This window comes from Calothrix sp. FACHB-168, from assembly GCF_963889195.1.
GTDB lineage: Bacteria > Cyanobacteriota > Cyanobacteriia > Cyanobacteriales > Nostocaceae > Aulosira > Aulosira anomala_A.
Genome location: NZ_CAWPNJ010000041.1, coordinates 1 through 57,671 on the forward strand (window position 1 = coordinate 1; position 57,671 = coordinate 57,671).

Genomic DNA, 57,671 nt, shown 5'->3' on the forward strand with positions numbered 1-57,671 from the left:
GAGATGATGTTGTTTCCGTAGATTAAGGAACCTGCTACTGGTTCGCGGATACCATCGATGTCTACTGGAGGTGCAGCGATGAAGGCGATTACGAAGCAAGCTGTTGCTGCTAATAGGGTGGGGATCATCAGGACACCGAACCAACCGATGTATAAACGGTTATTGGTGCTGGTAATCCATTCGCAGAAGCGATCCCATACGTTGGCGCTGGAGCGCTGTTGTAGAGTTGCTGTCATTTTTGTATGAATGCGTTTGGTATGTATAAATCAGACGTTTCGTTTGCGTCTGTAATGTTACTTTACACTGCTTTACAAAAATTAATCAAGGGCTGATATATTTGTAAAATTAATACACTTAATTAGTTTTGCTTATATAATAGTCTGAATTGTGACCGAGGAAAGGCAGAGGGGACAGGGGGGACAAGGAAGACAAGGGAGACAAGGGAGACAAGGAAGAAATAAATCTTTTAAGTTAGCCATTCACGCGAGGTTTTGGCACAACCAAGCATGAAAATCTGTCTTTCCTATGCCCAATGCCCAATGCCCCATGCCCATTTTCAAGTTAGTCTTCATAAGTTTGAGAGCCGTTACAAGTAACGTCTCTCGAAAATGTTGATGAATTGGCAGACAGCAGAGTTTATCCGACTTCCAGAAAATCTTGTATTGGTAGGCTTTCTCTACTCACGAAGCAGTAACTTAAATCTAAACCTGTCAGATCCACTTCTGTAAAATCAACGTAACGAAGATCTGTTTTAAAGAAGATGGCTTTGGTGAGAATGGCGTGACTTAAATCTGTTCTGCTTAAGTTAGCCCCAGTCAGGTTTGCACCTCTAAGATTTGCTCCGGCGAGAAAAGCACCAGCGAGGTTTGCATAACGTAAATCAGCACCAGCCAAATTTACGCCGCTCAGATCGGCATTACGCAGATTTGCTAGCCGTAAATCTGCTTGAAATAAGGAAGCTTTGTGCAAATCAACTTGAGTCAGGTTAGCCCGAATCAGGTTAGCAGCCTTGAGGTTAGCCCAAATTAAATTTGCTTGACTTAAGTTGGTTCTCCACAGGGAAGCTGCTGTTAAGTTGGCTTCAATCAGGTTTGCTCCCTGCAAGTTTGCTTGAGATAAAGTTGCTTGAGTCAGGTTAGCGCCAGCTAAATTGATTCCTGCTAAACATACCTCACTCAAGTTGGCTGAGTGCAGGCTTACTTGAGTGAAATTTCTCTCGCCTGCACTATAGCTTTTGAGAAGTTCATCAACATCCATCAAGCCTGCCCTCCCAAATCTCGAATAATTGGTCAAAAATTAGACTATGTGAGTGAAAATTGCTGTAAATAGCTTGTTGGTGTGGCTGGGTAAGACACTGGAGTAATCTTCAAGCTATTGCACAATTTGCTTGGCAGTAGTGGTTTTGAGCAGCAACGATAAGCGTTTTGCTCAAGGTGACGAGTTAGCGATCGCTTTTTTCGTTCACTTTGATGCCAGAATAGATACTTTACATGTCTTTATGTAAAGAAATATAACAATTCCGTTACAAATAAGCAACAATTTCTCAGTTATCTTTTGATAGTTTCTGGTTATATCGGCAAAAATATCCCCTACCCAGGGAACTAACTGAACCAAATTTACGTATATTTAGGGAAATAGTTTCTTTCTTAAAGCTGCTTAGATGTGTCCAGTTGGGGTTCGTACTAGTCACTCAACTCATGCCCTAGAAACGGGTGTGGCAAAGCTTTGGCTTTTATTGGTGGGTGTGAACCAATATGAAGATGAAGAAATACCCAGTTTGCAATATTCAGCCTTAGATTGTCAGGGGTTAGGTGAAGCTTTACATGCTGCAACACAAGCTTTTCCCCAAAAAGAGGTAATAATATATAACGATTTCGCTTCTAAACAGCCAAAGTTAGCAAATGTTCTTACCAGTCTCAGAGAAATTGCGGCAGTGACTAAACCGATTGACACTGTGCTATTTTATTTCTCCGGGCATGGGATGCTAGAACCATCAACCCAGCAAGTAATACTTTGTTTACAAGATACACAAAAATCAAACTTAATAGATACTGGTTTACAGTTACAGGAAGTTTTGCAACTATTAGAAAATTGTTCTGCCCAGCAACAATTATTAATATTAGATGCTTGTCATAGTGGAGGGATGACGCTGTTAGGTGCAAGAGGCGAAGTAGATCCGCAGCTTAACCCGACACCAGAGTTGGTAGAACTTCTACGACAACGCGCCGCCAAACGAAAAGGATTTTATGCTTTATTATCTTGCGATCGCACTCAGCAATCTTGGGAATTTCCCCATTTAGGGCATGGAGTATTTACATATTACTTAATTCGCGGGTTAAAAGGAGAAGCTGCTGATTCTCAAGGTATTATCGAAGCTGATGGACTTTATCGCTATGTTTATCACCAAACACTGACATATATAGATAAAGCTAATCAACAACTACGAGTGATTAATCAACTAAAAAAAGGAAGGGGAGATAATTCTATCCATCCCGAATATCCTTCACAAACTCCTAAGCGCATTGTAGAAGGAGTTGGCGAAGTAATTTTAGGAATTAAACCGAAAAATATTCCCGCTTCACGACATCCACGACAAGCATTAATTGTAGAAGGATTGTATCAAAGTCAAGCCTCCCTATCTTTAAGTAAAATACTCAGCACTGCTGGTAGTTTTGCAGTCAATTATTGGACTATTGGTGGGAACAATTCCCAGTCAAACGTGCGCAAAGCAATTCAAAAATGCTTACTTTCGGAATCTTTTGCTGAATTAAATACTAATTCTACTAATACAGACGAAATTGCAACAGTTTTATTATATTTACAAGGGCAAATTCAAGAGACAGAACAAGGTGAAGCCAGATTATTATTGTCTGATGAAGTCACGATCAATCGCGCATGGTTGAAAAAACAACTACGCCGATGTCAGTCGCAACAAATTATTATTTTAGATTGTCCCATAGAAAAGAGTGGTGGTAAAGTATCGCTGCGGGATTGGCTAGAAGAACTGCAATTAGGATTAGACGCAGGACAATGTTTAATTGCGGCGGCTGTATCACCTGAAAATAGGGAAAAATTTGCAAATACGCTGTTAGCAACCTTAAATAAAGGAATACAAGCCAGTGGACTCACTGCTGCTGCTTGGATTACTCAATTACAAGTAGAATTTGCCCAAACCGACATTCAATTATATTTTTGGTTGTCTGGTTCTCAGGGAATCATTGAAATTTTACCAGGTAAAACGATATTTTCATCAGAAAATATCGAAGAAAAAGCAGCAAATATTCATAATTCTCCCCCTGATGATTTAAATTCTGAAGTGGGGATTGATTACGCTTATTTACGCGATTTACTGCAAGCTCAAAGATGGCAAGAAGCGGATCGAGAAACTACAAATATCATCCTCAAGGTAGTTGAAAAACAGCCATATCTGGACATTGATGCAATCAACAAAATTCCTTGTAAAGACCTTTATACTATTGACAAACTTTGGGTAAGTTATAGTCATGGACGCTTCGGATTCAGCGTTCAGAGTCGTATATGGGAGGGTATTAAAGATTGTGCTGCTACCGATCCTATGTTGGCTTTAATGATTGGTAGTGCCAAAGTTGCTGCGTCTGAAACTTGCATTGACTTTGCAAATCGTGTTGGTTGGCGCTTGCGAGATTACTGGCTTGATTATAACAGTCTCACCTGGGAGGGGGATGCACCTATGGGACATCTACCTTATGTAGGTTTTTTTGAACCAGTTTGGCGTGTCAAAGTGTTAGGAGTGTGGGAATGGCATAGTGCGATCGCAACTGCTAATTGGTGGGAATTATGCGTTGCTCTGTTTAGACGCATTGAAACTTGTATAAACAGCAGTTCTATCTAAACGCAGATATATAAAGTAGTTCGTTCATTATCAAAACAATTCATCAGGGTGAAGTATGAGGCTAAGAAACAACCTACTAACGTTAATTAATTTCCTGGAATTTACTCAAAAACAACTGTATCCCAAAATATACTGAACTTTCTTGATTTTACAGCAAGTGATTTGTATAAACATAGCAAAAATATCAGTAATCATACTATTGTGACTTGAGGAATAACAATGCATTACACCCAATTACAACGCATTTCTCCAGACTTTTGTTTGACGTTATGGGAATCAGAATTAACTCCTCATCCCTCAGTACAGTCTAAATTTAAGCGCCTGTTAGATATTTTGGGGAGTTTGGTGGGACTTTGTATTTTAGCAATTTTATTTGTGCCAATTGCGATCGCTATTAAAATCGATAGTCCAGGGCCAATTTTCTTTGCTCAAGAACGTTACGGGCTACAAGGAAGGCCATTTCGGCTCTATAAATTCCGCTCAATGGTAAGTGAAGCTGAACAATTAAAATCTTTAGTTGATAACGAAGCTAATGGCTTAATATTTAAAAACAAAAATGATTTTAGAATTACTAAAGTTGGACGTTTTTTAAGAAGTAGCAGTTTGGATGAACTACCACAATTCTGGAATGTGTTGCTTAATGATATGAGCTTAGTTGGTACTCGTCCACCTACAGGTGATGAAGTTATTCACTATACACAAAAGCATTGGCAACGTTTAAATGTTAAACCAGGTTTGACAGGCGAATGGCAAGTTAATGGACGTTCGCAAGTAACCAATTTTGAGCAAATAGTTGACTTAGATTTAAAGTATCAAGATAATTGGCATCCATTATATGATTTATACTTAATTATCAAAACAATCTATGTCATTTTTGCTAGAGTTGGGGCATTTTAAAACAATAATCTAGCCAATGAAAAATATAAATTATGGGCGCGATCGTCGCGCCTTTAAATTAGATAAATCGTGACTAGGGAATAGAGGAAAGAGAGATTTTTATATTTGCTTGTGAGATATTTTCGTGAGAGAGTAGCTTGTAAATATAGAATATAGCCAACTTTCTTAATTAAAGTTTTGCAGATAGCTAAATAGGATTTACTGAGGGCTAAAAACCCCTGTGATAAATAGAAAATTATACCAATTGGAAAAAAGAATGCGACAGATTGTAGGGGCACTGGCACTGCCATGCCCTCTAGAATATTTTGATGTGTTGCAAAGATTATTTGAATTGGTATTATTAGTTAAAATTTTCCCGACTTCGCAAAATATAAAAGTTATATTATTTACTCATGAAATTTCAACCAATTTCTTATAGTTGGGTGGCTCTACATCCAAAACCTCAAGGGGTAATTCAATTTATTGGCGGTGCTTTCTTTGGCACATTTTGGCCGATGCTGTTCTATCGTTCTCTACTGCAGCGATTATTTAATGATGGTTATACGATTGTTATTTTGCCATTCAATTTTACTTTCGATCATTATGCCGAGTCTGGCTTTTTAATTAGAGAACAGTATGAAATTATGCCAGAAATTGTCAGAAGAGCAATATTTGCTGGTTATGATTATAAACCTTATCTCAGCGACCAAAATTTTTCTTGGATAGGTCATAGTATTGGCTGTAAATATATTGCTCTATTAGAAGCTTTTAGTGCTTTACCTACGATTAGCAAACCTAGCGAACCTCAATATTACCAGGATATTCAAGAACTGAGGAAATTTATTGCATCTGTAGTGAAAACAACAGCCAAGCCAACAGATTCTCAAGTAAAAATTGATAATAAGACTGAAAGTATTGTTAAAGACTTGTTAATTCTGATTAACGATTTACAAGTAAAGCGGGAAAAAGCTATCAAATTAATCAAATATTACATCAAGCGAGAACCTAATTACCAAGAGTTAAAAAAAGAAGTTGAAATTACCAGTATTTTTATTAAGAATCAACCCTCTTTATTATTAGCTCCTGTAAATACAGGTTTGGAAAGTGCTATTCCTCAGCCTTTAGCAGGTATATTTATTAATTTAGGTTTAAATGTCAAACCTACCCCAGCAGAAACTTTTAGTTTAATCACTTGTGCTAATTTATTTAATCTTCTGGGGTTAAATTCATTCAACACAGATAAACTAGCTTTATCAACTTGTCAGTGGTTTGAGAATGATTGTAAAAAACCACCTTCAGGTTTTAAGGTAGTTTTAAAAGGTGGACATTTAAGACCTTTAGGGATTCAACTGGGTAATGTTATTATAAATTTTCCCGATTTTAGCGATCGTATTCCCTTGATTGAGTCTATACAAAAAAGATATGCAGAGTTTGAATCCCCTGTTAGTAGGTTATTCCAAAGTTTAAGAAGTTAATCTAGTAAATATAACTATAAGGGCATGGCACTGCCATGCCCCTACAGAAATTGCTTTTAACTCGCCCAGTTATCACGCCATTTTACTGTACCAGTATCAGCTAAAATCCAACGCCGACTAACAAGATTTTCGCGCACAGGTGGTTGATTTTGTCGCCACAGAGCATATTTATAAGATATCGCTTTACCTGCGCTTTCATTAAAGGGTATTTCGCCAAACCAGGTATTTTCATTGATATATTCTAAAGCATAGGCTTTGCTAATATCCCAATTACCTAATTCTGGACAATCTCCGGTTACCACAACTGTATCGCCTGGTTGCGTTTTCAAACCATTTACCTGCGCTCTGACAATGGTTTTACCTTTAACTCGCTCGCCTAAATAACTAAGTACAATTAGTTCTTTATGATGTAGCTTGAGTCCAAAAATATTACCGTTTTTTACTTCAATTTGGCGTTGGGTGACAATACAGTTATATTCGCCATCTTCTAATTCTGTATTTTCTATATTAATAATCGCTGTATCTCCTTTATTCATCGCCACAAAACAACGATAATCGCGATAACTACGCAGATAACAGTAAATATTATCTGTAATATATTTTTGTTTTTGACTTCCCAAAGAAACAGCAGGATTTAAACGACGTAATTTAGATAATAATTGGATATCTTGATAAAGCTGGGTATCTGTATCCCATTTTTCCATGATTGGACGGTTATAAGGATCGTTACCACCATGAGTATCATTATGGAGATATTGCTCTGTTCCATAATAAATACAAGGAATTCCACGGCTAGTTATAATCAAAGCCATCGCTAATCTTAAAAGTTGCGTATCGGAGTTGAGGCTTTGAAATCTTGGCATATCATGATTATCAATGAAGGTAATCAATTCTGTTGCCGTGTTGTAAAGATAATCGAGATTGAATATATCTTGAACTAAATGAAATCCTCCTGGTGCATTGTAGGCTAAAGCTTGGCGAATTCCTTCGCATAAGCCAAAGTCTAAAATTGACATTCCTGACTCATTGGCAAATTTAATTGAACTGCTCTTTTTAGGGTTGCTAAATCCCCATTCACCAAAGATAAATACAGAAGGTTTGTGAGTTTGAATATCGCTATTAAATTCTTGCCAAAACCAGATAGGCATGTGCTTTACTGTATCTACTCGTAAAGCATCTACTCCTTTATCTAACCATTGTTTAATAGCGGTTTTAATATAATTACGGTAATCGGGATTACTTTCGTTAAATGTTGCTAATCCTGACATTTCGTAATAAAGTAATTGATATTCATCTTCCCAATCGGTAATTTCTGGATTATGGTGATACCAATTATTGATATCATTATAGTAATCGGCAATTAATACTCCATCTTCGTAAAGCTTTCCTTTTTCACCGTTAACATCTGGGCTACTGTGATTACAGACAATATCTAAAATTAATTTCATTCCCCGCTCGTGTAAGCCAGAAATTAATTTATCTAAGGTACCACTTTTAAATAAAGAATTTTCTTCACCTGGTGGTAAGAAACGGGGATTTATGCGTTTAAAATCTTTTGTCCAATAACCATGCATAGCAGCATTATCAAATTGCAATGCTTCTACTTGCTCAAATAGGGGAGAAATCCAAATAGCTGTAATTCCTAAGTTTTTTAGATAATCTAGTTTGTCAATAATTCCTTGCAAATCTCCGCCCCAATATTTGCCCCATTTTTGTTTAGTAGGATCGTAAAGTTCGGGATGAGTACCTGCATTATTGGTGGGGTCTCCATCGTTAAACCGGTCTACAATGATGAAGTAAATTGTTTCTTGACGAAATTCAATTGCTCTGGTAAAAAGAAACTCAAAATCTGAGACTGTTTCTGATGCTACTGTATCTGTATGAAAGCCAGCTGCAGCTTTAGTGGCTTGAACTTCAATCTCAGAGTGTGATGAAGAAATTTGTACCATAATATTATTAAAAAAAGCTAAAGCAAAACCGCCCTCACCCTAGAAGGGTGGGGCTAAAAATACGAAGCCTGCCTTCGCAGGCTAAAAGTTTGATAGCCTGTTTTTGTCGAAGATATTCGCTTATGGGAGGCAGGCTTTATTCGTATAGAAATACTCTTCTAGGGTATTGCGTCAAAAGTTGGATGCTCCCTAATATACAGTAAATTGTCACCATAATTAGGGAATTACAACTAAAAAAATATTCCATTGCTATGTTAGCAGAGGAAGCAGAGGAAGCAGAAGAGAAAGAATATTTCTGTCTGAAAGTGGGATAATTTAAGCGCAATTCATCTCTAACGAACGCTTCGCGGTAAAATGTGAGATGAATTGCTGTTCAAGGTAAATTTTTAAGTTTTGATTATATAGTAAAATGCCCCAAGTTTTGGAACAATCAATTCAAATTAATGCTCCAGCTACGGTGGTAGAGCATTGTATTACTGATTTAGCACTTATGCATCAATGGCTGAATCCTGTATTACGTTGTGAACCTGTGGGAAAAGTCTGGAGTACGGATGTAGGTAGTCAAAGTCGGTTTATGATTCAGATTCCGGTAATTCAACCTACATTGAATACTGTGGTTGTAGAACGCCAACCGGGTTTAGTAGTTTGGGGTTTTAAAGGATTTTTTCAAGGACGCGATCGCTGGGAATGTCAACCTATCTCTCAGGGAACTAACCTGTTAAATCGGTTTGAGTTCGATATCCCTAACCCCCTAGTCAGTTGGGGTTTTAATACTTTCGCTGCTGCTTGGACAAAACAAGATATGCAGGCTCAATTATACCGTCTCAAGCGGCTGGCGGAAGGATTGGATTATAGTCAGTAGAGACGCGATGAATCGCGTCTGTACAATGTGTGTTGTTTTACCTTCCCAATTCGGTGAGTAAGCGGCGGATGGCGATGGAGTCTTCGGCGTCGGGGACTTTGGTAAGATAGGTTTGCAGATCGTCGGCTGCTTGGGGGTAGTGACCGAGTTGATAGTAGATGAGACCGCGATCGCGTAATTCTACACTGACACCAGGAAATAATAGTAAAATTCTTTCTACGGTAGCTAGGCTTTTTTCGAGTTCTTGCTTTTTTAAATAAATAAATTTTAAGTTGGTGAGCATTCTGGCTAAAAATTGCCGATTGCTGACTGGTGCTAAAAATTCTGGTTGTAATTGTACGGGTTGCTGAAACATTTGTGAGAGTCTTTCTTCACAATCTTGAGCAAATAAAACTTCACCTTGATGAAATGCATCAACAAATATTTCCATATCAGCAATATCGGGACGAATGAGGAAATGTCCCGGCATTCCTATGCCGATCATGGGAAAATCTATTCGTCTGGCAATTTCTATATAAACTAAGGCTAAGGTAATGGGAATGCCTAATCGACGGTCAATAACATCATTTAAAAAGCTATTACGCGGATCGTAGTAGTTGGTTTTATTGCCAGCAAATCCTAAATCATCATACAAATACTGATTGATACTTTGAATTATCCGCAATGGATAGGCTGATTCAGGCAAGCGTTCTTGTAATTCTGCTGCCATTGTATCGAAAGCATTGAGATATTCTTGGGGATCGAGGTGAGGATATTCTTCCTGTGCAATATATAAAGCTGCTTTTACCAGGTTGATATGCTCGTCAGGCTGTTGAATCTCCTGATAAAAATATTGTCGCGCTGACGAAAAATTCATAAGCGATCGCTCAATCGAGGTATAAGAATGAAGCGCGCCAACTGAAAACAGTTGGTTAAACTATTTTTATTTTAGGTCATTTGTTAGAGACGCGATGAATCGCGTCTGTACAATTGTCATTTGTCTCCCTTCTAGCCTCTAATTTGCTAAAAATTGTTCGATTAAGGCGGTTAATTGCTTGAGTTTAACGGGTTTAGCTAAATATTCACTGGCTCCAACGGCGAGACATTTTTCGCGATCGCCAAGCATGACCATTGCTGTGAGGGAAATAATTGGTATGGTGGCTAGTTGCTGATTTTGGCGAATTTGTTCAATTGCTTGTAAACCATCAACTACTGGCATTTGGATATCCATGATAATTAAGTTAGGATTTTGGCTGTGGGCTAAGTCGATAGCTTCTTGGCCATTTCTCGCCATGATGATGCGATAACCTTTGGCTTCTAGGTAACTAGAGATGGTGTTGATGTTGGCTTCGTTATCTTCGGCTAACAGGATTAGGGGTGATTGGGTGTTGGGTGCAGTAATGACTTGTGGAGGAGCGATCGCTTCTAAGTTGGGTGTTATATTTGCAGATGGGGTAAAGTTTAAATTTGACGGTTGCTGAATCGGACAAGCAGAGTAAGGTAAATATATGCTAAAGCAGCTACCTTGACCGAGTTCGCTCTGCAAGCTGATATACCCGCCATGCATTTCTGTGATGCGTTTGACTAGAACTAGCCCTAGTCCGCTACCTTCGTATTTACGGTTTAAGCTGCTATCAATCTGGACAAAGGGTTGGAATAGTTTAGCGCGATCGCTGGGCGCAATACCAATACCAGTGTCGGAAACAGAAAAGACGATCCAGTTATTTTCCTCTGTTGTCTCGCCCAGATTTTGTACAGTTACTTCTAAGCTAACTCGACCGCCACTAGGGGTAAATTTAATGGCATTGGATAATAAATTGATTAATACTTGCTGGATGCGTCGCTCATCTACAGCGATTTCTTTTTCGAGTTTTGCCAAGTTCAGATGTAGATGAATTTGTTTTTTGAATGCTTGTTGTTTAACTATATCTAAGCTAGTTTTGCACAGCTGGGCTACGGAGACTTTAGCTATTTGTAATTCTAGCTTATCGGCTTCAATTTTTGACAGTTCGAGAATGTCGTTAATTAAAGCTAAAAGATGCTGTCCGCTACGTTCAATGGTGGCGATCGCTTGTTGCTGTTGGTGGTTTAAGTAACCCAATATCATATCTAGTAAACTTTCTGACATTCCCAAAATTGCGTTTAGGGGGGTGCGCAATTCGTGACTCATATTAGCGAGGAACTCATCTTTGAGGCGGGTAGCGCGACGTAGTTCAGCATTTGTCTGTTCTAAACCTTGTTCGTATTCTTTTTGTATGCGGATATCACGCATGATAGTGGAAAAAAATTCTACTTCTCCTTGGGGTGATTTATGAGCAATTAGCAATTGAGAAACGGGAATTTCTTGTCCTTGGGCATCTAATAAGATGTTTTCTCCCAACCAGCTACCGTTGGCGATGGCGGCGGGTACAGCCTCATGTTCTAGCAATTCCACACCTTGTTGGAGACAGTAATCACTTGGTTTTTGCTGCGTAACTTCTGCATCATCCAGTCCCCGCAGCAGTTTCAGGGCAGTATTATTCCAGATGGCGTTACCAAATTTATCAGCGATGAGGATGTAATCAGTTGAGGCTTCTAGTAAAGCAATCAGGCGATTTTGCGCTGCTTCTAGGCGTTTGCGATCTGTAATATCTGCACCATAGCCGACAATTTCAATGGGGTTTCCCTGAGAATCGCGGACTAAGCGGATTTCATTCCACATCCAGATATAATGTCCTGCTTGATGCAAAAAGCGGTATTCATTAATTAACTGCCCTTGTGCAAAAAATTCTGGCATTTTCGCCAGTAATTGAGGTAAATCTTCTGGGTGGACATGGTTGATCCAAAAGCTAGACTCAGTCAAATATTCTGCTGCGGTGTAGCCTGTGACATTGTAGATATTGTCACTGATAAAGGTAGTTCCATAATCGCTATCAGGTTTACAGCTAAAAATCACCGCCGGACTAGCAGAAAGTACAAATTGCAATCGTTCTTTGAGGAGGAGATTTTCCTGTTCGGCTAGTTTGCGAGCTGTAATATCTTGGGCTGTACCTATTATTTGCTGGACTTGTCCTTCTGGATCGCGGCTAAAGATGGTATCCCAACTGTATAACCAACGCCATTGGCCGTTAGCATCTCGCATCCGATATTCAAATTCGATAATTTCCCCATTTGCAGCCATGGCGATGCTTTGCCGTTGGCTAACTAATCGCTGGATATCTTCAGGGTGTAACAAGTCCTGCAGGAAGTTAGCCCCCATTGCTTGCACAGCTTCCGGGCTATAGCCGAGAATTGAGGTAATCTCGCGGTTTACGTAAACATTGCACTGGGTTTGCAAGTCGTAAAGATAAAGCATATTCGGTGACGCATCAGCAATTTGTTGAATAAATCGCTGACTGTCTTCTAATGCTAATTCTGCTTGTTTGCGATCGCTAATATCTGCGGCATAACCGACAATTTCTACAGGGTTACCTTGGCGATCGCAAACTAAACGCAGTTCATTGCGTATCCAAATATAATGTCCGGTTTTATGTGAAAAGCGGTATTCATGAATATGATATCCCTGCTCAAACAATTGAGACATGCCTTCTAACACCCGCGATACATCTCCTGGGTGAATGCGATCTCTCCAGAAACTAGTATAGGAGAAGAACTCTGCTGCAGTATAACCAGTTACATTAACGCTATTCTCGCTGATGAAAGTAATACTATAAGGCTCCTGAGTTATACAGGTAAAAATCACCGCCGGACTTGAGGCTAGTAAGAATTGCAACCTTTCTTTGAGTTGTTGATTTTCCTGTTCAGCTAGTTTGCGATCTGTAATATCTTGGGCTGTACCAATAATTTGTAAAACTTGTCCCTCAGCATTGCGGCTAAATACAGCATCCCGACTGTAAAGCCAGCGCCATTCACCGTCAGCATGTCTCATGCGATATTCTAATTCAATGATTTCCCCATCCGCCGCCATCTGCAATATTGCCAATCGGCTGGATAGTTGGTCGAAATCTTCGGGGTGTAACAAGATGGAAAACATATTTTCTCCCATTGCTTGCACAGCTTCCGGGCTATAGCCGATAATTGAGGTAATCTCACGGTTTACGTAAACATTGCGCTGGGTTTGCAAGTCGTAAAGATAGAGCATATTTGGCGATGCATCGGCAATTTGTTGAATAAATCGCTGACTTTCTTCTAGTGCTAATTCTGCTTGTTGGCGTTGCGCAGCTTGTTGATAGGTATCGCTAATATCAGCACCATACCCAATAATTTCTATGGGGTTACCTTGGCGATCGCGGACTAAGCGCAGTTCATTGCGTATCCAGACATAATGTCCAGCTTTGTGTAAAAAGCGGTATTCTTGAATACGATAGCCTTGCTCAAACAATTGAGCCATTCCCTCCACTATTTCTGGTTCGTCCTCTGGGTGAACGTAACTAGACCAAAAATTGCAATTATACAAAATCTCGTCTGGGGTATAGCCTAGCAAAGTAGTAATATTGTCACTAATAAAAGTTACTTCACCTGTATTAGCATTAACAGTAAAAATTACGGCTGGACTAGCAGAAAGTAAAAATTCTAACCTTTCTTTCAATTGTTGATTTTCTTGCTCTGCCAGTTTACGATCGCTAATATCAGCAAAGTAACCAATGAATTCAATGGGAGTTCCTTGGTGATTCCTGACTACACGCAGTTCCGCCCGTAACCAGATATAATGACCGTGCTGATGGCGGAAGCGATATTCATAAATATGCAATCCTGATGTCAACAATGGAGATTGAGCTAGCAATCTTGGGAGATCGTCTGGGTGAACGCGATCGATCCAGAAGCTAGACTCAGCTAAAAATTCTGCTGGGGTGTAACCAGTGACGTTGTAGAGATTGTCGCTGAAAAAAGTAGCACCATAATCGCCTTCAGGGTTACAGGTAAAGATTACGGCTGGACTAGCAGAAAGTAAAAATTCTAAGCGTTCTTTTAATAGTTGATTTTCTTGCTCTGCCAGTTTACGAGCGGTGATATCTGTTAAGGTGCCAATATAGCCAATAATTTGCCCATTAGCATCAACTTCTGGTGCAACTTGGACGTAGAACCAATTAATGCTGCCATCTGGACGTAAATGTCTACCCTCACCTTGATCGATTGTATGATTGCCAGTAAGTGATTGGGTAGAATTTTCCATCCATTCAGCGAGGCGTTGCTCTCGATCTTCTGGATGCAAAGCCTCAATCCATCCCCTACCCAAAGCAGATTCTTTGGGTCTACCTGTCATTTGGCTCCAGCGATCGTTAACATAGACACAGTTGAAAGGTTCATCAAATCGGAAAATTGCCACAGGAGCGGCTGCGGCTAAGGTAGCATAACGGCGTTTGCTTTCTTTTAGTGCTGCTTCAGCTAATTTGCGTTGGGTGATGTCGGTTTCCGAACCAGTCATGCGAATAGCTAGTCCAGATTCATCGCGCAATACTTGACCGCGATCCAGCACCCACATATAACTGCCATCTTGACATTGAGTCCGATATTCAGCTTCAAAAAATTCGGTTATTCCGGCAAAGTGGTCTGTAATACCAGCCATGACGCGATCGCAATCTTCTGGATGTATCCGGCTTAAGCACTCATCCGGTGAATCACTTATTTCCTCGTCACTAAAGCCACGCATCTGCTTCCAGCGCTGAGAATAAAAAATTTTGTTATTCTTGAGATCCCAATCCCAAATACCATCATTAGTTCCCCTGAGAGCTAATTGCCAACGTTCTTCACTAGCTTGCAAGGCGGCAGTGCGCTCGGCAACTCGGTTTTCTAATTCTTGGTTTAATTGCTGTAAACTTTGGGTAGCTAAATGGCGTTCAATGGCAATACTGGCAATATTTGCTGCTTGGGTAACAGCTTCCCGTTCGCAACTATCAGGCGTGCGGTTTTCGCGATAATAAACGCCAAATACGCCTAAAATTTCCCCATCACTGCTAATAATTGGTACTGACCAGCAAGCTTTTAAGCCTTGTAATAAAGCTAAATCTCGGTAATCTTGCCAGAGTGGATCGGTAGCAATATCAGCAACAATCACAGTTTCTCGGCGAAAAGCGGCTGTTCCACAGGAACCAATTCCTTCATCAATGGAAACGCCATTCATTTGTTGCATGTAACTTGCTGATAGTTGGGTACTGATCCCAAAATTTAATTTACCGTTGCCATCGTGCAGCATGATAGTACATACGGCATTGTTTAGCTGCATTTCCATTGCTTGCAGTAAATCGTGCAAAATGTCTGTCAGTGGTTCGGCTTTGGCAATACGCTCTAAAATAGCGTTTTGTGTTTGTAGCTGTTGGTAAGCTGTGGCTTGCTGAATAGCGATCGCTAATTGTATAGAAATCTCTTGTAGTAAGGTTAATTCTCCTGGTTGCCAATGGCGATAGTCGGCACATTGATGTCCTACCAACAAACCCCACAATTTATCTGCTACTAAAATTGGGACTACTAAATTGGATTTGACTTGAAATTGCTCTAATAAACCTAAATAACAATCAGCATAACCATAGTTATGGATGTTCTCGATGGCTAGGGTTTTACCTTGGCGATATAATTCTGCTGCTTCCTGGCGAAAACAAGGATCGTTAATGGTAGCTGCTTTTAAGGCTTGCCAATTCCCAGTTACAGACTCAGCGACAATTGTGCCACTCCAATCAGGTTGGAACTGATAAACTAATAAGCGATCGCACTGCAAAAAGTCCCTTAAAGCAGTCACCGCCGTATCTAATACTTCTTCTAAGTTGAGAGAAGCGCGAATTTTGTTAGCGATTTGTGTTAATAATTGTTCCCTGGCTACTTGTTCTTGAATTTTGGCGGTACGTTCCTGAACTAATCGCTCTACCAAAGCAGAAATCGCCATTGGGTTAAAAACACTCAATATTAAGCTTTGGGTGACAATACCTAATAATTCACCGTCATCGCGGGTAACAATTACTTGATTGATTTGTTGCTGTTGCATTAATTGCCATACTTCTCCCAGGCAACTATCTACACCTACAGCATCCACAAATCTACTCATATAACTTTGGGCTGCAAATGCAGTTAAATCCTGGTCTACAGCTAATATCTGCACAATGTCCCGTTCGGTTACAATCCCTAAGGGAATAACTTTCGCATCAGAATTATCAACAATGACTACCGAATTGACTCTGTGATGAGTCATTAACTCTGACAATTCCGCCAGAGTTGCTGTAGGCGCTGCTTGGACGACAGATTGCTCCATGAAATCAGCTGTCGTCAGTAAATTCAAAAGGTCAAAGGGGCGCAACAGTGGACGTAAACTATCATGGGTGAGTAGTCCTACCACCTGACCCTGGTTATCTATTAAAGGTAAATGACGAATGGGATAGTGCTGAAATAAACTCAGGGGTACAAAAATGTCGGTAAAATTTGTGACTTGCAAAGTGCGCACCGGGGAAGACATCACTTCCGCGATCGCTATTTCTGCTAAATTTTGCCCATAACTGCTGAGGCGCACTAAATCAGTTTGAGTAAAAATACCAATTAGCTTTGTATTCTCTATTACTAGAGTACAACTATGTTGAGCTTGTAATAGTAGCGAATTAGATGTAGTATTATTTTCAGTTGTTAAATTATTAGTTGTAGTACCTGCATTCATCAACGCGATCGCATCAACCACAGTAGCATCAGGCGCGATCGTCAAAGGATCGCTAATAATCGCCGTTGCCAATTCAGCTGGAAGCCATAAATTCGCAGGGGTAAACATAGGTGAAAACAAAAGGTGAAACGCGCCTGAGACTGTAATCAAAAGTAAAGCAGATAAACAGTTACCGCGATGTCAACTATTGTATCTTGCGGCTCTTTGCCTGTTGAGCTTGAATAGTCAAATATCAACAACGTTTAGTGGAAAAATTTCTATTTACCAATTGCTTCATAATGGTGATTTCTCCGTAAAACTCGCAAATGCTAAGAATTGCTGACTCTCTTGAGAACAAAGCAAAACAGCATAATCAAGATGCTAATCGAGTTTAATATTACTGTTGATTAATGAACTTTCATTAATTTTTTTCACTTTTCAGAGTTTTGCACCAAAATAGTGTACCTTTTACATACAAATTTTAATTTGTGATGAAATCTTCAAGGGAAGATAAGCTAATTTTCTAACTAGTCACTGGCATGACAAATTCTCTGAGCAATTTGCGTTAGAACCCAATATTAAGCGGTGAAACAAACTGCTGAAAATTAAAAAATCAATAGCGCTGAATCTACTAAACTCTGTTTAATAAGACATGAGGTAAGAAGTATAAAGCAAAAAGTTGAATTAAAAATTTGAAAAAGGAATCTGATAGACGCCACAAAAAAGCCCGCTTGTGCGGGCTTTTTATCAATTACAAAACTCTACAAATGACCTACTAAATTAGGCAACATTCAAAAAACCAGTCTGAATCAAATACGCAGTATAAGTCATAAACATTTCCCCAGTAATTGGCGGACAAGAAATAGAACTACCCTCAAGCGCTTTTAAAGTCTCCTCACAGCTAATGAAGGGTCGCTTTGATTGCAAATACAAATCGGGAATTGTTAGTTGCTCATCAGACCAACGTTCTAACAAAAACGGACGCAGTGTATATAAAGGATTATCCACAGAAGAGACATTATTAATTAACTCTTCTTGCCATTGTTCATAAGGAATCGACTTCACAGGATAACCAAATGATTGTACCCATTTAATTAAAGTACTCAATGGCGCTGGTTGGGGATGTTGTAAATGGAAAGCTTTACCGATAGATGAAGGCTGCATTGATAAATAAACAATTGCCTTGCTGACATAATCTACAGGAGACATATCCATCATATATTCCACATCTGGGAAATATCCCATTTGCAGACAACCTTTGACCATCAAATTGATAAAGTCATGGGTATTACAAATACCTGTTTGGCTATCGCCAGAAATTAACGGTGGTCTGTGGATAGTAACAGGTAAACCTCTGTCGCGAGCAATTTTAACTAACTTCTCAGCTACCCATTTTGTTTGCGAATAACCTAAGAAAATTCCTTCCCAATGATTAAAATCATCTTGCTCTTTCACCACCTTTCCAGCATAAGCAGGTGATTCAAACACCGCCACGCTAGAAACATAATGTACAGGCTTGAGTTTAATTTGGCTAGCTAATCTCAAAACTTCTTGAGTACCTAACACATTGGCTGCTTTTAATGGCGCATAAGGATAAACATAATTCAACAAAGCGCCACTATGATAAATAGTGTCAATGTTGGCGGCTAAAATTTGAAACTGTTCCGCGCCCATACCTAACAAAGGTAGAGCTAAATCGCCAACAACCGGGACAATTCTCGATTTATATTTTTCATCCCAAATTGCATAACTTTGGAGATTTTTTTCTAACTTGCTCTTACCTTCTTGAGGATTAGCAGCCCGTACTAAGCAGTAAATATCTGCATTAGTTTGTTCTAACAATTCCTTGATGATAAATGCGCCTAAATAGCCAGTACCACCAGTTAAAAAGACATGTTTTGGTTCAGTAATCGTCACTGGCGGTAAAGCATCAGGACGAATTGTCGGGTCAAGCACCGCCTCAGCATTTAAATCTAAAGCTGGGGGAGTATTAACAGCACTAGTTGTATCTTGAATGACTGCATCTTGGGGTAAATCTTCAGCTAATCTTTGAGAAAGCGCCGCAATATTGGGATAATGCCATAACAGCAAAGGCGAAGGTTGGAAACCCAGCATTTTCTCTAATTTACTGACGAGAATCATTGCTTGGGCTGAATCCAAACCGTAATTTTCTAAATGTTCGTTAACATCTATCTCGTCATTTTCTACCCCTATTAACTCAGCTAGATTAGAAACCAGCCAAGATTGAATATCTGCTGCACTATAAGCGTTTTTAAGATTCATTTTTACATCTCCACTGTAGAACTAGCTGGGCGATACTGACTGTAGTAATCGGGAATTTGTAAGCCTTGTAATTTCAAACTTTGTATGCGATATAAAAATGCTGCTCCGATCATAATATGGTTAGCAACATCAACAACTTTGCGGTTTTGAGGTTCTGCTAAATATGTACCGCGTACCCAGTCATTGAAGCTACCCATCGCTGGGCCGCACCAAATTTGATAATCAACTTCCCGTCCTTTTTCACCAGAATTAGACCAGCGAGAAGATAATCCTAAATACCAGCGAAAAATTAACGCCATTTTCAATTTAGGATTATTGACAGCTTTACCAAGTTTCTCTGGATTTCTTTGGGATAAATAAGCTGCTGTTCCTTCCCAAACTTCGGCAATTGTTTTACGGAAAACTTGCTTTTCTAATTTCTCTCTTTCCGCTTGAGGGATTTCTTCAATTGAGTCATAAGCGCGATATAACTCATACAATTTTTGTGCCCGCATGGGGAACATTGTGCCGCGTTTGAGAACTTGTAATTTAACTCCCATTTCAAACATATCAGCAGCAGGAGCCATCATCACATCAGCCATTTCTGCTTGCGCGAGTAATTTTTTTGTATGTTCGCAAGCACCAGATTCCACACAAGATTGATTAATGGAACCTGTAACTACATAAGCTGCGCCCATCATAAAAGCTGCTAAGGCTGATTGTGGTGTAGCAATTCCCCCGGCTACCCCGATACGAATTGCTTGAGAGTAATGATACTGTTGTTGAATTTCATCTCTCAACGCCATGATGGAAGGTAACAGACATACCAAAGGACGATTATCTGTATGTCCGCCAGAATCAGCTTCCACGGTAATATCATCAGCCATTGGAACTTGTGCCGCTAGGGTGGCTTGTAACTCGGTAATTAAGCCTTGTTCCACAAGTTCTTTGAGGATTCTTGGTGGTGGTGGTTGGAGGAATTTGCTGGCTACTTCTCGGCGAGAAATTTTGGCGATGACTTTATTTTTGATTTCAATTTGATTGGCATCATTTAAACTTAAGCCCGCAACTCGGTAATAAACAATGTTGGGTGTTAAGTCTAAAAATGCTGAAGCTTCTACTACTGTGACGCCATATTTAAGAAATAAATCCACAGCCCGACGTTCAATCATGGGTTCGTTGGGGCTGTGAATTAAGTTAAAGGCATAGGGGCCTTGGGGTAAGGCTTGTTGGATTTTGTTGATGGCGGCTTCTAATCTATCTGGACTTAAGCCACCAGCACCAAAGGAACTTAAAATTTTATCTTTTCCGAGGGCGATTACCATTTCCTCGGAAGCAATACCGCCAGCCATTGCACCAGTTGCATAGGCGTATTTGACTCCATAAAAGGAGAGAAAGGAGGGGTCGCCTAATTGGTGAATTTTAATTGGCGGAATTGATGCTAAGAGTTCTACTGGTGCGGTGACGGTGCTATCAACTGGGCATAAGTAGCCAACGTTGGTAACGCCAATTCTGCCTGCGGCGTTGACTATATAACAGGGTTGTTCTAAGGTGAGGAATTTTTCTACTATGCCTTGTTGATCAAATGATATGCAATCTAGGGAACCTTTCCAGATGAGATTTTGTCCATAGGAATAGCAGGTAAATCCTAGTCCGTTTTCGTGTTGGCTTAGTGGAGTATCGACAGTGGTCACGCTAGTTATCCCTCGATTTATCAGTAATGCTTTATAAATGGTGAAGGGTGCGTTCGTTAAGTGTTGGCTGTGTTGTGAGGGCTATTTTTAACGAACCGCGAAGACGCGAAGGACGCCAAGAGAAGAGAGAAGGGAGAAGAGAGAGTTTAAGATGGAGAATTTTTTTGAGAGGGAAGAGACTGGAAGCATTAATTAATATTCCTTCTGCCTCCTGCCCTCTGCCCTCTGCCTTTATACTTTTTTACGATTCTTCATTGAGTAAGTTTTGGGCGCAAGCTAGTTGTAATTGGATAATTTCACTCATTTGCTTGCTAAAATCTTGTCGTGATTTTAAGAAGGCTGTATGTGCTTTGGTGACGTTGGCGTTGTTAGCATTGAGCTTTTGATATTGAGTCTTATTTAAATCGGACATACGGATAGTTTGACCAAATTTGCGAGTTATATTTTGTGGGGAAAAGCTGGGCTGAGTTGTTTTTGTCGCAGTGGTAGTTATCTCAGAGGATTTTAATTCTTCTGTGGAGATTAAACCGTGTTCCTTGATATTTTTCTCTGCGCTTGTGTCTGGCTGAGGGGTTGGCGGTAAAATATCATGGCTGGGTGGATTTGTGGTAGCAATTACCACGGGCTTGTTCAGTGAATTGATGATTGGATTTGCTTTGACATAATCAATTACTGGGGTGTCTGTATCTATTTTGTTTGCTGTGTTTTGGAAAATTTGGCGATTTTCTGGACTCAATATTGCAGCAGTAATTGATTTACCACCTACGGTAATATTTCTGTGAGTTAATTTGCTTTTGTTTGCTGTTTCTGGGGGAAGTTCGTAAAGAGTAGAAATATCTACTTCAACTTGATGGCTGAGTAATTTGGCTAATGCTTTAACTATAGAAGTATGGTCATCCATACCTCTGCGGTTGAGGGAGACGGTGATGTGTTCTTTTCCTTGGAGAGTTTTACTTATCCAACGCGAACAGATACCGCCAGCACCAGCTTCGACAAAGATTTTGACGCCATCTGCGTACACGCGGTTAACTAGGCGGGGAAAATCTAGTTCTTGACTAAGTCCGGTGGCGATACTGTGGGCGACTACTTCATTATTGAGTGAAATTGGTTTATATCCAGCCGCAGAATAGAAGGTAATACCGGGTAGTTCCTGGGTTGGCAAGGTATTTAATTTGACTAACTCTGCATACTCAGAACGCATGGTTTCACAGTGGATTACATGGTCGAAGGGTGCAGGAAAAGCATTGCAACCAAGGGCTTTGATTAATCTTTGACAAGCTGCTGGTTCGCCAGCGATTAATACTTCTTCTGGTGTATTAATTTGCGTTAAATATACCCGATTCTCATTTTTCAGACATTCTCTGACTTTTTCTGGGGTAGTCATGAGTACATAGTTAGCCCAGAAGTTATTGTCTGAGGTGTCAGAGGCTGGTGGTAATCCCCAATATTCGCGTACAGCGTTTTTCGGCCCAGATAATCTATCGCCAAATAAGGCTGAGGAGTTAAAGCTGTTACTACCGGCAAAGAAATCACTCCAAACGCCTTGGGCTACCATCATGCTGGTTTCGCCTAAGCTATAGCCAAACACATATTTGGGTTTGACTTGAAAGCGATCGCGAATCACGGTAGTAATTAGTCTAGTGAAGAACATCTCCGCTTCAAACATTGCTAGGGAATCATCTAGCAATTTCTTCTCTAGGGTTTCTAGTTCTCTGGTAGACAATTTATGCAAGCTTCTGGGAAATACGAGTTTCTCGACATCCGAGACTCGTTTGTACAGACTCTTAACGAAAGGTTCCGCTTGCAAGTTGGGGAAGAGGCGGAAGAGAGTCCGACCAATACCTACATAGGAATTTACCGCCGCCGGATAAACATAAGCTACCTCACCCTCTTTACCCAAAGGTTTAGAGGTGAAATAACTACCTATAGGTGTTTGCCAATCACTACCTTTTTCAAAGGCGGTATTTACGCCTTTTTGGGCTGAGGCGATTTCTTTGAGTAATTCTTTCTTGTTGCGTCCGGTAATAGATAAGGTGTATTTCGCTGTTGTATTTTGTTGGAATTTAACAAAGTTTTGACTTGCAGCGTTAGTTAAAGACTCAGCCTTATCAATCTCTTGTTGGAGATTATCTAACAAATTGAGTAAAGTTGAACAATCATCAGCCACTACAGGGAACAGGTAAAAAGGCTGTTGTTGGAGATATTTATTGCTGAGATTGATTTGGTCTGGTTCATCGGACAGAATGACATGGGCGCAAGTCCCATCACAACCGATACCATTAATGGCGGCGATTCTATGGGTACTGTCTTTATGGAGGAACCAAGGTCTAGATTCTGTGGCGACAAAAAAAGGACTACCTTGCCAAACTTGGGGCGTTTTCACACCAGACCAGTTAGGAGTTGCAGGAATGTAGTTGTGATAAAGACATAAAGCGGTCTTAATTAAACTGGCAATTCCTGATGCGACGTATGTGTGTCCGATATTAGCTTTGACACTACCAATGGCACAATGTAGACCATCGCCTACAGGGGGATAGGCTTGCAATAGCCCAGCGATTTCTGCTGCATCCTCTTGGGGAAAACCACTAGCAACTACTTCCACATAGTTAACTGCTGTGGGCTGAATATCCGCCATTTGAAAAGCGTTTTGACAGACTTGGTTGATTGTATCGGCGTCTATAGATGTGGAAGAGGCCTGACCGATACTTACAGCATCAACTACAGCATAAATGCGATCGCCATTTTGCTTTGCTGTATCATAACGCTTGAGAACAACTGCACCTGCACCCTCACCAACTGTCCAACCGTTAGCGTTTTGGTCGTAGCTTAAGGTATTCGCGCCAGTATTTACCGTTCCCCATTGGCTACGCAGCAAAACATTTTCTATCCCGCCAGCCAAATCCACAGCACCAACCACAACAGCGTCTACTTCTTCGGTGAGGAGTAGCATTTGCGCCACTTCTAAGGCTTTGAAAGCAGAGGTTTCTACCGCCGTCATCGTAAAAGACGGGCCGGTAAAATTCCACAGCGAAGAAATCCGACTCGCCATAATGTTGGCGATGTAACTGAGGTATTCACCAATCTCTACTTGATGGTGAACGCTATCTTTAACTATTGTTTCTAACTGAGTAATTTTATCGGCTGGTAAAGCAATTTCCGCCGCATTCAAACCGTCTTTAATTTGCCAAGATAAATTCCAGCGTTGTTGTAGTTGATGCATAGACAATTCTGCCTCAGCCGCAATCACAACTGCGACATTTGCCCCTTCTTGAATTCCTGCATCTTTTAATGCCCCATCTGCCACTGTTAACAGTAACAGTTGTTGGGAATTGAGTTGTTCTACTTCATTTGGGGGAATTTTGTAAGCTAAAGTATCGAGGGTAAATTCTTTGATGTATGCGCCTATCGGTGCTTTACCATCGGGTAAGCCGTATTCTTGCAGTAAGTCGGCTTTCTCGTCTATGCCATACCATCGCTGGGATGGGAGGGGGATAAAATGCTGTTTGCCGTCATAAATAGTACGTTCAAAAGCATCTAAATCTTGACATTCACCAAAAAAGGTGTCCATGCCCACAATGGCAATTTTTCTTGACTGTATTTCTTGTTCAAACATTGTTTATTGAGGGTAAATTAGATATGAAAGATAAAGGATGAAATATGTTAAAGAGATTGATTTTTCCGTTGCAGCAATCTCAGATAACTTATGCAAAATTCCTCTCTAGTCCTCTTCTCTTAGCGTTCTTCGTGCCTTCGCGGTTCGTTTTATAAATTCATAACGAACCGCAAAGACGCGAAGTACACGAAGTAAAAAAACAAGAGAGAAGAAGTTAGCGAAAAATAGAGGCTTATTTAAGAAGCCTATAATTTTAAACTTCATCCTACTTTTCCAGAATCAAATGTGAGTTAGTTCCACCAAAACCAAAGGCGCTTAAAGCTGCACGTTTCACAGGTAAATTATTTGGCCATGCGGTCAACTTTCTCACAATATTTTTGTCAGAAATGACACTATTTTCACTACGAATCGGTTCGCTAATATTAATTGTTGCTGGAATCACGCCAGCATTCATGCTGTAAATTGTTTTCGCTAAACCAACCATTCCCGCAGCTACTAATAAGTGACCGAAATTCGCCTTAGCAGAACCTACTAATGGCGATGCTTGGTGTGTGCCAAAGAAGGTTTCTATAGAGTTTAATTCTGTGGTATCTCCTAATAACGTGCCAGTCGCATGACACTCCATATAATCAATGTCTTTCGGGCTGATTTGTGCCTCTTTATATGCTCTTTCAAAGGCGAGAGTTTGTCCTTTAGAATTAGGACTTAATAAATGCTTACCTTTACCATCGTTAGAAAGTCCATTACCAGCAATGGTAGCGAGAATTTTATCGCCATCTCTGACAGCATCACTATAGCGTTTTAGCATTACCATCCCGATTCCATCGGAGGTAATTAAGCCGCGAGAAGCCTTATCTAGAGGGCGACTGATACCATTTTCGGGATAACCTTGAATACCCGAAAACAACATACGTAAGAATAGCGGATCGACACAACTAATGGCACCTGCTAACATGACATCAGCTTTACGCGATCGCAAATAGTAAGATGCCAGCTTAATCGCATAAAATGCAGAGGAACAAGCCGCGTCTATACTAAAATGATTACCAGATAAAGAAAATGCTTGCGATACGAGGGCGGCTTGAAAGCCGGTTATCATGGCATTATAGGGCGAAGCCTTCGCTGTAGTCGGTAACGCAGCCAACCGGAAATTTTTATCTTGTAACAATTCTGCGATCGCAGGTGAAATTGTTTGCTGATATATTGGAGCAAACAATTGATTAGACATCTTCGTGGGTAAGGATAATGTTCCGAGGATTACTCCACATTTAGAGAGAACTTGTTGATTACCCCAATAGCCGCTATTCTGAATCGCCTGTTTCGCTGCATATAACGACCATTTAAAGGAATCATCCAAACTTTCGACGAATTCCCCAGGTAAATTGTATTCGCTGGGATTAAATTGAAAATTCCGAACAAATCCACCTTGGAGAAAATATATTTTTTCCGGTTTTCCTTTAATTGGATCGTAAAATATTGTGGGATCTACACCCAAATCCTCAACAGTAATAGTAGAAGTTGCATCTTTGTCTTCTGTAAGGTTATTCCAAAACTGCTCAGGATTATTGGCATCGGGAAAGAGGCATGATAATCCGATAATTGCTATTTTCTCCACTGCTGATATCCTCGCAAATTAATTTTAGATTTTAGATTTTGGATTTTAGATTAACTGTATCTATGAATCATCTTGCTGCAATGAAAAATCTCGTGATGTCATAAGCCGAACATATATATTTATTAAGACTTACGCACTAAATCTCCCAAACTCTCATTTCCACCGAAATTCTTATCGCCGGAAGCTATTACTCAGACTGCTCTCTGTGTCCTCTGTCTTGAAAAGTTCTGTTCGGAGGAAACCTCCGCTCAGACTTTTCGCTGTGTTCTCTGCGGTTCAATTTTCTAAAATTTCTCTTCTTGGCGTCTTGGCGTCTTGGCGGTTTATAAAAATAAATCTTATGGTTCTGAGTAAGTTAATATATCTGGCTTTTGGTGCCGTACTTTCGGCGATAACACACCCTACTAGACTTTCACTAATCACATAGGAAAGCTAGATAATTAACCACATCAATTAGATTCCCAAACTTGACTGAACTTACGCCCTTACCCAAACTAAACTAAATGCAATCTATAGCATTTCCAAATTGAGTATAATACATCTCAATTTGTATTTCATCAATAAAGAAATGCTATAAATATCACGAATTCATTACTTAGCCTGTAGCAAACTCATAGGCGCGACAACAGCCTTAGCTCCTAAAATTCTAGAGTACAATTGCCCAGCGCGATCGTGAAGAATAAAATTAGCAGTTAAACTAGTTGCTTTTTTCTCCTTCACTTCACAAGAAACATAAAATGTTTCATCAACTGGTATTGCTCTATACTGTTCAGAATTTGTTAACTGTCCAGGTAAGCAAACTTCATTATGATAATGACTCAACCATAGCCATAAAGGCTGTGTACTCAGGTCAGTTGCATAGGGATTATGCCAATGAATCGGGAATTGTCCTTGCTGTTGTGGAGTAATTTGTCGCCAAAAACATTCCGTGGTAATTTTTTCTGAGTTAATATTTAAAACTCGTTGAATTTCTTGAAAACAAGGGCCATGAAATAATGTAGCCGGGCCATTTTGATAGAAGCCTTTACCTGTAGTTGTAATGATGCCATCTTCTGTGAGATTCACTGCATCATATATCGGTGCAACAGGCAATTCTCGCACCAGTTTAATAGTAGAAGTGAAATGATAGTGAGTTTTACCTTCAGGGGTTTTACTGAAGATAGTTGTTTGAAATTCGATAAAATCGCCGTCAACCTTATTAATTTCTTTGAGTTGCAAAATATGTTCTTTGGCTACCGATTCATTAAAGGTAATTCCCTTAAGAACTTTAAAATCTTTGCAACTGAAATATCTATAACCTGGGTAAACTTCTTCACAACCATTAATCATCCAAGACATCGCACAGGTAGCAGGAACTACTGCATAACCAGCAATTACATGATCCATTAAAAATGGATTGGCTTCGACAGTGATGCGACGACGGACATAATGAGTTTTTAGTTCAGAATCTAAAGGTGCGGGTGGGGGAATTAACGGGCTACCAATTACTAATTGGGTAGTATCGTGATGTTTGGGATGTAGTTCTTTAACTAACATTTTGGTTCCCACTTCTACGGGGATAATATCTATTCCCCGTTCTGCAAAGGCTTTTTTTAGTTCTGGGGTTACCATTCCGCTATCCCAACCGCCCCAGTTAATGGCGACAACGTGACAGTTGGGGTAGTACTGCTTCATCAAGTGGGCGGATTTGTTGAGGATTTCGTTAGCGATCGCATAATCGGATTGACCGATATTGCCGTAAAATCCTGTAACGGAGGAGAACAACACTAAATGCTGGAGTTGTTCTGGGGGAATGCAATCTAGAAGGTTTTCTAATCCTTGAACTTTGGCGGTGTAAACTTTTTCAAAATCCTGTTCTGTTTTCTTTTCAATTAATTTATCGGCTAAGTTTCCTGCACCATGTATGATGCCGGTAATTGGCCCCATGCGGTTAACTACAGCCGCTAGATTTGCTTTTAATGCTTGGGTATCGGTGACATCGACGCTGAGATATTCGGCTGTTGCGCCTGTTTGTTGAATGGCGGCGAGGGTTTTTTTAATTTCGCGGCTGGAGTGGATTTTGTTATAGATTTTTTGCACGTTCATGGGTGTGGGTTTCTCACCTTGGGCGAGAAGATTTTCCATGATGCGTTTTTTTAATGCGGGTTCTTCAAAGCAGTTTTGGGCGTATTCTGGTTCTGTTTCTAATAGTTGGGAACGTCCCAGGAGGATGAATTTACAGGGTTGTTTTTTGGCGAGTTCAATGGTGCATTCGGCGGTGATTCCTTTTGCGCCACCGCTTACTAGAAATACTGATGAGGGACGAATAGGTGTTTGGGTTGTCATGTTTCAATTTTGGATTTTAGATTTTAGATTTTGGATTGAAAAATTGAAGCAGATTAGAGTTTGAGTTTTTCTTACTTATGAAGTCCAAAATCTGGCTTTACTCTCTGCGCCTCTGCGTCTCTGCGTGAGATAAGAAGATTTTTAAACGAACCGCTAAGACGCGAAGGGCGCGAAGGAAGAAATGTTTTAGAGAGCCTTTCGAGAAGAGAAATAAGTGATTACAATCTCTTTGCGTCTTTGCGCCTTTGCGTGAGATAAAAAATTTTTAAATGAACCGCAGAGGACGCAGAGAACACAGAGAAAGAAGTGTGTGAGGAAGGGAGATGAAGAGATATTTTTATTCCTTACCTCCCTTGTCTTTTTACTTATCAGATGCGGTGACTAGGGTAACTCTTCCTTGAGCGCTGTAGCCAACTTCACTGAGATAAAGGTTTGAGTCGTGCAGTTCGGCAATGATGTGTTGCGCTGCTTGTTGCGCATCGAGGGCTGGACTAATATCAACTGCTCTGGTGTATACTTTAGGCCATTCCCATCTCATTGTCTTGGTTAAACCAGCTAAACCTGCTCCGATGACGCCGAAGTTGGTGTTATGCTCAAATCCGAAGGCTCCGTCTAAGCGAGCTACTGTGATAAAACTACTGCGTCCGTAACGTGCGGCTTCATTGAGGGATTTTTTCAGGTGTTTGGCGATGAAGAAGATGTGTTTGACGATCGCCTTTTCTTGTTCAATGTAAGGAAGTGTCTTTGTGTGACTGACTTGGAATACGGGGTTTATATGGATGAAGGCTCCAATGCTGCCGATGTTGGTGGTTATGGCAGATAATTTATCTTGCAGTAGTTGTTCGCTTAAATCGGCTAGGGGGATGCGGGTAACGCTGGGGGGTAATAGTGCTTGTTGGGGAATGACTGATTGGGGGAAGCTGAGAACTACAACTTTCCAGCCTTTATCTACTAAGGATTGCGCTACCACCGAGGTGGTGAGGGAACCATCATCGGTGATTAAGGCGATGTGTCCCTCTGGTAAGTTGAAGTCTAAGTAATCGGGTTGGGGAAGGTATTTGAGTTTGATGGGTAGACGTTGAACGTTATGTTCTACATCTATTATCGGCTCGTCGTCAAACTCAAATTCATGCTTTTTTTTTTCACCTCCAGCCAGCTTCTGGAGATAATCGACTATTTGTCCGATGGTGCGTAAGTCGCCGAGTTCTTCGATGTCTGGCTTGGGTAAGTCGGGGTACATTTCTTGCATCGCCCCCAGGATTTCTACTCGTTTGATGGAGTCGATTCCTAAGTCGGCTTCCATGTCCATTTCTAGTTCTAGCATTTCTACTGGGTAACCAGTTTTTTCACTAGTAATGTTGAGTAGGGTTTGACCGATATCTGCGTAGTCGGCGCTAGATGTTTCTACTTCGGGTTCGGGGGTGAAGGCAACTACTGGCTCAGGTTGAGCTATTACTGTTTCTACTGGCGCGACTGGTGCGGGTGCTGTAACTATGGTGGCTACTGGGGCGACTACTTGAGGAATTTCCGCAACTTCTTGTACTGGGGTTTGTACTGGGGTTGTTACAGGCGCTACGGCGTTATTACCAGCAGCATGGGTTTGCAGATACTCGACTACTTGCCCAATTGTGCGTTTTTCGGCTAATTCTTCTAGGTTGGGCTTGGGTAGGTCGGGGTATAATTCTTGCAATCCGCCGAGAATTTCTACTCGTTTAATGGAGTCGATTCCTAAGTCGGCTTCCATATCCATGTCCATTTCTAACATTTCAATGGGGTAGCCTGTTTTTTCACTGGTGATGGCTAACAGGTTAGTACCCAGTTGAGATAAATCGACGGTGCTGGATGTAGCTACAGGTGCGGGTGCGGGTTCGGGGGTGAAGGCGACTGTTTTGACTACAGGCGCAGGTGCGGCTACAGGTGCAGGAATCTCAACGACAGGTTGAGGGGGAATTTCCACAACTGGAGGCGCGGGAATCTCAGCTACGGGTTGGGGTGCAACAATTTTGGGAGCGGAGCCATTTTTGCTGACAGGCTCAATTGTTGGTTCAATTTTTGGCTCAACTACTGGTGCGGTGAGAGTTTCGACAATTTTGGCGGTAGGGGGAACCGGTGCTTCGGTAACGGCTTCGCTGACAAAGGGTAATGTTACCTGGGGTAGGGTGATTTCTTCACCAGAAACTACATGAGAGTATTCTTGCTGAATTAGTTGGAAAAAGTTTTTGGTATATTCGATTTGCTCTTGCAAATACTGCTCATGAATGCGGAGGGTTTCACCTTGTTGGGAATGAAACTGCATCATGCTGCGCTCTAAGCTTTCGGTGACAACTTGCTTAATTTTGGCGGTTTCCGCAGAGGTTTTAGCTTGAGCGAGTAAGGCGTTTTGTTGTTGCATCAGTTGGAAAAATGTTTTGGCATATTCCATCTGATGATTGAGATATTGTTCGTGAACTTGTAAATTTTCGCTTTGATTGTGCTGAAATTGAGCCAGGAGATATTCTAAACTTTCTAGAACTCTTTGATGATTTACAGGTTTTTCTGGTGTTTGCATCTTTGATTCCTGGGCGGGTATTTGTAAAAGAGTCGCAGGATTCATTTGAGGCTTGGGTTCTGGAGCATAAGTGACGCCGTTCATGACTGGGGTTGGCGCGGTGACGGTTTTCTTATGTCCGTTAGATTTAATGGGTGTGGGATTTACAGGTTCTATATTCACAGGTGCAGAGAATTCAGGAGTACTAGTAACTGTAGGTGCGGGTACAGAAAATTCGGGGGTGCTGGTAATTGTGGGTTCTGGGGTGCTAGCTAACTTGACTTGATGTCCGTTTTGCAAAGCTTGGGGGAAGGCGTTTTTGGTTTTTTCGGAAACGTAATTAATCCCGTTTAATTTGACAGTTAGCGCCTTTTTCTTTTCGTTTTCGGCTGCGGGGATAACAGGAGGTAGTTGATAGGGGTCGAGATTTTGCAAGTTCATCCCGACTACGCGCAACTGTACAGCCGCTTCTCGCAAAGAGCGATCGCTATTCTTTTGGGTGCTGGGGTTCAAGGAAATGGTAAGATGTGGGCGATCGCCTAAAGTATCTTTGACTAAGTTGCTCAGTATTCTGCGGGGGCCAAATTCAACAAAGCAGTAACCACCAGCCGCGTAAATATTTTCAATCTCCTGCTTAAACAGCACCGAGTTAGATAGGTGAGTTTCCAGGGTTTTTTGAATTATTGGCGATTCTTGGGGATATTTTTGTCCAGTAACATTACTGAAAACTGGCACTTGAGGCGCATTGAATTTGACAGACTTAGTTGCAATGGCAAAGGATTTCTGTGCAAATGCAATCAAGGGAGTGTGGAAAGCTGCGGATACGGGGAGTAATACCGCCGCACAGCCTTTATCATGCAATACTTGGCGAACTTTGGTGATTTCGGCGGTGGGGCCAGCTAAGACCACTTGGGTGGGAGAATTAATATTAGCGATCGCAACTTGAGGATAATGTCTGACAATCGCTTCTACTTTGGCAATTTCTTCTTTCACTGCCAACATACTACCGCGATCGTGGTCGGGATCTTGCGGAGCAGCCATTGCTTGTCCTCTAGCTTTCACTAAGAACAAGTAATCTTCTTCGCTCAATACACCCCCAGCCCATAAAGCTGTCAGTTCGCCAAAGCTATGTCCGGCGACAAAATCAGATTTAAACCCGGCTTGTTGCATAATTTTATACAAGCCAGCACTCAACACCCCAATTGCGGGTTGAGCATATTCTGTGCGTTGTAAAGCAGCTACTTGGGCGTTCTTTTCCGATTCTTCAAATGCTGGGTTGGGGAAGACAATTTCCGACAATGGGCGCAAATTATCTTTCAACAGCAAACTATCCATTTTGCTGTAAAGACGGCGCAATTGGGGGAAATTCATCACCAATTCGCGACCCATTTCTAAATATTGAGAACCTTGTCCAGAGAATAAGGCGACAACTTTACCAGCCAAATTCATTCCCGCAGAACGGAAGTAAATTCCTTGGGGATGTTCCCAAGAGATAGCCGCGCCTTTATGCTTGAGCCAGTCAAGGCTAATTTGCATTAACTTGCAAGCTTCCTGCAAATTCTCCGCCACAAAACCAACTCTCGCCGCAGCTTGGGGAATTTCCTGGGCTGTACATTCTTGCACCAATTGGGCATAATGTCTTTCGCCATCTTTGGATTGTAACTTCGCCAAGGTTTCTTCGCACTTAGTTACTAGTTGTCCAGAAGTCCCCGCAAACAGAATAATTTCTGCTGGTGCATTATGTAAGCGGTAAGGCTTATCTTGTTCCGCTTCGTATTCTTCCAAAACTACGTGGTAATTAGTTCCGCCAAAACCAAAGGAACTCACACCCGCGCGTCTGGGTGCGTCACCTTCCGCCCGAATCCAAGGTCTAGTTTCGGTATTTAAATAGAAGGAAGAATTTTTAATGTTGAGTTTGGGGTTTGGCTCGGTAATGTTAATCGTTGGCGGTAAAATCTTGTGATGTAGCGCCAAAGCCGTTTTAATTAAACTTGCAGCCCCCGCAGCCGCCTTTGTATGTCCAATTTGGGACTTGACACTTCCCAGGGCAATGTGCTGTTTCTTTGAGTCATGTTCAGCAAAGAAATCGCGCAAGGAACCGAACTCTGTCGGGTCGCCAGCCATTGTCCCTGTACCGTGGGCTTCCATCAAGCCAACAGTCGCGGGAGAAAAACCTGCATCTTCATAAGCCCGTTCTAAGGCTTTGATTTGACCTTCTTTGCGGGGAGCATAAATACTCTTATAGCGTCCATCGCTAGAAGTACCGATACCTTTGATGACTGCATAGATTTTATCATTGTCCCGTTGCGCATCTTCCAAGCGCTTGAGGACAATCATGCCGATACCTTCACCTAGCATCATCCCGTCAGACTTCGCGTCAAAAGGTTTGACATTTTCGCTAGGAGATACAGCCGGGGTTTTGCTGAAGGAAATGTAAGCCATAATGGTGTTGTCTGTATCCACACCACCAGTCAGCATCATATCGCTGCGATACTCAACTAGTTCGCTAATCGCCATTTTTAAAGCGCCGAAGGAACTAGCACAAGCTGCGTCAACTACACAGTTCATCCCGCCAAAATTCAGGCGGTTGGCGATTCTCCCCGCGACAACGTTAGCTAACATCCCAGGGAAAGCATTTTCATCCCATTTAACGTAAGCGCTTTTAATTTTTTCAATAATTTGCGCTGTATCTTCATCAGATAAACCACTGCTTTTCAGCGCTTTTTCCCACACTGGATATTCTAACCGCGCAGAAAGTGGCATACCTAATTGTTTAGCCATCGCTACGCCGAGAATTACCCCCACCATTTCCCGGTTAAAATCGCGGGATTCGCCATAACCAGCATCTTCCATTGCTTGCTTCGCAACCACTAAACTTAATAGTTGCGATACATCGGTAACTTCTAAAATGCTGGGGGGAATGCCAAATTCCATTGGGTTAAAATCAACCTCAGGAATAAACCCGCCTCGTTTACAATAGGTTTTATCTTCCGGTGTTCTGGGGTTTGGATCGTAGTAATCTTTCACGCTCCAATGGCTTTCGGGAACATCAGTAATACAGTCAGCCTTGCTGACAATATTACGCCAATATTCCCGCAAATCACGCGATTGGGGAAATAAAGATGCCATCCCAATAATCGCTATAGGATTTTGTTGTAATTGTCTGTTAATTTTGTTAATTGAAATTGGTTTATTTGCCGTCACTTTTTTCTCCTCTATAAACTTAACCAAAGTTTTTTCACAGCTGTTGATCTCGGCTGCTAAATCAGCCAAGGCATTATCAATGGAATAAGCAGACATAGGAATCACAAATCTGAAGTACTGGGAATTGCGAAGCTACAGAAATTTCTGCGGCTGTGCAATAATGAAAGCTATCTGTTGTAGTCAGCAGCTAGCTATCCTATCTGCAAAAGCTAAATGCTTTTCTGCGAATTAACACCACACCATATGTAAAGAATGAAGGCTTAAGGCTAAAAACTGATTTATATTCCAATAGAGTTCAGTTAGTGTCAAAAACATTATTCTTGTGTAGGTTGGGTTGAGGAACGAAACCCAACATTTTCACGGGTTTGTTGGGTTTCACTTCGTTCAACCCAACCTACATTTATCCTTAACTGAACCGTATTGTTTTATATTCATTCTTTGACCTTCAAACTTTAGGGAACGTAATTTTGCAAAAATTCTAGACAACGCCAGACTCTTGATATTGTGGCAACAGGTCAATAACGTTGTTGAAATTCGTAAAATAATCTTGAAGCGCCGTAGCTGCTTGACCTGTAAATTCAATCCATTCGTAATGGTAGAGATTTTGAGCAACTGTATCCCACTGAAGCAAGGGAAACTTAGGAGTAGCTATTAAGACAGAAACGCTTTTTTCTCCCAAACTAGTTTGACTATCTAAGTTGATTGCAGCCACGTAGCTGGTGTTAATGACAACGTTCTGTATTTTGATAAATGTCATAGCCAGTTTCAGCTTCCAGGATAATGTATTTTATGCAATTCGCCCGATAGATGTTGACAAGTTCGTTACAGAAAAAACCTCACCTTTACTCCGAGTTTATGCAGTAATTGAAACAACAATCGAGTCTTTGTAAGGTGATAACAAGGCGATTGGGTTTAGTTTTTTTCTTTTCTGCTCCCAAGAAAATTACTAATTAACCTACCGCAGCTAAAGACTTGAATTAATACAAAGACTAGCACAAATTAAATAAACAGAATTGTTCATTTAAAGGAATTTAAGGAAGAAAATTGAGTGTTGCTGACAAAAAGCTTTGATGAAGAATAAAGTCCAAGTATCAACTTGTGCTTTAATTACTCAACACTAAATTTCTTGGGTTAATGGCTAGATATCGCTTAAATAATAATTACAATAATCGCCGTAATAAATAAGTTATATAGATTACGTTGTTATTAGTACAAAGATAAGATGAAGTACTGACCGTATTTTTTTCAACATAACATCATAATTCCACAATAAAAATTGAAGTTTTTTCAAGATAATTCAATTTAAGCAATAAATAAGTGATATATAAAGCAAAGCTTAATTTTGTTAAAGTGCATGGTAAACATCAAGGGCTAGCGGCTAGGGGCTAGGGCGTGTTTGTAAACTACTCGTTTAGCCTTCTAAATTTCTCGATCCCCCTAAATCCCCCTTAAAAAGGGGGACTTTGAGAGTTTTTTCGCCCCCCTTTTTAAGGGGGGTAGGGGGGATCTAATACTTGAAAACACGCAATAGGATAAATTGACTATTTGATATGGGAAATACAATTTTAGAATTGATTTTATGGGTGAAAGGGAGAGGACAGAATGCAGAATTTTATAGAGTTTTTCATCAATTTAGATTACAATCTCTAATTACTCTCTCTCTGTGTTCTCTGCGCCTCTGCGGTTCATTAATGCGCTTTTTTTTGATGACCGGGTTGAATGATTCGGGGACGACTTATACAGCAGTTTTGGCGTGCATGGCATATACTACTCTATGATTATTTTTAACAGAGTTCTCTTGCAAATCAGTAATGAATAGCATCTTTACCCCTGAGGAAATTACTGCCCTCTCTGCCGAAATTGACCGCCAGTTAATAGAACTGCGCTCTGCTCCAGATGCAGAGCAAAAACAAGGAGATGATAAAATTTCAGATGAAAAATTGCTGGTAAAACAAACGGCAGCAATTACAAAATTTACACAAGAAAACTCTCAGAGTTTTTTGCAGAAATTTGGACGCGCTGCTAAAAGTGATTTATGTCAAGAGGGGGGAATGCTGAATAAGCAGTGGCAGAAATGGGGTGATTTGGATAATAAGGATGCTGTGGAACGCTTGGGTGGGGTGTTGGTAGGGATGGGTTTTTCGGGGGATGTGTTATCTCCTTTAGTTGTGGCACTAACGGTGATTATTATTCATATTGGGTTGAAGGCTTTTTGTGAAGATTATTCTGTGGAAGTGGATAATAAATGAATTTTGCATCACGCCAAGGCGCAGAGTCCAGTAGGGTGTGTTATGCCGTAGGCTAACGCACCTCATACTATTTTGAAAAAGAATGCGAGAGATTGTAGGGGCAATGCCTTGCCCATACAATCTCTCGTTTCCAGCCTCCGGCTGGAAATGCGTATTGCGAGGCTCCGCCTCGTCTTCTGAATAAATTGAGGCAGAGCCTCAGGATCATTGCTCCCACGCAGAGCATGGGAGCCAGTTAGGATAAGGGTTTCGCGTTAAGTTGACACCAATGGGCAATACCTTGCACTCTAGAATAATTGATGTGTCGCAAACATTATGGGGGTTATCGGTTGAGTCCACACAGTCTTAAGGGCACGGCAGTGCCGATGCCCCTACAGGCGACGATATAATTTTGTTTTGCATCCAACACCACAAGCGCTATTTTTGACTTGGTATTAGATTCTTGACGGTGCGTTGCGCTGCGCGACAACACACCCTACATTTACGGCGAATTACGAATTACGAATTACGAATTATTTAATAACGCTTCAAGGGATTGAGGGTCAGCGATACCCCGCAGGATAGCGGAGATAATCATAGAATGTTTCAAATTTAACTGCTCGCACAGTATATTCTCATCTCGCTCGCCGGCTAAGATACGACGGATGGTAGCAACGAAATTTTGCCAAACTTCTGCAACATTCTTCATCTCAACTTCTAACTGTTCCCTGATTTCTGCATTATCCACAGCAGCTACCACCGTTGCAATCAACTGCCCATGTTGCCGCAACTCATACTGTGTCCCCGCAAACACTGCTTTTGCTTGCCTTGCTTGGCGACGATATTCTTTAGATTGGGTGCTGTCGCCCTGCTTGTCGGCAATCATTGCCAAGAGGTCATAGGTTGCCCAAATCTCAGCCGCAGCCGGGTCTAAGGTTTTCTTGATAGCTAATGCTGATTCTGCCAATTGTCGGGCTTCGCTGAGGCGGTAGGGTTGGTTTTGTAGTATGAAAGCGAGGTTATTTAATATTTGAGATGCACTGGCTTGATCTTCTAATTGTTGATATTGCTTCAAAGCCTTACAAAACCAAGCCTCTGCCTCTCCGAGTTTGCCAACAAATAGATTGAGGTTGCCTAATTGTTGCCAAGTAGCTGCTGCATCTGCCAGATTTCCTTGAGATTCATTAATTTGTGCTGCTTCTCGGTAAGCATGTTCCGCAGAGTCCCACTGCTTGCATTTTTCATACACCATACCCAGTTGATGCCAAGCAATAGCTTCTGATGCTGGTTCGTTGAGTTGCTGGAAAGTAGTCAGTGCTTCTCGGTAACGCTGTTCGGCTTCTGAAAGGTTGCCTTGCTGCATGGCTAGAAAGCCGAGTTGTGCATTTGATACCGCAGCCCCACGAAGGTCTCCAACTTCTTTTATAAGAGCTAATCCTGCTTCATAAGCAATGCGTGCCTCACTGTAATTCCCCATACCCGTCAGTACATCTGCCAAGTAAGTCTGCAAAGTTCCCATCAGTCCCTTCACACCATCAGACTGTTCCAACTGCTGCGCCACTACTAATCCCTGACGGTAAATTTCTGCTGCCTGTGCTGTTTGTCTTTGGCGACTCAAGCACCGCCCCAGCCAAGTCAAAATGACACAGTGATTATAACTCGGTTGTTCACTTAGCCCTGCCAGTATTTCACTAAATACCCGCGCTGCTTCTTGATAGCGACCTGCATTGTATAATTGCTCGCCTGAACTACTACAGCTGATAAACCATGTATCAGAACCTACTTCCCCAGTTAACTCAGCAATTCGTTGAATTAGTCTAGTGCGATCGCGGTTGAGTCCGAATCTGCCGAGAAACTTGTCTACCTTCCCAACAAACTCTACAGCCCATTCTGCACCTGCATCCAACGCCCTATCAACTGCATAAAGTAAATTCGATAATTCCCGTTGGGCAATGGCACGGGCAAAATGAGGGTCTTTGTCATCTTCAAAATACAAATAGTGAGAAACTTGATAATACAACTGTTGATAACGGGCAAGCAGTTCTGTCTGTGCTTCTGGGGATAAGCGCGGCCACAAGGCAGGGGCTAAGGTGGGGTGAAATTTGAGAAAAGACCCATCAACTTGAATTAAACCAGTGGCTTCTAATGCTGGGCGCAAAGTTTGCCACTGTGACTCAGAAATTTCTGTAATTTCCAGCAAGTTAAATTCAAACGCCCCGCCCTGGAACACGCCTAAGCGAGGCAACAACTGCATTGCTTCAGCATCTAACCGTTCTAAAGATAAATTCAACGATGCCAATAGGGGATTATCTGGTGTTTGGGCAATCAACGCTTCTAAGCGTTGTCCCAACTCTGCCGGACGGCGACTTTCCAACTGTTTCGCTAACAAACCAATGGAGAGGGGATGAAAATCCACCAGTTTAAATAATTCCAATAATACGCCCCGTTTAGGTGGGTCAAATTTGGGTGCTAGCGTCAGTTTAATCAAACTCTGGAAATACGCTAGGGCATCTTCTTGTCCCAAACCTCGCAAAGATAAGGAGATATGTTTGCGACTGCCTTGTGTGGGATAATCGGGATGGTGAAAATCTGGTGTGCGAGTGGTGAGTAATACCCGACATTCCCCAACTTCAGACCACTGTTTTGCCACGGTTAACAGTTCCCGGAGAGTTTCGGCTGGCAAGGTTTCTAAGTTATCTAAAATCAGCAATGTGGCTTGCTTACGCAACGCCTGAGTTGCCGCCGCCCCATCAATTAAACTCTCATCTAACACTGTCGCCAGGGTGCTAACTGCCCAGCCTACAGCATCCACAGCACCAAAAGCAGCATAATCCACAAAACAAACTTTCTCAAACATCCCCGTGCGGTGTAACCAGCGTCCTGCTTCTTGGACAAGATAGGTTTTTCCCTGTCCACCAAAACCCGATACTGTGAGGCGGCGCGTTCCCTGCACAAGCCAGCGTTCTATCTGCCACAATTCCCGGCTACGACCGAAGAATCCAGCTTCTTGTAAATCCGGCAAGTTTCCCCATTTTGGTGACTCGCTGCTTTCTTGGTGGTTCAAGTCTGGCTGCAATAACGGCGTATCCCCAGCCGCTTGATACAAGGCAGGTAAAAACCAATCTTGCAATTTTAACTGCACCCGGTTCTCACCCCGTTGCCGTTCTCCCCGTTGTTGGTTGAGATACAAGTCTCGCCGCGCATTATCTAATGCTTCACCCATACCAGCACCAGATACTAAACCCTGATAAAACTTGGCAAACAGTTGTTGGGTAGTTGTGACTAATACCGAATGAGTCATTGCCAAGACTGTGGGAATACCTGCATGGGTTAACCTAGCGGCTACACTACCCATTGCATCTTCTCCATCTTCCCCACCCATCGCCGCCGACTGACAGGCAGACAAAACAATTAACCCCACTTTTTGCCGATTCAGCATATCACCCAAGGTTTCGGCAGTAATCAGGGCTTTTTTCCCTTCTTTATCCTCAAATAACAAATAACCGATATTGCCGCCGTTCTCGTTTCCGCCTTTAGTTAGTCCCACCGGGTCGCTATGTTTAGCCTGTTCTTGGAAACGCCCATCTAAATCAAATACCCCATGACCGTCAAAATGCACAATATCAACAGGGGGTTGGCGCGAGTCTTCTAGCCGCGCTACTAAATTATCCAAGGTGGCTGGACGCAAAAACTCTACCTCAACTCTTCCGGCTGCTGCTTGTTGAATGGCGTTCAAAACTGCCATTGCTTCTCCACGGGGGTCAATAAATCCTGCATCACTGGGACGACTGACCACAAACAATAACCGCAAACGGTCTTTGACTTGTACTTTAAATGGTCTGCGCCCACCCCCTGCACCAGCCAAGCGGCGACGAATTGAAATGCGGGGATTTTCGTGAAACAAATAAGTACCTTCTGGGTCGCGTAACAATTCCCAAGGCAGCGATAAAATTGCTGGATGACTGGCGCTGATTGTTAATAAGCGTCCTGGTTGATTTTCATCTTGAAAATAATTAAACAGCCGTTGAGCAGCCCGATTTTGAAAAACCGCATTAAATAAATCTTCGCCCCATTGCCGGAATTTTTTTGCTATCCCTTCCGCCCGTTTATCGTCTACATCCGTGGTGTAATGTGCCGCATAAGTTTCTAAGTACCAGCGAATCTCTTCTCTGTCTGCTGCATTCAACGGTGAGGCAAAATCCAGCCTATCAGTTTCTTGCCCATCAAATGTTACAATGACCTGATTATTCTCTGGGAAGCGGAGATTTAATTCCATAGCTGGCTGTGTGGGCGTGGCAGGTTATTTGAGATAATACAAACTTTTTAGCCTAAATTCCGTAAAAATGCTAGGCGATCGCGTTTGTTTTGAGAATGTCGTATAAGGGCGGGGAAACCCCGCCCCTACGATAATGTTAATTACATCTGAGAATATTGATGGCGATCGCAAATTCGCCAATAACAAAAGCCACTATCGTTAAGTCAATAGCGGCTATTCTCAACTCAATAGTGGCTTTGCTCAACTCAATAGTGGCTTTGCTCAACTCAATAGTGGCTTTGCTCAACTCAATAGTGGCTTTGCTCAACTCAATAGTGGCTTTGCTCAACTCAATAGTGGCTTTGCTCAACTCAATAGTGGCTTTGCTCAACTCAATAGTGGCTTTGCTCAACTCAATAGTGGCTTTCCTTAACTCAATAGCGGCTTTGCTCAACTCAATAGTGGCTTTGCTCAACTCAATAGCGGCTTTGCTCAACTCAGTAGTGGCTTTGCTCAACTCATATAGATGTAGGTTGGGTTGAGGAACGTAGACGCGGAGCGGCTTCCCGTTCGCGAAGCGTCTCCGCAGGAGAAGGGTAACCCAACATTAACAAGGGCGTTGGGTTTCGCAAAGCCTCAACCCAACCTACGCCTACAATATGAAATTCTGTGCCAGTTGCGTAAGTCCTATAGACACCGAAATATTACCGAATATTAGCTGAAAATTGTCCGTTCAAAAACTGCTATTTATACTGAACCAGATTTCGATTTAATTAAGGCAAGCTATGTTTATAAGTATTTTATCAGGGCACATTTATGAGTCGCAAAAAACGTAAATCCAGCGTTTTAGCAAAAGTTGAGTCAAGAGCCGCCGGAATAAAATTGATCGATCCAAATCTGAAATTGGATGATGAGTATAGTCTGGAAAAACTGCTGGAGTCAATAGAACAGTTACGTAATAAACTTGAGATTCATAATAATGCTCTATCTTTAGCTGATTCTTCTTTAACTGAAGTTGAAGAGATGGAAAAAAATCTGGCTAAACTTTCTCAAAAGATGCTAATGCTAATTGCTATTAAGTATGGCACAGATAGCCGTCAATATGAAACAGCAGGTGGTGTCAGAGAAAGCGATCGCGTCCGCAAAATGAGGTCGAGCCGCCGGAAAAATGTTGCCCAACAAGCATCAGATAATAATAAAGTTGAGACTATTAGCGAATAGAATGAGACTGTCTTGAAAATGGGCATGGGGGAGGCAGTGCGTTGGGCGGCTTTGCCGACTTGAAGCAACTGCCGTCATGGGGCATGGGGCATGGGAAAGACATTGATTACCCCATTTTTTGAGATTGCTTTCCTGTCCACTTCTCCCAACGCCCAATTCCTCGGCTAATCAACTCCTCATTTTCATCGCCAGTAAAACAGATTCGCCCCATACGTTCACAAGCAATGAGAACTTCCCCATTCCCCATAAATGGCGCAATGACAAAATTATTGGGACTGGTATATAAATTAATTAAGTAATTAACAATTCCTTCTACACCTTCAATATTAATTGCTGTTTGTGGCTGGGATAAAGACTGATGTGAAAAAATCCCTACGTAGATATTTCCTAATATTAATTCATACTGAAAAGGCATTTGATTACGCTTGTAAAATTCGTAAATTTGCCCTGGCGATCGCAATACTGCCACAACTCGCGCTTCTCCCACCAAGTAATTATGATTCCAACTAGGGGAAACAGTAGCGATCGCTAATGCTGCATCTGAGGGTAGCAAGTTTAGAAAGTCTTGCTCTGCCGTATCCCCACAATAGACTAAATGCCGTCCTAATATCCATTCGTCGCCCACTGTCACCTTGAGGACTGGGTTAAATTCCCTCGCTTTCTCTGGTTGACTCTGGCTTTTCTTTTGCAGTAATTTAGCTTCTTTTTCTGCTAAAGCACTGTTATAGGCTAAAATTTGTAATTCTTTTTGCTTATTTTGCGCCTCAGCCAATAATTTAGCTTGATGCTCAACTTCTTGAAGATTTCCCTGCGCTTGAGCCAATTCTCCAGCTTGTTGTGCTGCTTCGGCTACAGCGCGTTCTTGACTTCCTGCTCTAGCTATTTTTAATAATGTGGTAGGACTTTCCGCGATCGCAGTTCCCTTAATCATTTGTTTGACATCGGGGTGAATTCCCTTGGCTATCTGCTTTCCATGCTGAAAAGTGCGCTCAGAATAGCCAGCTTCCTTAGCTAACTCCACAGTTCGTTTGAGAGGTGGTGAAATCATTTCACCAGCTTTGAGGGTATGTTGATTATCTCCTACCTTTGCTCGCAGTCCCATGCGTTCTAAAATGCGATCGCGTTCTAACCATAACTCCGAACGTTCTAGCGGTTCTAGCTCATTGCGGATTAAATTTTCGTCAATTTCCGCCAAACGCGCCTGTTCTGCATATTGGTAAGTCACAATATTACACGCGATCGCATCCAACCCCAACAGCTTACAAGCCGTCAATCGATGCAATCCTGCAATCAAATTGAGCTTTTGATCCACCGTAATCGGGTTTAACAGACCATTAGCCCTAATTGATTCCTTCAACTCATCAACCTTGTCACCCTTAATCGGACGGCGATTACAACCAACGAGAATTTGATTTATGGGCACAATAGGCATAATTACTGTAGTTCAGTGCAGCCAGTTAAAATACCAACCATAGCATTAACATATCAACAGTCAAGGGGGATGGGGCATGGGGCATTGGGCATTGGGCATGGGGCATTGGGCATGGAAAATTATTTCAATCCAAAATCTCAGATTTTTGGCGGTTGAATAAATAAAAAATTTTGGTGACTTTTGCATCAGTCCTGTGCAGTGGAGTGGCATCGACTTCTCATACCTAAACCCCTATATCTCTTCCATTTCTCCCTCTGCTTCCAGCCGCGTTGCGTCCCCCAATGCCCAATGCCCAATGCTCCATGCCCAATGCCCATTTTCTAATAATGTTTTATGGTACACAAATGACTTCACGATTATCGATTGATAATAGTAGAGTCGGTTGATTGATGATCATCTTTGAGAATTAACTGAGGAGAATTACTTAGTATATATTCACTATTTTCTCAGCATTTTCTTGCAGATATTTTGGGCATTGAAACATTAATTATAACGGCGAAAACTAGTTGACAAGCTAAAGGGTTTTTGCAATACTTTAACAAAGCTTTATCCTAGTTTTTCAAGTTATTTAGATAGTCGCTGCATTATTGGGGAGATTTTTATATTAAAAATGCTACTAAATTCTTAGAGTATTTACTGTGCTAGATTTAAACAATCAAGGCAAGAATGTTATTAGTAGCATTAGCATAATTTGAGGCTGGCAAATAGTAATTTTTCTCTACTTACAAAGTGTAAACGCTGCATACAACTAATCAGACTGTTTCTATTCATTTCTGTTTGAATATTGAGGAGTAAAATCACCTCACACTGGTGACTGATAGGACTTACACACCGAACATAAAAACCCTCACAAGGGTAGTCAAAAGTCAAAATTTAATGGTCACAATTCAGGTTTTTGAACTATGGACTATTGACCATTGACAAAAAGCATGAAAAATATCTGACACTGTGTAAGTCCTAATTTATTTACTGGGTATTATTGCACAATTCATTCTTGCCATTGATTTAACCAAAAAAAATGGCTAAGTCTCTTATCAAGAATTCATAAGATTTCTACTTGATTTCTTAACTACAAATAGTGTATCAGTAATCTCATTCAAGTCATTAGACATCTTGCAAAAGTCCTAATTTTCTCATTCTTCTCTGCGTCTGGTGCGGCTCTGCGTGCGCTTTTCAAACTCCTAATCAACACAGCGACAATATTTATGCAAGAAGTCTATTCTCTCAATCTTTGGTAATTTTCATAACAAATGACCAATGACCAATGACCAATGACAAATTTTTAAATTATCCCTCAGCACAATCGGAATAAAAATATGGCAGTAAACAAAGAAAGCCCATTATTCAAACAGTCTGTACAAAAGTGGCAAATAGTTCTAGGAGTTTCTGTAGTCGTTGCTGCTGGACTGGCGTCTTTTTTCGCTTTATCAAGATTATTCTATCGGTCTAATTTTTACACTCGCCCAACAGAAACGCCTCAAAAGGTTACACCTGCAAAAGTTGCGATTACCGCTTTAGGACGTTTACAACCAGAAGGCGAAATTACTTATTTATCTGCACCTAATTCTATTAACGGTGTGCGAGTTGAAAAACTCTTAATTAAAGAAGGCGATAAGGTACAAGCTGGACAACTTTTAGCTTACCTAGAAGATTACAACCGGGCTACGGCTGCTTTACAACAAGCTTTAGATAAACTGCAAGTTGCTAAAGCCCAATTAGCCCAGGTAAAAGCTGGTGCGAAAACGGGAGATATTGACGCGCAAAAAGCAGCGATTGTCCGGTTAGAATCTCAGTTAAAAGGCGATGTAGCAGCGCAAGAAGCGACAATTGCTAGAATTAAGGCGCAAGTAGAAAATGCCAAAACTGAGAACGATCGCTATCAGAAATTGTACAATCAAGGTGCGATCGCGGCTTCTGTAGCCGATAGCAAAGCGCTACAACTCAACACCACACAACAGCAACTAGAAGAAGCCGAAGCCACCTTAAAGCGGACTAAAGACACAGCCCAAAGCCAAATTCAGCAAGCAAAATCTCAACTTAACAGCGTTAAAGAAGTACGTTCTGTAGATGTAGAATTAGCGCAAACAGAAGTCAGAAGTGCCCAAACTGCTGTTAAACAAGCAAAAGCTGACCAAGATTTAACTTACATTAAATCACCCATTGACGGTACAATTTTAAAAATTCACGCGAGAACAGGCGAAGTAATTGCAACTTCTGGCTTTGCGGAGATAGGTAATATTTCGCAGATGTATGTAGTTGCAGAAGTTTACCAAACCGATATTCAAAAAGTGCGTAAAGGTCAAAAAGTGACCATTACCAGCCCGGCAATTGTGGGTAAATTAAAGGGAACTGTAGAAGATGTAGGTTGGCAAGTTGATAAGCAAAGCATCTTCAGCCTCAACCCCAGTGCAGATACGGATCGCAAAATTGTCGAAGTCAAAATCTGCATAGATGATCCTGCAGATAGCGCCAAAGTATCAAGACTTACCAACCTGCAAGTTGATGTGGCGATTCATATTTAATGGGCATGGGGCATTGGGCATTGGGCATTGGGCATTAGTCAAATGACAACTGACAACTGACAACTGACAACTGACAACTGACAACTAACAAATGAATTTTAAAATTCCTTTAGCATGGCTACAGCTAGTTCAGCAAAAAATACGTTTTCTGGTAGCTGTAGCGGGGATTGCTTTTATTGTGCTGCTGATGTTTATTCAGCTAGGCTTTCAAGATGCACTTTATTCTAGTGCGACTGCAGTACATCAAAGTTTGCGTGGAGATTTGTTTTTAGTTAGTTCGCAATACAAATCTATCACATCAAATCAAAGCTTTTCGCGGACTCGTTTATACCAAGCTTTGGGCTTTGATGGTGTTGAATCTGTTAGTCCGATTTATTTGCAATTTGCTAAGTTAAAAAACCCAGTCAATAATGAAAAGTATTCGATTTATGTGATTGGGTTCGATCCGGGTAGGTCTGTTTTAAATATTCCCGAAGTTGAGGAAAATTTAGATAAACTAAAAATCCCGGATATGATGCTGTTTGACCGAGATTCGCGTCCAGAATTCGGGCCGATTGCTGAAAGATACGACCAAGGACAAAAAGAACAAACAGTTGAAATATTCCCCTTTAATTCCTTAGTTGGTTATCGCGTTCGAGTTGCGGGATTATTTAGCTTAGGGCCTTCCTTTGGTGTAGATGGTAATTTACTTGTCAGCGATTCAACTTTTCTGCGCATTAATCCTAATACTCGCCCCGCAGAAATGATTGATATTGGTGTCATTAGCTTAAAGCCAGGTACTGACCCCAATAAAGTGCTGAAAAGTTTAGAAGAATCATTGCCTAATGATGTTCAAGTTTTTACATATCAGGGTTTCATTGATTTTGAAAAACAATATTGGGCTGTGAGAACACCAATCGGGTTTATTCTCAACTTAATGTTGACAATGGCTTCGGTAGTTGGGGTAGTAATTGTTTACCAAATTCTTTACAGCAACATTGCTACTCAATTTGTCGCTTATGCCACATTAAAAGCAATGGGTTATCCCAACAGCTATTTGTTAAATGTGGTCTTTCAACAGGCTTTGATTTTGGCGATTTTTAGCTTTATTCCCGGATTCATTTTATCCGTGTTTATCTATGATTTTGCCATGAAAGCCACAAAGCTGCCGATTATGATGAGCTTTAATAATATAGTGCTGGTGTTAATTTCGGCGGTTTTAATGTGTATGACTTCTGGGTCTTTAGCTATTAATAAACTGCGTTCTGCTGACCCGGCTGATATTTTTTAAATCTTCGCATCATCAAGATTTTCTCCACATTAAGTCAATCAAGGGCGGGGATACCCCCCATCGTCAATCAAGGGCGGGGATACCGCAATCCGCTAAGGGCGGGGATACCGCAATCCGCTAAGGGCGGGGATACCGCAATCCGCTAAGGGCGGGGATACCGCAATCCGCTAAGGGCGGGGATACCCCGCCCCTACACAACTCACCAATCATCTCTGCTTTATGAACTTGGAAAACAAAATTCTTCTGATTACTGGAATTGATGACTTTATCGGCTGGCGTGCGGCTGAATTAGCTGTTGCTAAGGGAATGAAGGTTAAAGGACTGCAAAGTTCTGCTGTTAAAGATAAGCAAGCACAAGCTTTGGGCGTTGAGGTAATTGTTGGTAACCTGAACGATGCTAAAACTGTGCAAAAGGCTTGTCAAGGTGTAGACATCGTTTTACATACAGCCCAAATTGCTCAAGAATCTGGTGCAATTAAGGAATTTCGCGAGATTAATGTTGATGGAACGATTAATTTAGCGAAAGCTGCTAAAAGCGCTGGTATCAAGACTTTTGTGCATCTTTCGAGTATTTTGGTTTATGGGTTTAATTATAGCGATCGCGTCAGCGAATCTGAACCCCTAGCCGATGAAACCAACCCTTACTGCAAAACCAAAATCGAAGCTGAACAAGCATTACTACCGTTAAATAATCCCGCAGATTTTGGTGTAATTATTATTCGCGCTGGTGATGTTTACGGGCCGGGATGTATTCCTTGGGTAGTGCGTCCAGTTCATTTTATGCGGCAGAAGTTATTTGCTTATGCTAGCGATGAACATGGAATTATCAATCATGTATATGTTGATAATTTGATTGATGCTATCTTTTTAGCTGTAGAAAAAGAAACCTACGGGGAAATATTTAATATTACCGATGGTGAACAAACTTCTTGGAAAGAGTACTTTACTCGTTTAGCAGAAATTTCCGGTTCTCCTGCGCCGATGTCTTTGGGTAAAGAGGAAATTAAACTATTTTTGAAATTGCGTGTACAAGGACAAAAGCTATTTCGTAAAAAAGCCGATATTCTGCCAGAGTCGATAGATTTTATGACTCGTCCCTACGCTTGTTCGATTGCTAAAGCTCAGAATTTATTGAATTACAGTCCTAAAATTGGGCTAGAAGCAGGTTTGCAAATTACTAAAGAATGGCTAGATAAAACAGACATTCAAAATTTGATGAAGTAGCAATCATAATATGGTGGGTAATGCCCACCCTTAACTCAATACAGTTCAGTTGGGCTGGAATGCATTATATCGTAGGGGCACGGCATCCACAATATATTTCACAACTAGACAATCTTACTAGCGCCGTGCCCCTACAAAGATCCTTAACTTCTCTTCTTTTCTCTTCTTAGCGTACTTCGTGTCTTTGTGGTTCGTTATCTTCTTTTTATTAATACCAAGCAAAAGTTTTCATACTCGATTATGAATTAGGAGACTAGCAAACTATGTTAAAGATGTCTCAAATCTCAGCTTTAATTGTTGCTACTTTAGCCAGTATCGCCACAATTCCCACCGTCAAAGCTGCACCAGCAGAAACCCTCACTGTCGTAGTCAATAATATCCGCAGCCAAAAGGGTGAAATTTGCATTGGTGTTTACTCTCAAGACAAAGCCAAAGCATTTCCTTTAAGCACTACAGATGTGCTAAAAAGTACTTGCCAGAAAATCACAGGTAGCACTTTAAAACACCAATTTACAGGCTTAAAACCTGGGAATTATGCTGTTGCTATTGTGGACGATCAAAATGGCGATCGCAAACTCAACCGCGACTTTTTCGGGATACCTACAGAAGGTTTTGGTATCTCTAAAAATCCTACTGTATCTGTGCAAACTGGTACGCCTAAATTCCGTGATGCTAGTTTTGCATTGAATAAGAATACTACCATCAACATCACTGTGAAATATTCCCTCGATCCATAATGTCAAGTCAAGGGCGGGGAACACCCCAGCCATACGGGAGGCTCTAAAATTAATGCCAGATTTGGATAAGTTTCTGTGTAACTCGTTGCTAGGTTGGCTAGTTATTCAAGTAATTCTCACCCTAGTATATTTACTGTCTTTATACTCCAATCAAAAAAACTTGTTACCAGATGAACAGTTACCCAAAACTGCAATAATCCTCTGTTTGCGTGGAGCCGATCCCTACCTCAATCAATGTTTACGGGCGCTGTTGCGACAAAATTATCCCCAATATGAGCTAAAGATTGTTGTCGATCATCAAGACGATCCAGCTTGGAATGTTGCTGTTGATACAGTACAAGCGCTAGGAGTAACTAATGTTGAAATTAGTCCTTTGCGCAATATCCGCAATAATTGTAGTCTCAAGTGCAGTTCTTTAGTTCAAGCTGTCTCAGAATTGGATGACTCTTATAAAGTCGTTGCTTTGGCGGATAGCCATACTGTAGTTCATCCTAATTGGCTGCGAGAATTAGTCAATCCCCTAGCCAATCCCAAAGTCGGTGCAACTACTGGTAGCTGTTGGTACTTACCTAAAGGTAAAGATTGGTGGTCTTTAATACCTTATGTAGCTAATGTATCCTTAGTTATCCAGAAATATCTGTTTGGGATGCCTTGGGGCGGAAGTTTGGCAATAAAAACCGAAGTAATTCAGCAAACAGGACTATTAAATAAGTGGAGTCTCGCCCTGTGCGAAGATATTTTGATTGGTAGCGTCTTACGCAAACATAAGCTGCGGGTAAAGTTTGTCCCTTGCTTATTTATGGTAAATCGGGAAGAAAGCGATTTACCGAGTTTAAGAAACCAAATTCAGCGTCAATTAATTTCTTCTCGACTGTATCATCCCCAGCCTTCAGCAATTATTGGCGATACCATTTCCAGTATTTTAATACCTACTTTGGTGTTAATGTCTTTGCTCTGGGCATCCTTTATTGGACAATGGGAAAATTTTAATTTTTTATTGGGGTGTTACGTCAGCTATACCGTAGGATTACTATGGCTAATGTTAATTTTAGAGCATGGCGTACAGCAAATGACGCGCGATCGCCTGCAACCCATCGTCCCCATTACCTTCACCACAATCCTCAAATTATTAATTAGCATTCCCCTAACTCAATGGATCTATGGGTTAGGGCTATTGTCTACTTTGAGCATGACCACAATTACATGGCGCGGTGTCAATTATCGCATATTTAGCGCCTGGAATATTCGCCTAGAGGAGTATAAGCCCTTTCGCCGGAGTTGAGGAGGCAAATTGTAGAGACGCGATTCATCGCGTCTGCCCAATGCCCACTCGCCCTGAGCGAAGCCGAAGGGATGCCCAATGCCCAATGCCCCATGCGCCTCTGCGTAAAAAATCCTGCGTAAATCCGCAAATCAAAACCAGCAATTTTCTTAAAAAGATCCTTATATCATGAAAAAACAACCCCTCCGGATTGCCTTATTCACCGGATTATACGCCCCCTTTCTCACAGGCGTTTCCGTCGCCGTCCATCAGCGCGTTCGCTGGTTACTCCAGCAAGGACATGAAGTTTTTCTCATCCACCCAGAAATTAACGATAAATATCCCAAACAAGTAGGGAATCGTCCCATGCCAGGATTAGAAGAGTTACAGACATATCCTAACTTTTCTTCCTACGCCTTCCCCACCGAACCGCTAATTTTCTATAAATCTCTACCCCAACCCTTAAATTACAAACACTGGAGCGATACTAAATTACTCCTCAACTTCCAACCTGATATCATCGTCGTGGAAGAATCAGCCCAGATGCGAGGAGCTTACTCAGCCTTTTTACAAGGTTACGGTCGTGCAGTAGGAGTAAAATACGCCAAGCAAACAGGTACTCCTATTATCTCCGTATTCCATACAGATATCGTTGCTTATATCAAATATTACTTAGGAAGTTTCTTCTTTAACTTACTGCGTCCCATTATTCCCCTAATAGTGAAGCAAGTCAGCGATGCTTATACTGTTAACTTATTTTCATCCAGGGAACAGTTAATTAAGTACGAAAAATTGCAATGTCAGCGTAGCGAATACGTTCCTTATCAAGGTATTGATTGCGAAAAATTCCATCCCCGGAATATTTCTTACAACCCCATTCCCAACGATAACAGACCTACTTTATTATTTGTTGGGCGCATCACCGCCGAAAAGAATGTTACTCAATTAATCGATGCATTCCCTTTAATTGCTGCCAAAATTCCTGACGTACATTTAGTAATTGTCGGTAGCGGCCCCTCAGACGAACAAATTCGTCAACTTGCCCAAAAGTATAAATCGGGAATTACAATTTGGGGAGAATCTCACGGTACAGAATTGTTAGGCTGGTTTGCTAGAGCCGATGTATTTATTAACCCTTCTGTTACCGAAAACTTCTGTACCACAAATAATGAAGCATTAGCTTCTGGTACTCCTGTAGTTGCAGCCTTTGCACCATCAACAGCAGAACAAGTTACTCCCGGACACAACGGCTTTTTAGCTCAACCAAATAACCCCGTAGATTTTGCCAATAAAGTTATTGAAATTCTGCAAAATCCCGAACTCAAAGCCACAATGAGTCAGAATGCTCGCCCATCAATTTTAGAATATGATTGGTCAGCTTGTATGGAAAAGTTTGAAGAAAAGCTTTATCAACTTGTGACTTTATCAACCAAAGCAACAGCAAACATTAAATAAAGCGATCGCTTTTCTGATTTTATCTAAGTAGGTAGTTGGAATTAAATATAAGATGGACGTAGGTTGGGTTGAGGAACGAAACCCAACACCCGCATGGGTTACGCTATCGCTAACCCATCCTACAAATAATTATGTCTCCCTACTTAGCTCCCATGCTCTGCGTAGAAGCTAAAATCGTGAGACTTCGCCTCAATTTATCAGCAGACAAGGCGAAGCATCACGAATATGTATTTTCAGCATGAGGTATGCAGGTAGGGGCATGGCACATTGGTGTCAACGTGAAACCCTTTTGGTTGCAAAGTTTTGTCTTCATCCCCAACCCATCGCTTACCCAATAAACCGCCGTCACCCTGGAAGGGTGCGGCTAATCACACGAAGCCCACCTTTGTGGGCTGAATTCTTTAGCCCACGAACGTGGGCTTTGTAACGATAGCCCCAGGCTTTCAGCCTGCGGGCGGTACGTCGGGTAAGCGAGAGAAATTTTTTTATACCAATTAAGGGGGCATAGGTGTCAACTTAAGCTAAAAATAACCTCTGTCTCAGCTTTGTCGCCCGCCTGAGAATGAATTCTCAGGCTAATAGCCCAAGTCTACTAAAGTAGACTCAATATTTTGAAGATATTTAGTCATCTTTAGATGACTTTGCCTATGAGCAAGGAACTTCAGTTCCTTGCGGTAACCAGGTTTCGTATTAAGTTGACACCAATGAATGCAGAATTTATACATTCATAAAGACAAGTGCTTCTTGTAACAACTCTGGTGGCAACTTATCTGGTAAAACTCTCAAAGCATATTCGCGGCATTCTTTATTCTCAATCGTGAAGCGGGCGGCAGCAATGGCTTCCGGCCAAACCTCTGGCCATTGCTCTGCTAAGGCAATCAAGGCATAGGCACGAAATCTTTCATCCTCAATTGCGCGTGCGCCTGTGACTGCTTCTTCTAGTAAATCAGGTGTCAATTTTTCGACTAATCCACTTAAAGCATAGGCGCAACATTCATCATCTCTAACTCTGCAAGCAGCAGTGACTGCTTCTGGTAATACCTCTGGTAGGTACTCTGCTAATTCTCTCAATAACTCAGCGTGATATCTACCATACTCAAGTAAGCGCGTAGCTAAAAGTACTTCTGGCAATACTTCTGGCAGTTTCATGCCTATGGACATCAAGGCATAGGCACGATAAAACGCATCTTTAATTGCGCGTGCAGCTAAAAGTGCTTCTGGCAATAGTTCTGGCAGTTTTTTTGCTAAGACTGTTAAAGCACTGGCGCGATCGCGATGATTTTTAATTGAGCGTGCGGTGGAGAGTATTTCTGGCAATAGTTCTGGCTGCTTTTCTGCTAAAACTATTAAAGTAAAGACGCGATCGCTTTTATTTTTAATTGAGCGGGCAATTTTTACTGCTGTTTGTAAACACTCAGGTGGCAGTTTCTTGGCTAAAGCTCTTAAAGCATTACCGCGTTGATAATCGGACTCAATCTCTTTAGCAGCATTAAGTGCTTCAGGGAACAACTCTGGCGGTAGTTTCTCTGATAAAACTATCAAGACAGTAGCGCGATCGTAATCAGACTGAGTTAAGGCTACGGCGCTGAGTGCTTCTGACAATACCTCTGGCAGTTTTTCTGTTAAGCCATTCAAAGCATAACCGAGAGCATACCCATCTTTAAGCGATCGCGCGGCGGTGACTGTGGCTGCTAACAAATCATTGGGTACTTTTGCTGCGAAAGCATTCAAGGCTTCAGCGCGATATCTCTCTTCCTCAATTAAGCAAATAACTTTAAGTGCTTCAGGTAACAACTCACTAGGTAGTTTTTCTAGTAAAGGAATTAAGGTATAGGCGCGCTCGCAATCATACTCAATGGAGTTTACAGCCGTGAGTGCTTCTGAAAGTGCTGTTATTGTTAAATTTGCTGGCAAATAGTTGACTAACTCAGTCACAGCTTTTACTTTTGGCTGTGGTTCTAAATTTTTTAGTACATAAGCTAATCCTTGTTCTGGTGTCCAGAGATTATTTTTAACCAACGCTAATAGAAATTCTACTGATAAAGTCACTGCCAAATTTTCAACATATACTAAAATTCATTTGCCTAGAAAATAGTCAATTTTGCATGTAGGCTATACCTCAAAATTAACATAACAGTTATGCCACAAAAAGGCGATCGCACATTGCACTCTGCTAAAGAACTATAAGCTAAAGATATATTGAGTTAGCCATCCATCCCATGCAACAGTCAACTCAAGGCGATAACCGTGATTTTATCCGTCAGCTGGCAACTCTAGCGGCTATTATCGGCGCTTTTGTGGTCAATGTCATATCTAACATTTTTCCGCTAAATGGTCTAAGTATTGGGCAAATTTCCAATACTTTGTTTAAAAATGTCTCAATTATCCCTGCTAACTATGCTTTTGCTATTTGGGGATTGATTTACCTTGGTTTATTTGCTTTGGGAATTTACCAATTTCTCCCCAGTCAGAAGGAAGATGCAGATTTACGCAATACAGGATATTTACTGGTAATTGCTTCCATTGCTCAAAGTATTTGGGTATACCTGTTTCTTTCTCGCTTGTTTGTTTTATCAGTTATCGCCATGTTATTAATTTTGCTACCGCTAATTGGTATTTACTTGCGGTTAAATATTGGCAATCAGCATGTCTCTCGGCAGAAAAAATGGTATCTTTATGCACCTATTAGCATTTATCTGGGTTGGATTAGCGTTGCAACTATTGTCAATGTAGCTTGTGCTTTATATTTCCAAAATTGGAACGGATGGGGTATTTCTGCGGAATACTGGACTGTAATTCTGTTAGCGATCGCATCTGCAATTGCGGCTACAATTGTGATTCAGCGTCGAGACATTGCTTATGTGGGTGTAACAGTGTGGGCAATTTTAGCGATCGCTGTCAAGCACTGGAATAACCCTATACTGAGAAATGTAGCAATAGCTTTGGTAATTGCTCTTGTTGTAATTACTATAGTGAAATACGTAAAACAATCCATTAATTAATTTTTTGCGGTGCGTTGCGCTACGCGACAACACACCCTACATAATTTATCTTATTTAAATCAATCAAAATTCACAAATGACCATTGACTATTGACCATTGACAAACTAACTTTGTTGTACAGGAATTTTAATAATAAATTCGCTTCCTTCTCCAGGAGTTGAATTACATTCTAATGTACCGCCATGCTTTTGAGTGATGATTTGATAGCTAATCGCCAAGCCTAAACCTGTACCTTGTCCTACTGCTTTGGTAGTAAAGAAAGGGTCAAAGATGCGGTTTTTTACCTCTTCGGGAATTCCTAAGCCATTATCTGCGATCGCAATTGTTATCTGTTGTGAATTATCGAGAAAAGTACGAATTTTAATTTGCTGAGAATTTGCTTTTTTCTGCTGCGATTCTGGCTGGTTATTATTTGCTTCTAAAGCATCAATTGCATTGAGCAAGATATTCATAAAAACTTGATTCAGTTGTCCTGCATAGCATTCAACAAGAGGTAATTTACCATAATCACGAATTACTTCAATTGCTGGTTGTTCTGGTTTATCGTTTAAACGGTATTGCAAAATCATTAATGTACTTTCAATCCCTTCATGAATATCTACAGCTTTAAATTCTGCTTCATCCATCCGCGAAAAGTTGCGTAATGAAAGCACAATATTGCTAATTCTTTCTGCACCTACTTTCATTGAAGGTAGGAGTTTTTGTAAATCATCAATAATAAAATTTAAGTCGATTGCTTCTGCTATTGCTGCTAATTCTGGATGATTGTCAGGATAAATTTGCTGATAAATATTGATAATTGTCAATAAATTATTTGTATATTCATTCACATAGTTAATATTACCGTAAATAAAATTAATTGGGTTATTAATTTCGTGAGCTATACCCGCAACCATCTGACCCAAACTAGACATTTTTTCACTTTGAATCAGTTGAGTCTGGGTTTGTTTTAATTCAGTCAGAGTTTCCTGAAGTTTGGCTTCTGCTTCTCGGCGCTCAGAAATTTCTTCCAAAAGTTTATTTTTGGTATTTATTAATGATAAATGAACGTTAACACGAGCCAAAACTTCTTCTACATGAATTGGTTTGGTAATGTAGTCTACTGCGCCTAATTGCAATCCTTTAATTTTATTTTCTAATTCAGTCAAAGCAGTCATGAAAATAATTGGAATATCTTTTGTATTGTCGTTAGCTTTCAGTCGAGAACAAGTTTCAAAACCATCAATTCCTGGCATCATGACATCCAGTAAAATTAAGTCTGGTTGAATAGATGGTACTTTTTCTAGTGCCATTTCTCCACTTTTAACTACAGAAACTTGAAATCCTGAATTATGTAATATCTCAAATAAAACGCGGATATTGTTGTTATTATCATCAACAATTAAAATGGAATTTGTTTTACTATTTGACATGATATATATGACTATTTTTCTAGATATGGTTTAATTAAAGCTGCAATTGCTTCAACCTCAAATTCGTCAGCAAGAGCTAATATTTTATTTGTAAAAGCTGCATAATTAGGATCTAAATTCTGAATTCTGGTTGTTTCTGCTTGGATATTGGCAATATCACACATTTGTACGGCTTGATACAAATTTTTCAGTTCTGATGCTGGAGGAATCATCATTTGCACTGGTAAATTTGTTGTCTGTGGTTGGTGAGGTTTAAATTCTGGATCTTGTTCATAAATCCAAGTTAATCGCAAATGATTTTGCAATTGCCAAAATAAATCTTCCATTTGTATAGGCTTAGGCAAAAAATCATTGCAACCAGCATTGAGAGCTTCTTGGCGATGAAAATTAAATACACTTGCAGATGAAACTATGACAATTGTATTTTTAATCTCTGGGTTTTGGCGGATTTCTTGAGTCATAGTTAAACCATCCATCACTGGCATTTTTAAATCTGTAATAATTAGGTCTGGTCTGCATTTTATGGCTTGATTTAATCCTTCCTGACCGTTATAAGCATGAATAATCTCAAAACCAAGGGGTTCTAATAAACTTGCTAACACAGAAAAGTTTTCCCAACGGTCTTCAACAATTAAAATTTTCCTGGTACGACCTGCAAAGCCAATAATAGTTTTTGGAGAATTAAATGTCTGATTAACTGTAGATTCTTCAGATTCACGTAAATTTAATTCAAACCAAAAAATGCTACCTTTATTAGGTTTGCTTTTGACTTGAATACTGCTACCCATGAGATTGATAATTGTTTGACTAATTGCTAACCCTAATCCCGTACCTTCCGCCTGTTGTTCTCTGCTACCAACTTGTTCAAAGGGTAAGAAAATTTTTGTGAGTTGTTCCTCTGTTATACCTACACCTGTATCGCGAATTTGAAAGCGCACGCGAGTAGTGCGAGAATTTAGTTGCCAATTTCCTACCTTGATAACTTGTACTTGTAAACTTACTCCACCATTACTAGTAAATTTAATTGCATTGCCTAAAAGATTAATCAAAACTTGCCGCAAGCGTTTATCATCGGCATAAATAATACTAGGTAATTTGTCAGTTGGTTGATAAGAAAAGCCAATTCTTTTCTGTTGTGCGCGGATTTGACAAATTTCTACTACTTCTTGCAGAAACTTCGGAAAATGAAAATCTTGGGGTTGAAGTTCCATTTTCCGCGCTTCGATTTTAGCTAGATCGAGTACGTCATTAATTAAGGTGAGTAAGTGGGAACCACACTGATAAATAATGCTAATTCCTTTACGTTCTTTATCTGTTAAATTTTGAGAATTTTGCAAAATTTGTGCATAACCTAAAATTCCATTGAGCGGACTACGAAGTTCGTGACTCATATTAGCGAGAAATTCGCTTTTAGCTTGATTAGCACTATCCGCAGCCAGTTTAGCTTCTTGAAGTTCCGCAGTGCGTTCTTCTACCCTTTGTGCTAATTCTTCTTTAGCTTGTCTGAGGTGTTTTTCTGCTATTCTATTTTCGTGAATAACGGCGCAAATGAAGAAAGTTGTTAAGGCGACAACGCAAATAAAAGACTGTAGTAACAGCAAAGATTCATGAATTAATTGGCTAAAAAACGAGCCATAACCATGAGTAGTACTGTAAACTGCGATCGCAGTTACAATAGTCATCAGCAGGGTGGTTTCTCGTTGTCCAAATCTCAATGCTGCACAAATTAACGGCGGAATCAGCATATATTCCAAGGGATACCTACCGGAAAACGCTACGTAACTGATTCCCATTAAGGATAATAA

29 protein-coding genes and 2 pseudogenes (1 of these 31 running past the window's edge) are annotated in these 57,671 nt (G+C 40.9%); 14 read left to right on the forward strand and 17 right to left on the reverse strand.

Translation table 11 applies throughout. The annotated features are described in order from the left end of the window. A pseudogene (locus tag AACW45_RS23330) lies at positions 1-236 on the reverse strand (photosystem II q(b) protein); the annotation flags it as partial. 400 nt (positions 237-636) lie between these two features. Then, a complete protein-coding gene (locus tag AACW45_RS23335) occupies positions 637-1,257 on the reverse strand; it encodes a pentapeptide repeat-containing protein (protein ID WP_190628782.1) in 621 nt (206 codons plus the stop codon). A gap of 403 nt (positions 1,258-1,660) precedes the next feature. Here AACW45_RS23335 and AACW45_RS23340 point away from each other — a divergent pair, with 403 nt between their 5' ends. From AACW45_RS23340 to AACW45_RS23350, 3 genes are all read left to right on the forward strand, one after another. Continuing rightward, positions 1,661-3,871: a GUN4 domain-containing protein gene (locus tag AACW45_RS23340; RefSeq protein ID WP_190628784.1), complete on the forward strand. Its 2,211-nt coding sequence runs from the start codon at positions 1,661-1,663 to the stop codon at positions 3,869-3,871. A gap of 219 nt (positions 3,872-4,090) precedes the next feature. After that, positions 4,091-4,768 (forward strand): sugar transferase, encoded by a 678-nt coding sequence (locus tag AACW45_RS23345; protein WP_190628786.1) that lies wholly within the window; start codon positions 4,091-4,093, stop codon positions 4,766-4,768. 392 nt (positions 4,769-5,160) lie between these two features. After that, the gene (locus tag AACW45_RS23350) at positions 5,161-6,222 is read left to right on the forward strand and encodes a DUF1350 family protein (protein ID WP_190628788.1); all 1,062 of its coding nucleotides are present in this window, start codon (positions 5,161-5,163) and stop codon (positions 6,220-6,222) included. A 56-nt stretch (positions 6,223-6,278) separates the two neighbouring features. Here the strand turns inward: AACW45_RS23350 and AACW45_RS23355 are convergent, their stop codons facing one another. Continuing rightward, positions 6,279-8,171 (reverse strand): alpha-amylase family glycosyl hydrolase, encoded by a 1,893-nt coding sequence (locus tag AACW45_RS23355; protein WP_190628791.1) that lies wholly within the window; start codon positions 8,169-8,171, stop codon positions 6,279-6,281. A 409-nt stretch (positions 8,172-8,580) separates the two neighbouring features. Here AACW45_RS23355 and AACW45_RS23360 point away from each other — a divergent pair, with 409 nt between their 5' ends. Beyond that, positions 8,581-9,033: an SRPBCC family protein gene (locus AACW45_RS23360; RefSeq protein ID WP_190628793.1), complete on the forward strand. Its 453-nt coding sequence runs from the start codon at positions 8,581-8,583 to the stop codon at positions 9,031-9,033. 37 nt (positions 9,034-9,070) lie between these two features. Here AACW45_RS23360 and AACW45_RS23365 read toward each other — a convergent pair whose 3' ends face one another. The 9 genes from AACW45_RS23365 to AACW45_RS23405 all read right to left on the reverse strand — a co-directional run bounded on the left by AACW45_RS23365 (position 9,071) and on the right by AACW45_RS23405 (position 34,603). After that, positions 9,071-9,889, reverse strand: coding sequence for a SirB1 family protein (locus AACW45_RS23365; protein WP_190628796.1), 819 nt, complete (start codon positions 9,887-9,889; stop codon positions 9,071-9,073). A 138-nt stretch (positions 9,890-10,027) separates the two neighbouring features. Beyond that, on the reverse strand, positions 10,028-16,735 hold the full coding sequence (locus AACW45_RS23370) for a PAS domain-containing protein (RefSeq protein WP_190628798.1): 6,708 nt from the start codon (positions 16,733-16,735) through the stop codon (positions 10,028-10,030). A gap of 651 nt (positions 16,736-17,386) precedes the next feature. Beyond that, on the reverse strand, positions 17,387-18,889 hold the full coding sequence (locus AACW45_RS23375; RefSeq protein ID WP_190628800.1) for a thioester reductase domain-containing protein: 1,503 nt from the start codon (positions 18,887-18,889) through the stop codon (positions 17,387-17,389). A 2-nt stretch (positions 18,890-18,891) separates the two neighbouring features. Then, complete coding sequence (locus tag AACW45_RS23380; RefSeq protein WP_190628802.1) at positions 18,892-20,562, reverse strand: PfaD family polyunsaturated fatty acid/polyketide biosynthesis protein; 1,671 nt, start codon at positions 20,560-20,562, stop codon at positions 18,892-18,894. Positions 20,563-20,803: 241 nt separating this feature from the next. Next, positions 20,804-24,175: a PfaB family protein gene (locus tag AACW45_RS23385; RefSeq protein ID WP_190628805.1), complete on the reverse strand. Its 3,372-nt coding sequence runs from the start codon at positions 24,173-24,175 to the stop codon at positions 20,804-20,806. Between the two features lie 265 nt (positions 24,176-24,440). Beyond that, a complete protein-coding gene (locus AACW45_RS23390; RefSeq protein WP_190628807.1) occupies positions 24,441-25,790 on the reverse strand; it encodes a beta-ketoacyl [acyl carrier protein] synthase domain-containing protein in 1,350 nt (449 codons plus the stop codon). Positions 25,791-26,381: 591 nt separating this feature from the next. Next, positions 26,382-28,115 (reverse strand): SDR family NAD(P)-dependent oxidoreductase, encoded by a 1,734-nt coding sequence (locus AACW45_RS23395; protein ID WP_190628810.1) that lies wholly within the window; start codon positions 28,113-28,115, stop codon positions 26,382-26,384. A gap of 361 nt (positions 28,116-28,476) precedes the next feature. After that, positions 28,477-33,942: a type I polyketide synthase gene (locus AACW45_RS23400; RefSeq protein WP_190628813.1), complete on the reverse strand. Its 5,466-nt coding sequence runs from the start codon at positions 33,940-33,942 to the stop codon at positions 28,477-28,479. A 382-nt stretch (positions 33,943-34,324) separates the two neighbouring features. Then, positions 34,325-34,603, reverse strand: coding sequence for a hypothetical protein (locus AACW45_RS23405; RefSeq protein ID WP_190545674.1), 279 nt, complete (start codon positions 34,601-34,603; stop codon positions 34,325-34,327). A 1,054-nt stretch (positions 34,604-35,657) separates the two neighbouring features. Between AACW45_RS23405 and AACW45_RS23410 the strand changes: the two genes are divergently transcribed. After that, positions 35,658-36,095, forward strand: a complete 438-nt coding sequence (locus tag AACW45_RS23410) for a hypothetical protein (protein ID WP_190628815.1) — start codon at positions 35,658-35,660, stop codon at positions 36,093-36,095. Between the two features lie 505 nt (positions 36,096-36,600). On the opposite strand, the gene AACW45_RS23415 is transcribed toward AACW45_RS23410, so the two are convergent. Further along, complete coding sequence (locus AACW45_RS23415; protein ID WP_190628817.1) at positions 36,601-40,350, reverse strand: CHAT domain-containing protein; 3,750 nt, start codon at positions 40,348-40,350, stop codon at positions 36,601-36,603. A gap of 445 nt (positions 40,351-40,795) precedes the next feature. On the opposite strand from AACW45_RS23415, the pseudogene AACW45_RS38455 reads away from it, so the two are divergent. Continuing rightward, a pseudogene (locus AACW45_RS38455) lies at positions 40,796-40,855 on the forward strand (hypothetical protein); the annotation flags it as partial. A 290-nt stretch (positions 40,856-41,145) separates the two neighbouring features. Next, positions 41,146-41,550, forward strand: a complete 405-nt coding sequence (locus AACW45_RS23425; RefSeq protein ID WP_190545679.1) for a hypothetical protein — start codon at positions 41,146-41,148, stop codon at positions 41,548-41,550. A gap of 106 nt (positions 41,551-41,656) precedes the next feature. On the opposite strand, the gene AACW45_RS23430 is transcribed toward AACW45_RS23425, so the two are convergent. Continuing rightward, entirely contained in the window at positions 41,657-42,982 is a 1,326-nt protein-coding gene (locus AACW45_RS23430; protein ID WP_190628820.1) for a ParB/RepB/Spo0J family partition protein, read from the reverse strand. Between the two features lie 1,316 nt (positions 42,983-44,298). Between AACW45_RS23430 and AACW45_RS23435 the strand changes: the two genes are divergently transcribed. The 6 genes from AACW45_RS23435 (at position 44,299) to AACW45_RS23460 (ending at position 51,451) form a co-directional block, all read left to right on the forward strand. Next, a complete protein-coding gene (locus tag AACW45_RS23435) occupies positions 44,299-45,504 on the forward strand; it encodes an ABC exporter membrane fusion protein (RefSeq protein ID WP_190628823.1) in 1,206 nt (401 codons plus the stop codon). 91 nt (positions 45,505-45,595) lie between these two features. Further along, positions 45,596-46,774 carry an ABC transporter permease DevC gene (gene devC / locus AACW45_RS23440; RefSeq protein WP_190628825.1) on the forward strand — a complete coding sequence of 393 codons (1,179 nt, stop codon included), beginning with the start codon at positions 45,596-45,598 and terminating at the stop codon, positions 46,772-46,774. A 219-nt stretch (positions 46,775-46,993) separates the two neighbouring features. Then, entirely contained in the window at positions 46,994-47,998 is a 1,005-nt protein-coding gene (locus tag AACW45_RS23445) for an NAD-dependent epimerase/dehydratase family protein (protein ID WP_190628828.1), read from the forward strand. A 263-nt stretch (positions 47,999-48,261) separates the two neighbouring features. Then, positions 48,262-48,735, forward strand: coding sequence for a DUF2141 domain-containing protein (locus AACW45_RS23450; RefSeq protein WP_096644275.1), 474 nt, complete (start codon positions 48,262-48,264; stop codon positions 48,733-48,735). 52 nt (positions 48,736-48,787) lie between these two features. Then, the gene (locus tag AACW45_RS23455; protein ID WP_190628869.1) at positions 48,788-50,017 is read left to right on the forward strand and encodes a glycosyltransferase; all 1,230 of its coding nucleotides are present in this window, start codon (positions 48,788-48,790) and stop codon (positions 50,015-50,017) included. Positions 50,018-50,185: 168 nt separating this feature from the next. Continuing rightward, positions 50,186-51,451 (forward strand): glycosyltransferase, encoded by a 1,266-nt coding sequence (locus tag AACW45_RS23460; protein ID WP_190628871.1) that lies wholly within the window; start codon positions 50,186-50,188, stop codon positions 51,449-51,451. Between the two features lie 717 nt (positions 51,452-52,168). Here the strand turns inward: AACW45_RS23460 and AACW45_RS23465 are convergent. Next, entirely contained in the window at positions 52,169-53,500 is a 1,332-nt protein-coding gene (locus AACW45_RS23465; protein WP_190628874.1) for an apoptotic protease-activating factor, read from the reverse strand. A gap of 170 nt (positions 53,501-53,670) precedes the next feature. Between AACW45_RS23465 and AACW45_RS23470 the strand changes: the two genes are divergently transcribed. Further along, complete coding sequence (locus tag AACW45_RS23470) at positions 53,671-54,453, forward strand: tryptophan-rich sensory protein (RefSeq protein WP_190628877.1); 783 nt, start codon at positions 53,671-53,673, stop codon at positions 54,451-54,453. A 105-nt stretch (positions 54,454-54,558) separates the two neighbouring features. Here the strand turns inward: AACW45_RS23470 and AACW45_RS23475 are convergent, their stop codons facing one another. Together AACW45_RS23475 and AACW45_RS23480 are read right to left on the reverse strand one after the other, a co-directional pair. After that, positions 54,559-55,866 carry a hybrid sensor histidine kinase/response regulator gene (locus tag AACW45_RS23475; RefSeq protein ID WP_190628879.1) on the reverse strand — a complete coding sequence of 436 codons (1,308 nt, stop codon included), beginning with the start codon at positions 55,864-55,866 and terminating at the stop codon, positions 54,559-54,561. Between the two features lie 11 nt (positions 55,867-55,877). Beyond that, positions 55,878-57,671, reverse strand: partial view of an MASE1 domain-containing protein gene (locus tag AACW45_RS23480; protein WP_190628881.1) — the 3' portion only. Its footprint extends 606 nt past the window's final position; the window shows 1,794 of its 2,400 coding nt (coding positions 607-2,400); its start codon lies off the right edge, out of view; the stop codon is at positions 55,878-55,880.

Excerpts from the sequence above, each read along its gene's own strand:
- AACW45_RS23395 (WP_190628810.1), bottom strand. The coding sequence starts at position 28,115 with ATGACAACCCAAACACCTATTCGTCCCTCATCAGTATTTCTAGTAAGC.
- AACW45_RS23455 (WP_190628869.1), top strand. The coding sequence starts at position 48,788 with ATGCCAGATTTGGATAAGTTTCTGTGTAACTCGTTGCTAGGTTGGCTA.
- AACW45_RS23470 (WP_190628877.1), top strand. The coding sequence starts at position 53,671 with ATGCAACAGTCAACTCAAGGCGATAACCGTGATTTTATCCGTCAGCTG.
- AACW45_RS23345 (WP_190628786.1), top strand. The coding sequence starts at position 4,091 with ATGCATTACACCCAATTACAACGCATTTCTCCAGACTTTTGTTTGACG.
- AACW45_RS23405 (WP_190545674.1), bottom strand. The coding sequence starts at position 34,603 with ATGACATTTATCAAAATACAGAACGTTGTCATTAACACCAGCTACGTG.
- AACW45_RS23415 (WP_190628817.1), bottom strand. The coding sequence starts at position 40,350 with ATGGAATTAAATCTCCGCTTCCCAGAGAATAATCAGGTCATTGTAACA.
- AACW45_RS23410 (WP_190628815.1), top strand. The coding sequence starts at position 35,658 with ATGAATAGCATCTTTACCCCTGAGGAAATTACTGCCCTCTCTGCCGAA.
- devC (WP_190628825.1), top strand. The coding sequence starts at position 45,596 with ATGAATTTTAAAATTCCTTTAGCATGGCTACAGCTAGTTCAGCAAAAA.
- AACW45_RS23360 (WP_190628793.1), top strand. The coding sequence starts at position 8,581 with ATGCCCCAAGTTTTGGAACAATCAATTCAAATTAATGCTCCAGCTACG.
- AACW45_RS23475 (WP_190628879.1), bottom strand. The coding sequence starts at position 55,866 with ATGTCAAATAGTAAAACAAATTCCATTTTAATTGTTGATGATAATAAC.
- AACW45_RS23375 (WP_190628800.1), bottom strand. The coding sequence starts at position 18,889 with ATGAATCTTAAAAACGCTTATAGTGCAGCAGATATTCAATCTTGGCTG.
- AACW45_RS23355 (WP_190628791.1), bottom strand. The coding sequence starts at position 8,171 with ATGGTACAAATTTCTTCATCACACTCTGAGATTGAAGTTCAAGCCACT.
- AACW45_RS23430 (WP_190628820.1), bottom strand. The coding sequence starts at position 42,982 with ATGCCTATTGTGCCCATAAATCAAATTCTCGTTGGTTGTAATCGCCGT.
- AACW45_RS23425 (WP_190545679.1), top strand. The coding sequence starts at position 41,146 with ATGAGTCGCAAAAAACGTAAATCCAGCGTTTTAGCAAAAGTTGAGTCA.
- AACW45_RS23365 (WP_190628796.1), bottom strand. The coding sequence starts at position 9,889 with ATGAATTTTTCGTCAGCGCGACAATATTTTTATCAGGAGATTCAACAG.
- AACW45_RS23335 (WP_190628782.1), bottom strand. The coding sequence starts at position 1,257 with ATGGATGTTGATGAACTTCTCAAAAGCTATAGTGCAGGCGAGAGAAAT.
- AACW45_RS23385 (WP_190628805.1), bottom strand. The coding sequence starts at position 24,175 with ATGTTTGAACAAGAAATACAGTCAAGAAAAATTGCCATTGTGGGCATG.
- AACW45_RS23435 (WP_190628823.1), top strand. The coding sequence starts at position 44,299 with ATGGCAGTAAACAAAGAAAGCCCATTATTCAAACAGTCTGTACAAAAG.
- AACW45_RS23445 (WP_190628828.1), top strand. The coding sequence starts at position 46,994 with ATGAACTTGGAAAACAAAATTCTTCTGATTACTGGAATTGATGACTTT.
- AACW45_RS23370 (WP_190628798.1), bottom strand. The coding sequence starts at position 16,735 with ATGTTTACCCCTGCGAATTTATGGCTTCCAGCTGAATTGGCAACGGCG.
- AACW45_RS23460 (WP_190628871.1), top strand. The coding sequence starts at position 50,186 with ATGAAAAAACAACCCCTCCGGATTGCCTTATTCACCGGATTATACGCC.
- AACW45_RS23340 (WP_190628784.1), top strand. The coding sequence starts at position 1,661 with ATGTGTCCAGTTGGGGTTCGTACTAGTCACTCAACTCATGCCCTAGAA.
- AACW45_RS23350 (WP_190628788.1), top strand. The coding sequence starts at position 5,161 with ATGAAATTTCAACCAATTTCTTATAGTTGGGTGGCTCTACATCCAAAA.
- AACW45_RS23400 (WP_190628813.1), bottom strand. The coding sequence starts at position 33,942 with ATGTCTGCTTATTCCATTGATAATGCCTTGGCTGATTTAGCAGCCGAG.
- AACW45_RS23450 (WP_096644275.1), top strand. The coding sequence starts at position 48,262 with ATGTTAAAGATGTCTCAAATCTCAGCTTTAATTGTTGCTACTTTAGCC.